Here is a 57671-nt window from a genome sequence, read left to right on the forward strand (position 1 = left end):
ATAAGTCATTCGCCAGTGCCTGCCCAAGTTCGATAGCCTGTGTTTTCTCACCAGCGACCTGGCCAGTAATCACCTGGCTACCATCAGGATTACCCACTAAACCGCGAAGTGTTAAGGTGTCGCCGATAATTTCGGCATAGGCACCAATAGGCACCTGACAACCGCCCTCCAGGCGAGTATTCATGGCGCGCTCTGCTAATACACGATAACGGGTTTCTAAATGCTCAAGTGGTGCTAATAAGTTTTTTACTCGCTCATCATTAGTGCGGCACTCAATTCCCACAGCACCTTGGCCGTTTGCGGGTAATGATTCCTCTGCGGAAATAAAGCTGGCGATACGCTGTTTTAACTCTAGACGAATTAAGCCAGCAGCAGCAAGGATAATGGCATCATAATCACCACTGTCTAGTTTGGCCAAACGGGTACCAACATTACCGCGTAAATCTTTGATGACCAAATCAGGGCGAGCTGCACGAATTTGACATTGACGACGTAGGCTTGATGTTCCTACAACAGCACCTTGCGGTAATTCACTGATAGTTTTATAACTATTAGACACGAATGCATCGCGGGGATCTTCACGCTCACAAATTACTTGTAAGCCTAGTCCCTCAGGAAAGTCTACGGGTACGTCTTTCATTGAATGCACTGCAATATCGGCGCGGTCTTCCATTATGGCAACTTCAAGTTCTTTGACAAAAAGCCCCTTACCACCCACTTTAGCTAATGGTGTGTCTAAAATAACATCGCCTTTAGTGCTCATTGGCAGTAGCTCAACAATCAAGCCTGGATGAATGCGTTCTAATTCAGCTTTTACAAACTCAGCTTGCCACATTGCCAGTGGACTTTTACGCGTTGCAATACGAATAGTGTTTTCAGACATGGCCATATTTATCCATCAACTAACAGTAATTGCGCTAATGCTAACATTGGATTAAGGAGTTTGTCATAACTGTGTTGAAATTGTTTGAAGTTGCGCGATGATTTTATCATTTGACCTTAATCTACTTAAGTTAGGGGGCGATAAAGCAAAATAATAAAGAAACTATTTTAACGGACATGATGCAGAGGTTTAGCCCTACTTAAGTTCATTTAAATGCTATAAGCAGTAAAATTAGCGGTTAGCGCTTATTTGGTAGCCATCGAAGTTATTATCTGAATTCGGCTGTCTTTAGTTTTGTTCTACGACCTTTGGTCAGATTGCTAAAACTGAATTTAGTGTTAACCTTGTCACATCGAATAGATTTTTTTGATATAGATCACTCCCGTGCATCCATATGAGTTGAAAGCTATGGTTTGCACGATTAAAGTCGCTGAGATAAGTGGTTTAAGGATGGAGTCTTTGCACGTTTTACCCGATTTAAATACTGACAACACTAGCGCAATTTATCGTGCTGAAAAATTGAATTCGTTGAGGTTACAACGAGTTAAATTAACCTTGTCCGATCAACAATATCAGTTGTTTTTGCTCATACCTTATCTTTTACAGATTAATGATTTTCAATTACCGGGTTTTATCGATGCAGTAACGCCATCGGGAATTTGCGATTTCAAATTTTCATCTGTACTCGAGCAAGCGTGTCAAGCTGCCGGCGTACCATATATACCAACAGTGTCTGAGCAACCCTATGCATTTGAAGGCATTTACGCCATGGGAAGCTCATCTAGTTTTGGTCAAAACCTCAATAGTGATGTTGACATCTGGTTAGTGCATCACATAACGTTGAGCCAGATAGAAATAGGCCTACTTCATGCAAAAGCTTCTCAGTTAACCGCTTGGTTTGCTCAATTTGATTTTGAAGTAAATTTTTATCTTATTCACCCTAACCAATTCCGCGAATGCAGTTTGTATGAAAACTGCCAACCATTGGGTGAAGAACACAGTGGGTCGGTTCAGCATTGGTTGTTACTGGAAGAGTTTTATCGCACTCATATTCGATTAGCCGGCAAATATGTTGCTTGGTGGCCGGAAGCGACTGGCGATGCGTTGCTGTTTTTAGGTGACTTGAAAAACTTGCCTGCCAGCGAGTATTTTGGTGCATCTTTGTGGCAGTTATATAAAGGTCTCAATAAGCCGCATAAAGCGCTATTAAAAGTATTATTACTTGAAGTTTATGCCAGCGAGTATCCGCAAAATCATATGGCCACAGAAGAAGTTTGGCAATATTGTTTAAATGATAATTTCTCTGACGATAATGATGCCTACCTTATTCTATATCAACGTATAGAGCATTATTTGTTATCTCGCCGGGAAGTTAAAAGGCTTGAAATTGTACGACGCTGTTTTTACCTTAAATGCGGCATCGCATTATCTGAACCACAACACACACAGCATGATTGGCGCTATCAAAAACTCACAGATCTAACGGTGGATTGGTGTTGGCCAACTAGTCTACTAGTCACTTTAGACAATGCGACAAACTGGCATTCTGGTCAGTTACAATGGTTTAATCAGCAGTTAAACGAGTTGCTGCTTGCTAGCTATAAAAACCTGCTTCAATTTGCTTCTAAACATGAACTTAGCGATCGCATGCGAGTTGAAGAGCTTGGCCTATTAGCGCGTAAGTTGCATGGTTTTTTCAGTGATGATCCCCATACTTTACCCCCGCTTAATCCACTGTGGAGTCAAAATGTCAGTGAACCACAGCTTGCAGTATGGTTTTCAAAAAAGAAAGAACAATATCAATTATTTAGAGGCGTCAGTAACGCGGCTAACCTCATCGGGCAGCAGGCATTGTTTGTTGGAAAAACCGACGTAGATGTGGTGGCTTGGGCGGTGATGAATGGTTTGGTTACCGACAGAACATATTGGTATAGCATTGGGCGAAATAAAGCCTATGCCACCAAATTAGCACGCTTAGCCAAAGGGCTAATGCAAAATGTTAACCATACGATTGAAGTGACTAAACGCCATTTATGCCAACCTTGGTTTTATCAGCGCATCATCGTTATCGCCAATATGGATAATGATGTAACTGAGCAATGGCATGGACAAGAGATCATGGTCGATTATATGAATGGTGATATTTTGTCGCTAGGCCGTGATAAGAAAAATATGGTATCGAGTATTGATATTATCAGCTTAAATAGTTGGGGTGAGTGGCACAGCCACCGATTTGAAGGTGAAGTAGCGGTGCTAGAGGCGCTCTCTTTCTTAGTGCTAGGATTGAAACGCGCCAATACACAAAGTCAATTATCGGTATTGTCCTGCTCCACTAAGTTGGTCAAACAAATTCAGGACCAACTTATGCAATTACTGAAATTATGCCATCAAACCATTCAAAATGTGACCGACAGTCAAACACTGCTCATTGAGCTCAATATGGGCAGTCAAAAATACGGTTTACATTTTAATTCTTTGGGTATGGTTTATAACGTGTTAGCTAGCTCTAGAAACATGTTCCACTATAACAGGCCACGCTTAGTCACTCACCTACCACGTCCTGAACTTAATAATGAGCCATTTTCAACAGTACCAGCAATTATTCAACGTTATATAGCTCATGGTGCAAAACAGTTTTTTTTAAGGCAATTAAGCCATAAGTTGGAAGTTATTCTTGTCGATGAAACTAATATACTGACCCATAGCGTGCACGACAATATGACTATAAGCCAATTAGTGAACCAGCAGAGTTTAAGTTTTGTGAAAGACAGTCACTGCGATCAACAAGCATTTTTTAATATGCCGCAATTTTTTCGGTTAGTGAGAAAAGAGGGCTCATTGAAGGTCGAACCTTTTGGCGTAACGGAAGATGAAATGGGCTCAGCGTTCTAGCTAAACCCATTAACAGTGGTAATAGGATTAAATGGTAATCACTATTCCACCTTGCTTAGCAATTGAATCAAGTACAAATGGCACAAAATCAATGTTATTACGGGTATCTAACCATTTACCATTTTGGTAAGCAAAGTGGTATCCACCAGTGATGGTCGCTAACCAGATCTCGTGCAAAGGTTCTTGCTTGTTGATCACAATTTGCGAACCATCTTCAAAGGTCAATTGCACTAGATTTCCGCTGTAATTGATGTCTACATCCGCGTCTTGTTCGTCAATAGCGGTTTCAATAGCGTTATCGATTGCGCTGAATATTTCATCAGCTAATTGGTGAAACTCTGTATCTGTCATAGCCATGCATTTCTATCCTTTGCTTTCTGCGAGATGAATGCGATTATAAGGCCATAATTGATCAGATGCACAGATGTTGAGAAAAATGAGACTGCTTTTATTACTTTTGCTTGCTAGCCTAGTGCTAAGCGCCTGTGGTCAGAAAGGGCCTTTATACAAAACTCCCGCGCAGGAAGATAATAAAATTTCCGCAGCGCCAATTACGGCTGACTTAGAAACACTACCAGCGGGATCAGACTCAACAGCTGATATACAGCAATAATATAGGAAACGTATTGTGGATTTTTTTACTTATCAAGACAGTCATTTATTTGCCGAAGGTTGCGACGTCAGTGCATTAGCCAAAAAATATGGTACGCCACTGTATATTTATTCTCGCGCAACGCTAGAGCGCCACTGGCATGCTTTTGATAAGGCTGTCGCTAATCATCCTCATTTGGTTTGCTATGCCGTAAAAGCTAATTCTAACTTAGGTGTACTCAATGCCCTAGCTCGCCTGGGCAGTGGTTTTGATATCGTATCAGGTGGTGAATTGTCACGCGTTTTACAAGCCGGTGGTGATCCTAAAAAAGTAGTCTTTTCGGGAGTAGGTAAAACCATTACTGAGATGGAGCAGGCATTAAAAATCGGTATTTATTGTTTTAATGTTGAATCAAGTGCCGAGCTTGAGCTATTAAATGAGGTTGCTGGCCGTTTAGGTAAAATCGCGCCGGTATCATTACGGGTTAATCCTGATGTTGATGCAGGCACCCACCCTTATATTTCTACCGGCTTAAAAGAAAATAAGTTTGGTATTGCGATGGAAGAAGCTGAGCAAGTTTTTGCCCGCGCAGCCGAGTTACCTCACTTACATGTTAAAGGGGTCGATTGTCATATTGGCTCGCAGTTAACTGAACTAAAACCGTTTTTAGATGCGATGGATCGTATGCTGTCTTTGATAGACCGCTTAGCTGAGCAAGGTATTGTGATTGAGCATTTTGATGTGGGTGGTGGCTTAGGTGTGCCTTATAATAATGAAACACCTCCTCACCCAGACGCTTACGCCGCTGCGTTACTTGATCGCTTAGGGCAAAGACCTATTAAGCTGATTTTCGAACCTGGCCGAGCCATTGCTGCAAATGCAGGTATTTTTGTCACTGAAGTGTTATTCCTCAAAGAAAACAGCGACAAACGCTTTGCCATTGTTGATGGTGCTATGAATGACTTAATTCGTCCATCGCTTTATAGTGCGTGGCAGAATATTATTCCTGTTAACCAAACTGACGCACCAACCCAAGCTTATGATGTGGTTGGGCCAGTATGCGAAACCGGCGACTTTTTAGGTAAAGACAGACAATTAGCGGTTAAAGCTGGCGACTTATTAGCAGTGCGTTCAAGTGGCGCATATGGATTTGTGATGTCATCTAATTATAATTCTCGCCCACGGGTGGCAGAAGTGATGGTTGATGGCGAACAAGATATACTGGTGCGTGAGCGTGAAACCATGGCGCAACTTTGGCAAGGTGAACACCTGCTACCTTAATGAGTAAATGGAAAAGGAAACACCTTTGATTCAATTCACCAAAATGCATGGGCTAGGCAATGATTTTATGGTCGTTGATGGTATTACCCAAAATGTATTTTTTTCGCCAGAGCAAATTCGTCGATTAGCTAATCGAAATTTTGGGATCGGTTTTGATCAATTATTATTGGTCGAGCCGCCCTATGATCCCGATTTAGATTTTCATTATCGTATTTTTAATGCCGATGGCAGTGAAGTTGAGCAATGTGGTAATGGTGCGCGATGCTTCGCTCGTTTTGTGCGTAATAAAGGCTTAACCAACAAGAATAAAATTCGGGTGAGTACCAGTTCTGGCAAAATAACCCTGCGTATTGAGCGAGATGGTTTAGTCACAGTCAATATGGGCGTACCTGTCACTGACCCGAACCACATTCCGTTTAAAGCTAAAAAGAGTGAGAAAACCTATTTACTGCAAACCCCTATGCAAACTTTTTTATGTGGTGCTGTATCAATGGGCAATCCACATTGCGTGCTTGAAGTAGAAAATGTAGAAAATGCCGCAGTTGCGGAAATAGGTGCCATGTTAACTAACCATGAGCGATTCCCAAAAGGGGTTAATGTCGGCTTTATGCAAGTCATAAGCCCAAGCCATATTAAGCTTAGGGTTTATGAGCGTGGCGCTGCAGAAACACTGGCCTGTGGCACTGGCGCCTGTGCCGCTGTTGCTGTGGGGATACTGCAAGACAAGTTAGACAATGAAGTGCGCGTAGACTTACCCGGTGGTTCATTAACCATTAATTGGGAAGGTGAAGGTAAGTCGTTGTGGATGACAGGCCCTGCTGAACATGTATATGATGGTCAAATACAGTTGTAATATTTAGGTAGATTAATTTTTTATGAATGAGATAACGTCAGCTGCTGATGCAGCATCAATCCAAGATACATTATTGGACGCACGATCGGGTATCGATGCAATCGGTCAAGATTTAGGCGCTGAAATGTTGGCGAACTTTCGTAACCAAGTGCTAGATGAAAATCTAGTGCGTGATTATTTACTCGACAACCCTGAGTTTTTCAATCGTCACCCTGAGTTACTGATTGCGCTTCGGTTGAATCATCATGAGCGTGGCGCGGTATCACTGGTTGAGCGTAGACAAGAAATACTGCGCCAAAAAGTGACTCAGCTCGAAGAAGAAATTACTGCGCTAATGAATGTGGCAAAGCAGAATGAACGTATATTTATGTTTAATAATGAATTGTCATTTCAATTATTGGCTTGTAAGGAGCTAAGTGAACTTAGGCAAACCTTGTTTGAAGGGTTAAAGGCTGAGTTTGGCTTTACCCATGTACGTTTAATTACCGTTCATGATATTGACAGTGAATTAGCTAACATTTGGCGTCATCGCATTCAAAATAATTACTATTTTGGTCGACTAACTCAGTCAGAATCAAAACGCTTATTTGGCAGTGAAGTTGGCTCTGTTGCGTTAACTAGACTATCGGATGAAAATGGTCAGGTCATATTTGCCATAGCCAGCGCTGATGCGACTCATTTCCACCCAAATATGGACTCATTATTATTAAGCCAATTACGTCGTTTACTCAGCCATTTATTAGCAACATTTTAACCTAGTGGTTTGTGACTGATTGGTACATGGTCAAATCTTGGTGTTGTGTTCTCCAAATATAATATTCAAGGCTATGATTTTCAAAGCTGTAGCGTTCAAGATACTGCTGCGTATCAGCATAAAGCAGGAGTCGCCGTGATGACACAAACTGATTGGCAAGCTAAGTATCGGCAATACTTGACCTTTGAGCGTCAGTTATCTGATTACACTATTCGCAATTATTTTTTTGAACTCAACCGTGCTCAATCCTTATTGGGCGAAGATATTTATTTACATAATGCTAACCGCGATCAGTTACAAAGTGTGTTAGCCAAATTACATCGACAGGGTTTAAGTCCGCGTTCAATTGCATTAAGCTTGTCGGCACAAAAACAATTTTATGCTTTTTTACTGCGTGAAAATGTTATAGCAATAAATCCTGCTAAAACCCTCAGTGCCCCCAAACAAAATAAGCCATTACCTAAAAATATGGATGTCGATGCCGTCAGCCATTTACTCGATATTGACGCTGATGATCCGCTGGCTATTCGAGATAAAGCTATTATGGAGTTATTTTATTCCAGCGGGCTTCGTTTAGCCGAATTAGCCGCGTTAAATTATGATGACATTCAGTTTGATAACGCAGAAGTTAAGGTCATGGGTAAGGGCAGTAAACAACGGATTGTGCCAATTGGTAAAGTGGCTATCAATGCGTTAAAAGTATGGTTTACCTGCCGTGAACAAGTGTTTTCTTTACATGCCAATGATGCATTGTTTATCAGTAATCAAGGCAAGCGATTATCGCACCGTAGCATTCAAGCCAGAATGAATAAATGGGGTCAAGAGCAGGCGTTATCGGTTAAAGTGCATCCGCATAAGTTACGCCATTCTTTTGCGACTCATATGCTTGAATCTAGTGCCGACTTACGTGCAGTACAAGAGTTACTGGGCCACGCAAACCTGTCTACAACTCAAATTTATACTAGCTTAGACTTCCAGCATCTCGCTAAAGTTTACGATGGTGCTCATCCTAGAGCGAAAAAAAATAAGGGCAACTCATAATGGTGCACATGTTAGCGCAGCAAAGCCAAACGGGTATGATTCAATATCAACGGCTCAAACCTTTTAAAGCCATTAGTTTTGATTTAGATGACACCCTATATGATAATAAACCCATTATCGTTAAGGCTGTTGCGGAGTCATTTAGTCTATTACACCGTAAGTACCCTAAATCGTCCCATTGGACCGCAGTTGATTGGCAGCGTTGTAAACTTGCATTGCAAATGCGTCAGCCTGAGTTAGTGCATGACACCTCAGCGGCGCGCTATGCTATGCTGCGTGAAGGGTTAATTCAGTTGGGTTACAGCGAAATTGAATCCAGCCATGGGGCGCAAGCTGGGTTAGATTGTTTTCACCACTATCGCAGTGATTTCACCATTGTCCCAGATGTGCTTGCTACGCTTAATACATTAAAACAGCACTTTACTTTAGTGGGTATTACTAACGGTAATGTTGATGCTAGCCGTATTGGTTTAGATACTGTCATGCAGTTTGTTTTGCATCCAGGATGTGGCGTTAAAATGAAACCGGCAGGTGATATGTTTGATTTAGCCTGTAAACAGCTGGCGATAAAACCGTCAGAATTATTGCATGTTGGCGATCACCCTAACTCAGACATTGTCGGGGCTAAAATGGCCGGATGTCAGACTGTTTGGCTAAACCCTTGCCAGCAAAAAAGGCATAAAAACCCTGCGAGTTTATTACCCCATATCGCGATTGAACAGTTGTCGTTATTGGTTAACTTGATTTAGGTTTTAGCACCACACCTGCGCGTTGTTTCATTTGATCAACTTGTTCATGACTGGCATGCATATCAGCATCACCTACTCGGAAATAACTACCACCGTAGGGTTCTGTGCCGATATAGATAGGTCGAAGCTTCGGATCCACCGCAGGAACATGAATTCGAATCAACTTCTTACCCATAATTTCAATAATTTGTACATCAGTAGGTGAGAGAATATTGTGGCTGATTTTTTGCGGGTTATTAAGGATTTGCCAAATTTCACTGAGCATAGGCATAGGGTTAACAATACCCTCGATACTAAACTCTCCATGGTCTTCCTTTACCCCTAGAATAATTTCACCCCCTAAGGTATTGGCAAACGCGCTATAGGTTTCCCACATAACTTCTGGCAATTTTCCATTACCGTCGCGGCCACCAGCAAGCTTAAATTCTACTTGGGCAGACTCATGAAGATTGGCAATATCATCTAGTGCAAAAGTGGGGTAATTATGAGTACTCATAGGATTAGTCAATAATTAATATTCTCAACTTAGCTTATGAATAAATAACTGAAAAAGAAAGCTAAAAGTGAAAACAGTTATCAATACAGCAGAACTGACAGGATAAAATGCTCAGATAAGAGTTTATTATCCCGTTCTGAAGTGAGCAGTCTATAGTGCCAGTGCTTTGCGAAATAGTAGATTATTTTCAAGATGAATATGCATTTGTAAGTCAGCATCAAATTCTGCCAAGGTTTTATAGCAGGTGCGCCATGTGTTACAGGCACCTTCCGGCACTTGATAGTTACCCGTTATTTGTCTCAGTTTGATCAGAATATCAGCGGTATTACCATGTTCATGTTCCATCACATTAATTGGATTACCTATGTGACCAAAACAGCCATTTATCTCTTCCCCTACACTTAATGAGCGAATAGCAGGGAATAAAATCCGTTCTTCTTTCATTAAATGCGGCATTAACTCAGCCACTAATGAATTTACCCATTGAGCTAAAGGTAGTATTTCATCATGGTCATCGCCGTGGGCATTGACCATTATCTCGGTATACTCTTGCAACAATGGCGCGGTATTACGCACGTATTTATGGTGGGTAGCCTCAATGTGATTAACCAACTCAATCAATGACAATTGATCTAATTCAGCCAGCTGAGCTTGGTGTTCACACGAGCATGATTCAAGGGTAAACATTGCAATTCCAAAGATGCAAATAATAAAGCTGAATTTTAAATGCATCTTTTTGTTATGCAAGTTAATCCTGGCTAATTTGCTAAGTTAATCACAACTTATTTAGCTATTACTCTATGTGCGTAGCTGATGAAGTTTTTTGAGAAAAGCATTAAACAGCAAACTTAGAAGGGATCTAGCCTGTTGGCGAAAATCATTCTTTAACAGCCCTGAATTTTTTAGCCATAAGCATACCTAGTAGCATAGCGATGACAAATCCAATAAATTTCCTGTCTAAACTGACTAGATTAACAATGGCAGGCCCAGGACAAATCCCGACTAAGCCCCAACCTAGGCCAAATAAGCATGCGCCGAGTAATAATTTTTTATCAATATGTGCTTTGGCCGGTAAAAAAAGTGATCATCTAATAGCGGTTTGCTTTTCGGTTTGACAAAAAACAGGTAACCGACACTGAATACACTCAGTCCTGCCCCCATAACAATTGCCAGACTCGGGTCCCATTGGCCAAAAACGTCTAAAAAATTAAGCACTTTATTAGCATCAATCATTTGCGCAATAATTAAACCAAAACCAAATAAGCTACCAGCAACAAAGGCAACTAATAAATGTAGAAGGGAGGTGGAGTGATTGTATTGACTCATTTATCCTCCAATTATATGGCGGCTAACAAACACAACTATTGCGGCTACTAACATAAATACTAGAGTCGCGATTATTGAGCGCACAGACATTCTGCCTATACCGCAAATACCATGACCACTTGTGCATCCACCACCTAAATAAGCCCCAAATCCCACCAGAAATCCCCCGCAAATGGTTAATCCCCAACTGGCATCTAATGTTGCAGGTAGAGTAATATTAGCAAAAGGTACTAACAACCCACTGGCAATTAATCCCCCTAAAAAAGCCCACCGCCACCTTGTATTAGAGCTATTGAATTGTAAGGCGCCACTTAAAATGCCAGATATGCCGGCAATACGCCCATTAACTGCTAGCAGTAGTAATGCACCAAAACCAAGTAATACACCGCCGATTAAAGCGCTGATGGGGGTGAATTCAGTCATATTTATTTAAGCCCATTATATAAAGGTGGTGAAGTTTATCATATGGCAAAAATTTACCTAAATATGCTTAATGAGTGATTCATATTAAGCAGGTATAATGCCGCCATTATAAAAAGTTAAGAGCCATATTGATGAAATTAAGACATGTAGATAAACCGCAATATCGTAAAATGACTAATCAAGTCCAATTTGGCATTATAGCCATTTTAGCTATTTCGTCATTAGTATTTGGCCAAATGTTAATCGCGATATTGAGTTCGGCAACCGTCGTAGCCGGTCAGCCAACGGGCAATTTCTATTTTAATTTTGGCGGGGTAATTATGGGTCTTATGCTATGCACTTTAGTGGTAAAGCATGGCCGTAAAAAACCTCAGTATGCTGATGTCTATTACGTTTGGCAGTTGAAACAATTACAGAATAAAATTTATCGTAAGCTTAATGCGATTCAACAAGCCGCAGCTGACAATAATGTTAACGCATTAACTATATTATGTTTTTATTACCAGAGTTTAGCGATTGTTTATGAGTTAGATAACAATACCTTGACCATGACAGAAGTGAATAGACAAATCAGCGTGTTAGAACAGCAAATCCAAGATAAAAATTTGAGCTGTAATGCAGATGATTTCAGCGTAGAACAGTTAGGTGATTTTTAATTAGCAGCTTAAGCCGCAAATTTTTTATATCATTGTAGAGTTGGTACATTAATGCAAAAAGCCAAGGTTGACGCCTTGACTTTTTGTTACTGTTTTTGTTGCGAAATAGTCGATAAAAATTAAATTGCGACGCTATTAACCGTTAGCTTCACATCAATATTACCGCGAACCGCATTTGAATATGGACACACTTGATGCGCCGCCTGAACCAGCTTCACAGCGTCATCTTGCGCCAAATCTAACTCAACAGCGAGTGCAACCGTTAGCGCAAATCCTTTAGTATCATTCGGGCCAATGCCTACAGTAGCGGTTGTTGGTGCAGCTTTAATAGCGACTTTCATTTCACGCGCCACGTGTAAAATAGCGTTTGAGAAACAGGCTGCATAGCCAGCGGCAAATAGTTGCTCAGGATTAGTGTGCTCGCCAGTGCCGCCCATTTCTTTTGGATAACTCAAACCGACATCGAGTTTTTTGTCATCTGTAGTGACTTGACCATTACGACCAGCTAATGCTGTTGCTGAAGTTGTATATAAAGTTGTCATAGGAATACCTCAAAAAGTAAGTTAATTTAAGTTGCGCGCAATTTAATTGCGCTAACTATAAATGATGTTTTTGGAATGCGCAACTAAATTGTACACAATTTAATTTGTGTCAATTAAATAACCCAAATCCTCTACTAATATAACTCCATACTTAAGGGGGAATTCTTAGTCAATCAAGCTCCATATCTCAACTCAATCAATCCTCTTATCTCAACCTTAGTGATGACATTTATGACTCAAAACTTAACTAAAGTTGGATGATAAAGCCTTTATGTAACGATTTTGTCATGCGATTGTCATCCTGTATTCGCACAATAGCCATGCTTGTCTGACCTGTTGCAATGATTAACATGCAGACACCATCATTGACTTAAAAGGAATATCGAATGAAAACAGGGTTAAGTCGTCGCGACTTTTTAGCTATGTCAGCCAAAGGCGTTGGCGCGGTTGTTGTGTCATATGGATTAATGGGCTGTAGCAGCGATGACGAAGAGATCTACTCTGGTCAATTTTTACAAGGCATTGCCAGTGGCGATCCAGCCAAAGATGCAGTGATCTTATGGACCAGGGTCACTCCAGATGTTGAAGCTGATATCACAGTGTCATGGGAAGTGGCCTTAGATGCTAATTTTAGCCAAATAGTCACTAATGGAGTAATGAAAACCAACGCTAAGCGTGATTACACGGTGAAAATTGATGCGGTTGGCCTTGAGGCTGGCAAAGGATACTTTTATCGCTTTAAATCGGGTAAATATGCTTCAGACGTTGGTATGACTAAAACCTTACCAGAAGGCACTGTTGATTCGGTCAAATTAGCTGTGATGTCATGTGCAAACTACCCAGCGGGCTACTTCAATGTGTATGCATTAGCGGCCGAGCGTGATGATTTAGATGCGGTTATTCATCTAGGAGATTACTTGTATGAGTACGGTCGTGGTGGGTATGCCAGTCAAGATGCGGCGGCTTTAGGGCGTGAAGTATTACCCGCTGGCGAATTATTGTTACTCAATGATTATCGCACGCGTTATGCACAATATCGTGGTGATATGAGCTTGCAAAAACTGCATTCTAAAGTCGCTTTTATCACTGTGTGGGACGATCATGAAGTCGCTAATGACACCTGGAGAGAGGGCGCTGAAAACCACAATGACAATGAAGGGGACTTTGATTTACGCAAGCAAGCGGCACTGCAGGCATATTTTGAATGGCTACCCATTCGTCCTTGGAGTGAAGGGAATCATCAAGAAATATACCGTAGCTTTAACTATGGTGATTTAGTTGATTTGCATATGTTAGATACTCGATTGCTGGGGCGAGACAAGCAGCTAGATTATGCGGATTACATGGACCCGGTGACAAAGGCATTTAATAGCGGCGCTTTTTTAGGTGATGTGACTAACGTTAACCGCACCATGTTAGGTCAATCTCAATTATTATGGTTGCAACAAAGCTTACTTGAATCGACGGCGAAGTGGCAGGTGCTAGGTCAGCAAGTGTTGATGGGTAAAATGCTTCTGCCTGCGGCTATTGCGACTCAACAAATGAGTATTCCTCAATTTGCTCAGCTGGCGACGTTAGCCCAATTAGCCGCGCGTGCGCAGGCGGGCGACCCTACATTATCCGCGCAAGAGTTATCTTACTTACAAGCTAATCAAAGTCAGTTAACCCCTGAGGTGCTAGCCTTACTTCAATTGCCTTCTATTCCTTATAATTTGGACGCTTGGGACGGATACGCCTATGAGCGAGAAGTGATTCTGGCCACAGCTAAATCGATGCAGCATAACTTAGTGGTTATCGCTGGTGACACCCACAATGCTTGGGCAAATGAGCTAACCGACAATCAAGGTGAAGTGGTTGGGGTTGAGTTTGCGACCAGTTCAGTATCTTCACCTGGGTTAGAATACTACTTAGGCCTATCTGATGCTGAAATGCCTGCCACTGAAGCGGCTATTGTGAATCTTATCGCTGATTTAAAATATGCTAATTTGAAAGATCGCGGTTACTTATTGCTGACCTTTAGTGCCGAAGAAGCTAATAGTGAGTGGCTATATGTGAATACGATTAAAGATAAATCATTCACCACATTAGTTGAGCGCTCTGCTTCCGCTAAAGTTAACATCCAACAACCAAAAATCATTTTTGGGTAACAATGAATCACATCAGCCGATGCCGCAGTGGCATTGGCTGATGTAGTCATGGCTATAATCTGATAGCTATAATGTGGTTGCTTAGTCTATGGTGAGGGCCACAATTTTTAGTGGATGATTGTCATCAAAGGAAGGGAAGTCTTGGTCGCAATTCAGCCATTCAATATTAATGATTTTTCGACCTTGTTTTTCAACGCAGCGGACTAGGCTGTCCAACCAAGATTGGCGTTCCACTTTGGCGACATTGTTACAGCAAACAATGGTTCCGCCGGCCTTGGTGGTCAGCATTGCGGGCTTAAATAAGCCTTGATAGTCGTTAATTAAGTCGACCACCCCAAAGACGCTTTTTGCAAAGCGTGGTGGGTCTAAAAACACTAAGTCAAAAGTGGTTTTAGCCAGTTTAGGGTACTTGGGCAGTTTTTGATTACGACGTCCGCCCACAGGTAAACCGGCTAGTTGGCGTAATGCAGGAAACGCATCGCTTTGCACAAACTCACATACAGATTCAACTTTATTCAGTGCGGCATTTTTTTGACCTGCTGCTAATGCAAAAGATGAAAAATCGACATTCATCACCCGCTTTGCTCCGCCCACAGCGGCTGCAGTACCAATACCACAAGTGTATGAGAATAGATTCAACACGGTTTTATTCTGGCTATGTTTGTACATGTATTCGCGACCAATACGCATGTCTAAAAACAGTAATGGGTCTTGGCCTTCATGGCGTAACTTAGTGGTAAAAGCTATGCCGTTTTCATGCATCACCTGTTCCGACATCGCATAGTCTTGCGCTTCATTGACTAAGTTATTGGCGACGCGAGAATTTTTTTGCGAGCGGTCGTTATACACTACAAAATAATCACCGTGTTGTGCTAAAACCTGGGTGATTTGCTTAAGTTGATCTTCATTGAGTGTGTCATGAAATGATTGCACCAACCAAGCATCACCATAGCGGTCTATGTTTAAGCCATTGGCTCCCTCTACAGTGCCATGAAATACCCGATAACAATCAGTATTATTCAGCTTAGCTTGCGCAAAAAAGGCTTGGCGCTTGAGCATTGCTTCAGCAAGCACTTTGCTAAAATCTATTTCATCTGATTGTGTCAATAAAGGGGAAGAAGGCGTTTGAGTGGTCATAACAGAAGTCGCTTGAATGTGGTTGCAAGCCGACTATTATATCAGAGAATTTTATCTGGTTTCGAATAACGACAAGGTTTATTTACGCGATTAATTATCTAACACAGGGTGAACCTTAAATGTTTTGTCGGCAACAATTTTATCGTTCAGCTCTAGCGTCATCCGCCAATCCCCTGTCTTATTGTCAACGGATGCCCATATGCAGTCGCCTAAATAAAACTTCCAATCGTTTTCTTTAATAAAGACTTCACCATCAAAAGGAGGACGAGTATTGCCCTCATCATCAGGTATATTAGGATGATAAATACAATAACGTAGCCGTTGGTTTTTAGCTTTACGGATGCGGACAATAAATCCAAACTCGATATCTAGCGTGGCAGGAACATGTACTGTTGCCTGTAAGAATTGTGGCAACTTTTCACTTTGGCTGTCCCATCGGCTAAAGATGCCGCTGTAAACAATGCTCACATCGGGTTTAAGTTTGCTCACTGATGATGCCTTATTGCCTTAGCTGTTATATGAACTCTATTAACAATTAGTGTGGTGCGTTGTTATCTTGCAAGTGCTTAAGCGCTGCTTGCAATGCAAATTGATAGCCCTGTGCACCTAAACCACAAATAACCCCAATCGCTTTGTCAGAGAAGTATGAGTGATGTCTAAAGGGCTCACGTGCATGTACATTAGATAAATGCACTTCAATAAATGGAATAGCTACGCCTAAAATTGCATCGCGGATCGCCACACTTGTGTGGGTAAATGCCGCTGGATTAATAATGATAAACTGTGCATCAGTTGCATGAATAGCATCAATGATTTCATGCTCAGCGTTAGACTGAATATGTTCTAACGCTACCCCTGAGGAGGTCGCCGCACCTTGTAATTCAGATACAATGGTGGCTAAGTTTTGTGTGCCATAATGACCTGGTTCACGACGTCCCAGTAAATTTAAATTAGGGCCGTTAACTAATAAAATTTTTGCGGTTTGGCTCATAATAATCCTTTGGCAATCTTAACTTGGTGAGGTTATTCACTATTTCAGTTAGCTTGTTTTTAACGCAAGTTAGCGGTTCAGTAAACTTAAATTTATTCAAGGAAAGGTTAATCAATCAAATCGCGGTTTACCCTGGCGCAGTGCTTTAGTGGCTCCGCGTTGTTTTTTGGTTTCTATGCGGCGTTTTTGGCTGCCTTTAGTCGCTTTGGTTGCAATGCGCTTTTTGGCGACAATGGCGGCATTTTTTACCAGCAAAATAAACTGCTCCAGTGCCTGCTGTCGGTTGAAATCTTGACTGCGGGATTGCTGACACTTAATAATGATTTTACCGCTTTGGGTTATGCGGTGATCAGCTTTAGCCAATAACTTTTGTTTATAAAAGTCGGGCAAAGACGATTCATTGATGTCGAAGATCAGTTGCGCAGCGGTAGACACTTTATTGATATGTTGGCCACCCGCTCCACTTGAGCGCACAAATTGCCACTCAATTTCTTTGTCTTCGATAGTCACGCTATTAGTAATATTTATCATACTGTAAAGGGTATCACTTTTTAGATTAAAAATAGTTATATATTGGCGACGGTAATATTTGTTATGATTCGCGTCATTGAAGTGAATGTCTGGTAAGCCTATTTTATTCGGCACTTATCCATGACACCGGAGCTATTTATGTTATGCCAAATTTCTGATATCGCCAAAGGCGTTATTAGCCTGTTTGTAAGCGGTCGTTTGTCTGCTAAAGATTATCGCTCATGTTTACAACCCGCTATTCGAAACTATCGTAAAGATTGGGGCCAAGTGTGCTTATACATTGAAGCCGATGTGCTGTTAGAGGGGTGGGAGTTTGGCTCATTAACCGGCAGCGGTGAAGTACAGTTGCCTGAGTTTGATGCATTAGTGTTTGTTGGTGGTCCTGATTGGGTGGGTAACTCGGTCAGATTAATGGGCCCGTTTATGCAAGGTGAAGTGGCATGGTTTCCATTAGCACAAAAGCAAGATGCGATTAATTGGATCACCAAGCGTTCACAACATAAAGCTCAAGTGTGAGAAACAAGCGCAATAAACAAGTGCAATAGATATTTGTATTATAAGAGTTGGGCCTTTAGTCTAATTCAGCCTTAACACATCAAGGAAGTACTATGTTATTCAGAAAATTATTAGCATTATCGGCAGTGGGTATTTTCACCTTGGGCCTAACAGCATGTACACCAGAAGTCGGCAGCGACGCCTGGTGTAAGCAAATGAAAGAAAAAGAAACAGGTGATTGGTCTGCTAATGAAGCGGCTGATTATGCGAAACACTGCGTATTCAAATAAACGCTGTTTTAGATGACCAGCATGAGTCACCTCAATTCGTTTTCAATGATGCGTTCAATTAAGCTATTGATTACTATTATTGTGCTGCAATTTGCCGGTGCGAATTTAGGTGGCCATCAATTACATATTGGCAATAGTGCAGAAGAAAAAAGCAATCATGCCCATGTGCAGTTCACGCCTACCTTAGATATTACCGCCCTCAGTCAGCTAGTGGAGTGCATTCAATGCAGTTGCGCCGCAGACGGTGCCCGTGAACATGCGCCATCCGATGACCATACTCACCCTGCACCAACAGACAAAATGGTTGATTTATGCCTAGATTGTCAGTGTCACGGTGGTTTAGTGGCCATAGTGCTGCCCGATAATATCGATACGACCGAGCAAGCCAATCAACAACCGTTACAAACAGTTCAATCCTATTTTCCTCCCGCTTTAGGTGCCACTTACCGCCCCCCGATAGTGTAAATCCTGTTTAAATTCATTCATTAAAGGTTTGCTGTTGTTACTGGCAAGCTTGATTATTTTGTATGGCTAAATTGAATGCTTATCGCAGTATTTCAACTTGGTCATGTTTGAGTTCTAGGATTTATTTATGACAATTCCAACTATTTATTCGCCGATAAATACGCGTTTTTTAGCATCGTTTTATTTGATAACACGCCAGTTATTATGGCTAGTTATTATCAGCTTTGGGCTAACGCTTTTTAGCAGCAAAGTGATTGCAAGTGATGATCATGCTCCGCAGCAATCAAAGCCACAATCGCCTTCGTCTTATTCGCAAGAGGATGATCATGATGAGGCATTAACCTTAACGCCGCAGCAACGAGAGTTGGCCAACATTCAGGTTGAAACGCTGACATTTAGTCCATTTGATCTCACCTCTGTTGCGACTGCGCAGCTGGTGGTTGATAAAGACAAAACAGTCACTATAGCACCACAGCTTGCGATGCAAGTATTAAAGCGCCATGTGGTGCCGGGCCAACAAGTGAAAAAAGGCCAGGCTTTATTAACTTTGGGAGGCACCGAAATAGCCCAGGCACAGGCCGATTATATTAACGCCGCCACAGAATGGCAGCGGGTTAGCCGGATGAGTAAAGGGACAATTAGTGCCAGTGAAAAAATGCGCACCGAGGTGAATGCGGAACTAAAGCGTGCAGTATTAAATGCCATTATGATGACTAATGAGCAAATATCAGCGTTAACCACATCGCCTCAATCGATTGGCCAATTTCAGTTATTAGCGCCAATTAGCGGCCGAGTGCAACAAGATGAAGCCATGCTAGGTCAAGTATTGGATGCAGGCACACCGTTAATGCAATTAACCGATGAGTCGTTTTTATGGGTAGAAGCACAGCTAACACCTGTGCAGTCAGAACGGGTTGAAATTGGTCAGTCAGCACTGGTGCGTGTTGGGCAACGTAATGTCACGGGCGTAGTGATTGGCCGCTCTCATGAGCTCAATCCGATGACCCGCACTGAACAAGTGTGGATCAGTATGGCGAATCCGCAGCACGTGTTACATGCCGGTGAATTTGCTGAGTTGTATTTTCAGCAAAGCAGTTCAAAAGGCGACAAATCAGCACAAGCCCAAAAATCATCTCCCTTAAACGGCATTATTGTGCCCGACAGTGCATTAACGCGCAGCAGTGATGGCGACTGGCAAGTCTTTGTTGAAAATAAAGATGGTTTTGAAGCGGTTGAAATTGAAGTGCTACAAAGTCAGCGCGGGCTGAATTTAATTACAGGTCTAGAAAGTGGCTCGAAAGTAGTGGTGTCAGGTGCGTTTTTCCTGGCATCTGAATTGGCTAAATCTGGCTTTGATATTCACAACCACTAGGAGGCTGTTATGTTAGCAAAATTAATCCGTTCAGCCATTGAACAGCGACTGCTAGTGGTATTAGCCTTATTGGCCGCGATGCTAGGCAGTATTGCGATATTACCAAAGTTAAATTTGGATGCATTTCCCGACGTGACCAATGTGCAGGTTACCATTAATACCGCCGCTGAAGGCCTAGCCGCTGAAGAAGTTGAAAAGCTGATAAGTTATCCCGTTGAATCAGCCATGTACGCTCTACCGGCCGTCACCGAGGTTCGATCGTTATCGCGTACCGGTCTATCTATTGTCACCGTGGTGTTTGCCGAAGGCACTGATATTTACTTTGCGCGCCAGCAAGTGTTTGAGCAGCTGCAAGCTGCTAAAGAATCCATTCCTGCGGGGGTCGGCACACCTGAGATTGGCCCTAATACCTCGGGGCTAGGGCAAATTTATCAATATATGCTGCGGGCTACGCCAGAATCCGGTGTGGCAGCAGCTGAGCTTCGCAGTATCAATGACTACCTGGTTAAGCTGATATTAATGCCCGTCAGTGGCGTGACTGAAGTGTTGTCGTTTGGTGGCGAAGTACTGCAATACCAGGTGCAAATTGACTTAAATAAACTGCGCAGTTACTCACTCACCATGGAGCAAGTTATTGAGGCGCTTGAAAGTAATAACCGTAATGCCGGTGGCTGGTTTATGGACCAGGGGCAGTCGCAATTAGTGGTACGCGGTTACGGTTTATTACCCCCTGGAGATGAAGGAATAGACGCCATTAAACATATTCCGCTCACCGAGTTTAATGGTACGCCAATCAGAGTCATGGACATTGCCAATGTTGATTACGGCAGTGAAATCCGTGTGGGCGCAGTGACTATGACCCGTCGAAATGACAGTGGTGAAGCGGAACAATTAGGTGAAGTGGTTGCCGGTGTGGTATTAAAACGCATGGGCGCTAACACCAAGCAAACCATTGACGACATTGAAGCGCGTATTAGTTTAATTGAACAAGCCTTACCCAAAGGGGTGACGTTTGAGGTGTTTTACGACCAGGCAGATTTAGTCAAACAAGCGGTCGATACCGTGCGTGATGCGCTACTAATGGCCTTTGTGTTTATTGTGGTGATTTTAGCGTTATTTTTAGTCAATATCCCTGCAACGTTACTGGTATTGTTATCGATCCCAATTTCAATTGGGCTGGCGTTAATGGTGATGGCTTATTTTGGTATGTCAGCTAACTTAATGTCATTGGGCGGCTTGGCCGTTGCCATTGGTATGCTGGTGGATGGCTCGGTGGTGATGGTTGAAAATATTTTTAAGCATTTAAGCCAACATGACGCACAAACCGATGTCGGTAGCGTCGATGGTAATGTTAGGGAAGGCGCTAGTGCTAATGTCAGCATTAGTTCTAAGGTTTGGCAAGCGGCTAAAGAAGTGTGCAGTCCTATCTTTTTTGCTACAGCCATCATCATAGTGGTGTTTGCGCCTTTGTTTGCCTTAGAAGGTGTGGAAGGTAAGTTATTTCAGCCAATGGCGACTAGCATTATTTTGGCCATGGTTGCCGCGTTAATTGTTGCCTTGTTTGCTGTGCCAGCACTGGCAGTTTATGCGTTTAAGCACGGTGTAGTGATCAGGCAAAGTTGGCTACTGATGCCAGTTGAACGGCTTTATCGACAACTGCTTAGCATGACCTTAGCGCGTCCTAAAACCGTGATGTTAATTGCATCATTGATGTTTATTAGCAGCATGGCGTTATTGCCGCGTTTAGGCACAGAGTTTGTACCCGAACTTGAAGAGGGCACGATTAATTTACGCATCACCTTAGCGCCCACAGCGAGTTTAGGCACCTCGATAGAAGTGGCTCCTAAGTTAGAGGCTATCTTGTTAAGTTTTCCTGAAGTGGAATATGCCCTGAGTCGCATAGGTGCGCCAGAATTAGGCGGCGACCCAGAGCCCGTCAGTAATATTGAAATCTACATTGGCTTAACACCCGTTAACCAGTGGCAAAGTGCCTCAAATCGCATTGAGTTACAGCGATTAATGGAACAAAAGCTCAGTGTGTTTCCGGGTTTATTGCTGACGTTTTCACAGCCAATAGCCACTCGTGTTGATGAGTTATTATCAGGGGTTAAAGCACAGTTAGCGATTAAAATATTCGGCCCTGATTTACAGGTATTATCAGCCAAAGGTCAGGTCTTATCTGAACTGGTGCAGCAAATTGAGGGTGCGGTAGATGTGTCGCTAGAACAGGTTAGTGGCGAAGCACAATTAGTGGTTCGCCCTAAGCGTGAATTGTTGGCGCGCTACGGCATCAGTGTCGACCAGGTGATGAGTTTAGTCAGCCAAGGTGTCGGTGGTGTTAGCGCAGGACAAGTGATTGATGGCAATGCCAGATACGATATAAATGTTCGGTTAACGTCATCACAACGCAACTCACCTGATGTATTGCGTGACTTACTGCTCACTGGGGTGAGCGGCGCAACCGTGCGTTTAGGTGAAGTGGCCGACGTTGAAGTCGAGATGGCGCCGCCCAATATTCGCCGCGACGACGTGCAGCGCCGCGTGGTGGTGCAAGCTAACGTATCGGGTCGAGATATGGGCTCGGTTGTGAATGATATTTACGCCATCATCCCACAGGCTGAATTACCTGCAGGCTACACAGTCGTGGTCGGCGGGCAGTATGAAAACCAACAGAGGGCGCAGAAAAAACTGATGCTAGTGGTGCCTATTTCAATCACGCTAATTGCGCTATTACTGTATTTCTCATTCGGCTCAATTAAACAAGTGTGCTTAATAATGGCAAACGTCCCGTTGGCATTAATTGGCGGCGTGATTGCCTTATTTGCCACTGGCACTTATTTGTCGGTGCCCAGTTCAATCGGCTTTATCACCTTATTTGGTGTGGCCGTACTCAATGGCGTGGTGCTGGTGGACTCGATTAATCAACGCCGTAAAAAAAGCGAAGAGTTCAGTGAAAATGAAAGCCTGTATACCAGCGTTTATGAAGGTACAGTAGGGCGATTACGTCCAGTATTAATGACCGCATTAACCTCTGCTTTGGGCTTAATTCCTATCTTGTTGTCAACCGGTGTCGGCAGTGAAATACAACAACCATTAGCGGTAGTCATTATTGGCGGTTTATTTAGTTCAACTGCATTGACCTTGCTGGTATTGCCCACGGTTTATCAATGGCTGTACAAGGGCAAATAACACTCACTTAAGTGGATAACAATCAAGCCTTATATATTGGGGGGTTGGTTGTTATACGGCTACCACGATAATGCTACTTGCTATGAGAAAGTTCAATATGGTTAGCTATCGCCAACCTGCAAAGGATAATTTGTACAAATTTGAATAAGTGCACTAATCTTTAAGTGATTCGTGCCGACAAATGACTAAAGAGCCATTGTTTCCATTTGATGTAAAGGACTAAAACCCCCTATGTTTGTTCTAAAAACAAAGCATGACCAACTGATTCAAGATAATAAAAGATTACAGAATGAGTTAAACAAAATTACAGATGAAAACACTCAACTGACTTTAGATAATCAGCAGTTAACAACACAGCTGCACAATACTCAAAATGACGTAAATACTAAGTTTAAGCACATGCTATTAGATAGTACCATTGAGTGTATTCGCCAAATCGAAGGGGTGCGCGGCAGTGTGCTTGAAGCACATTTAGCTATTGAAGAAGAAAGACAAAGTAGCGATCAAATTAATCAATTGCTAGATTTGTCCAATAACTCATTGAATAGTATTGTTGCTGGTATGCAGTTATTAACTGACAAAATGGGCGGAATGACCACTAATATTACAGGCTTATCATCAATGGCCGGCAGTATTAATACCTTTGTATCAACAATTTCGAGTATTTCAGATCAAACCAATTTATTGGCATTGAATGCTGCTATTGAAGCTGCACGTGCTGGCGATGCTGGCCGTGGTTTTAGTGTCGTAGCTGATGAAGTACGTGCTCTTGCTAGCAATACCAGTACCTCCGCCAATGAGGTATCAGACTTAGTCAAAAAAATCATTAGCAGTACAGCAGAAACTGTGAAGTCAGTTGATGATATCCAAGGCAGCAATGAGCAACTAGCTGGTGATGTTAAAACTCTGAGCAGTGACTACGAATCGATTATTTCATGCAGCACGTCCATGAAAGAAGCGATTGGCCATGCGTCATTGCGCACGTTTATTCAAACGGTCAAGCTGGACCATATTGTATGGAAAGGAGATATTTATGCCGTTGCATCGGGTGCGAGCAATAAGTCTATCGATACATTCTCTGATCACACCATGTGCCGATTAGGTAAGTGGTATCAAACCACTGGGCGTGAATCTTATTCGCAACTGTCTGCATTTAAGCGACTAGAAGAGCCCCATAAGCAAGTGCATCGCAGCGGCATTGAAGCATTATCGTTAATACAAGCGGGTGAGCATCACGAAGCACTTAAATATCTGAATGCAATGGAGCATGCTAGTGAACAAGTGATGCATAATTTGGATGAGCTTTCACGTCAAGTGTAGTGTGCGTATTAATAGTGTTGAATATAGTATGTTAAGCCCAATCTTTTGATTGGGCTTTTTTATGGCCTAGAGTATAGCAATAAATAGATCAAATAACTGCTTGCTTATTTAAGATTACAGTTGTAATTTAATCGTATGGATTACACGTGTAATCTTAATAAGTGAACCATAACCTAGTAAGTGACTAAGCATGAAAGAAATCAGTAACAGTGAATTGTTAGTATTACAGCAACTTTGGCTGCGGTCGCCATTAACCTCTAATGAGCTGGTTGAAGCATTAGAGCAAAGCCATGATATGCATGAAAAAACAGTAAAAACCTTACTGAATCGTTTAGTTAAAAAAAATGCGCTGAGTTTTGAAAAGCAAGGGCGCACATATCATTACTCGCCGTTAATTGCTGAGCAGGAATACACATTAAAAGAGTCAGTTTCTTTTGTTGATAGGCTATTTGCCGGTAAATTAACTCCGTTAGTGGCCGGTTTTGCTGAAAAAAATAAGCTATCGGCTGAGGATGTTGCTGAGTTACAAAGCTTGCTTGATGATTGGCACAAGGAGCAAAAGTGATGATCAGTTGGTTTATGGAACAAACCCTATTACTTAGCTTAGTGTGTTCACTATTATTAATCTCACATCGTTTTTTATTGTCAAAAATAGGCGCGCATTATACCTATATTCTTTGGCTTGTTGTGCCATTATTGCCGCTGGCGGATGTAGTGCAAACTCTGTTACCACAGTATTTTAATTGGTTAAGCCCAAATCAAACACTGGGCGTTATTCAACAATATTATGTACAGGCTGCTGATACCGCATCGATGTCGAGCAGCTTGTTTAAGTTATTATATTTGCCTTACCTTTATGCCGCAGTGGTGTTGGTACTGGTGGTTAACTTAGTCTCAGATTCTATTCATCTGCAACAGCTCACGCGACGCGCCAAGCCTTTTGTGATTGAGTCAGGCAAGCTTAATGTAGTTATTCATCCCAATATTGAATCGCCCATGTTAGTTGGGTTAATCGCGCCGCAAATATTAGTGCCAAACAGTTTTACCTTGCTTGATAGTCATCAGCAAGACGCCATTATTCAGCATGAGCTTTATCATTATCAGCGCGGTGATTTATGGGCCAATATACTGGCTTATAGCTTAACGATTATGTTTTGGTTTAACCCGCTGATGTGGTGCGCTTACCGCCGTTTTAGGCAAGATCAAGAGCTGTCATGTGACGCACAAGTGACAGCCAATATGGAAACAGATTCTAAAATTGCCTATAGCAAAGCGCTATTGGCTTATTCGCAGCATGCACCGTTAAGCATGTTACATACTCACTATGGGGACAAAACCATACTTAAAGAAAGGATCTTACAAATGAAAAAACAACATGGAAAAAATACCTTGGTATTAATTGGAGTGACGCTATTACTTAGTGTTAGTGCGCTAACCTTAAATCAGCAAGCGCAAGCAGGCGACAATCAAAGCCATACGCAAGCTAAAGCTGATGGAATATACCCTACAATCCGTATTGAACCTGTTTATCCTATTGAGGCTGCTAAAGAAGGGATGAATGGTTATGTGCAATTGTCGTTTGATATTAATCCAGCAGGTAAGGTATCAAATGTGATGGTGATTAAGTCATCTCCTGCCGGGGTATTTGATGACTCAGCGGTGACAGCACTTGAGCAGTGGCAATATCAAACCTCCGCTAATGGCATGAAAGGTGCGCAGGTTCAATTAGACTTTGTTATTCATCAGCCAGATGCTTCAGTGGAAAGAATACAGGTCCGCTAAAATGACTAAAGCTAAGTTATTAAGGCTAAGTTAGTCTGGCTAAATTAACAGGTTAAGTACAACGCTGAGGTGTCAGCTTGAGCCTGTAAATAATAATGTGCCCGTATTAACATTGCAGTAGCGTTTGTTTAGGTTTGGCTTGATCAACTAAACCTTACACTTAATCAATATTGAGATGAATTTTCTGTATTTCCTTCCGAGTCAGTTTTATTGATGCTTGTTTAAAGTATTACCTCCTTAGTGATTACTTTTATTTCTATTAAGCTTAAATTTATCATCAATAAGCGTAATTTCGTCAAAATACGATACATTTACGACATTTTTGTGAAAAAAATAATTCCCTTAAAACATACTCAAAGCCGCATCCCCACAGGGTTTACATAATTCTGTCATGTCGCGGAAATGTTATTGTCATTTTTAAGCAGTCTTTTTGTCATTTTTACTCGTTAGTTTTATGCACCAGCAAATGCGTATGCCTATGGCGCGCACTAAACCCTAACTAACTTGAAATGCAATCCGTCTTCGGAGATGACAATGGAACTGAAAAACCTTTTTAAACTTACGGCGCTTTCTACTGCTTTAGCAGCAACTTTAGGGCTTGCGGGTTGTGGTGGTGATATCAATATCAACACAGGTAGCGATACCGTGACACCGACTCCAACAATACCAACAACGCCAACAGAAACGGCTCAACAAAAATCTTATAGTGGCTTTGCCACTAAAAGCACCACCTTTGCATCAGTTGATGGCAAAGAGGTTTGGGAATTAAAAGGCACATTAGCTCCGTCTACAGCGGCATCAACCATTTCTACTGGCGGCCAAAACGGCGATAAAATCGTGCTTGGTAACGACGTTGTATGGCTGCTAAATGGCGCAGTCGTTGCCGGTGGCGATAATGAAAAATCAGTTGAGTTAGCTATTCTGCCCGGTACTAAAATTTTAGGCGGCAGTGATTCATATTTAGTCATTAGTCGTGGTTCAAAAATAATGGCCGAAGGTTCGGCTACCGCGCCTATCGTATTCACCTCAGCAGAAACTGCATTAGGCCAACCAGGCGAAGCGGGTCAATGGGGCGGCTTAGTGTTACTGGGTAATGCACCGGTTAATACTTGTCCTGACTTAGCAAATTGTGATGCGTCATTTGAAGTGGGTAACCACAGTTACGGCGGTGATAACACCCAAGACAACTCTGGTGTGATTAAGTACGTCCGCGTTGAGTTTGGCGGCTTTAAAATTAACGATACCCAAGAAATGAACGGTATCAGCTTTGCTGGTGTAGGTAGCGGCACTCAAGTTGACCATATTCAAGTGCATTTAAATAACGATGACGGCGTAGAATTTTGGGGCGGTAACGTGTCAATTTCAAACGTGGTACTAACAGAAAACTTTGATGACTCGTTAGATTGGACAAACGGTTGGCAAGGTAGCGCACAGCACGTGTATATTCGTCAAGCTGACAACGGCTCAAACCGTGGTATCGAAGCTGACAGCAATAAAAGCGCTAGCGCAACGCCAATGTCTAAACCAGCACTCGCTAACATTACCATGCAGGTGGCTAACGGTACTCACGCCGGTGGTGACGATGCTGAAGGTATCTTATTCCGCGTTGGTACAGGCGTAACAGCTTATAACTTATTAGTGAAAGGCGATGTTGATTCTGGCGAATGTTTAGAAGTCAACGATGACAACACAGTCAACAATGCGAATACAGGCGAGTTAACCGTTGAAAACAGCTTAATCGATTGTGTTGAGCCATTTAAAAATGCTAAGGCAGATGCTGCTGAAGGCCGCACTTTAGCATTAGATGTTAAAGCCTGGTATCAAGGCCAAAGCGGTAATTTAGTGGGCGCGTCTGACTTAACGGGTTATATACCAAACTCATCCTCTGTTGCGTTAACTGGCGGCAAAGTCGATTTAAGCAACCTTGATGATCGTTTAGTCGATGCTCCTTATATTGGTGCGTTCGACGGTAAAAAAGATTGGACATTAGGTTGGACAACGGCGATTCACGGTGACACAGCGCCAGCACCAACCGAGCTACCTACATTAACATCTTGTCCACTTGGTACTACAGCTGACACAGTGGTTGCTGGTTTATACAAAGATGACACAGTCACGTTAGTGTGTACTTTACAGGGTAACGTGCTGAGCAATACTACATTGCTTGCCGGTCAAAACGTGATGTACAAAATTGACGGCGGCGCAGTCGTGGTTGGTGGTGATAAAACTAATTCAGCCACCTTAGCTATTCAAGCGGGCACTAAGTTGTTTGCAACGGATAACAGCTACATAGCGGTTAGCCGTGGTTCAAAAATTATGGCTCAGGGCAGTGCTGAACACCCAATTGAAATGACGTCACAGCAGGACGTTATTGCAGGTGCAACGGGCCAGCGCGGTCAATGGGGCGGCTTAGTGATTTTAGGTAAGGGTTTAACCAATACTTGCCCTGATAAAAATGCCTGTGATGCATCATTTGAAGTCGGTGATTTCCCATACGGTGGTAACGACAACACTGATAACAGCGGTCAAATCAGCTATGTAGTAATTAAATATGCTGGCTTTAAAGTAAACGACACCCAGGAAATGAACGGTATTTCGTTTGCCGCAGTAGGAAGTGGCACTCAAGTAGACCACATTCAAGTCCATGCTAATGGCGATGACGGTGTTGAGTTTTGGGGCGGTGCGGTTAACTTGAAATATGTTTATCTCACACACAACTTTGATGACAGCTTAGATTGGACCAACGGTTGGACCGGTAAAGCCCAGTTTGTTTACATTACCCATGAAGACGGCAATGCAAACCGTGGTATTGAAGGCGACAGCCACAAAGGCGCAACAGATACACCAGTATCTAAGCCAAAACTGGCTAACTTCACTATTTTACCTGGTACAGACATTGAAAATGCTAGCGGTGATAAAGGCGAGGGGATCTTACTTCGCGTAGCCACAGCTGGTGAGCTTTATAACGTGTTAGTGCAAGGTCGTAAAGGAAGTACTAGCACAACAGAGTCTGGTGAATGTTTAGAACTAGATGGCAGCTATGCTGGCTTAGTCGACAACGTTAACAACAATACCTTGACTATGTCTCACTCAATTATCGACTGTAACGAGCCATTTAAATACAGCTCTGATAATGCGGCTACAGCCAATGCTGTCAATGTTGAAACCTGGTTTATGGGTCAAGAAGGTAACGCTACAACAGCGGTTACTCTAACTGACGGTATGCCAGCGGCAACAGATGCAGCACTTATTGGCACAGGTAAAGACTTAAGTACCGATGACAACTTCTTCGAATCAACCAACTTTATTGGTGCATTCGATGGTCAGAATGACTGGCGTCAAGGTTGGGCTTACTTTCCACAGTAACCCTAATCTAATCGTAAATTAAGTTTATAGCCGCTCGCTAATGCGCAATGTTAGCAGCGGCTATCTCTGAACCGCATACAGGACTGTTAACGTATGAAAACCAAGCCGAGTTTTACCGCCAACAAATTAACCCTCGCAATTATATCGGTACTTTCTGTTACCTCATTTGCTGCGCCGGTTTTAGCTCAAGATGACACAGCTAATCCACAGCAAGCACAAAGCAATGAAGCGTCGACAAATAAGACTGGAGAATCTTTTCCCATAGAACCGATTGAGGTAATTTCTGTTACTGGGCGACTACGTACCTCAGCTTCGGCCGCGACAGAAGAGCGTCGCGAACAAATTGCTGTAGCCGATATTATGGGCTCAGAACAAATTTCTAGAACCGGTGATGGTGATGCCGCAGCAGCGCTGCGCCGTGTGACCGGTTTAACCTTAAAAGATGGAAAATTCATTTATGTTCGCGGTTTAGGTGAGCGCTATTCAAGCACCTCACTCAACGGTGCAACAGTACCATCACCAGACCCAACTCGAAATGTGGTGCCATTAGACATGTTTCCGGCATCAATTATTGAATCTTTATCAGTACAAAAGTCAGCCTCGGCAGAAAAGCCCGCCGCATTTGGTGGTGGCCATGTCGACATTCGCACTAAAGCGATTCCGGCTAACTTCTTTTTCAAAGCCTCTGCTGGTGGACGTTTCAATACTAATGACAGCAATGACACCTATACTTACAACGGTGGCGGTGATGATTGGACCGGCAAAGATGACGGCACTCGTGCTATGCCATCAAGTATTAATAACACCATTAATCAATATGGCGGCATTAGCCCAATAGACATAGTTAGTGGCTCAAACGGGGCAATAAATTACCCCGCTGCGCAAAAAATGAATCGTGAATTAGCCTTAGACATGTACCGCGACATGGCGGTAAAAACGGAAAGTACCGACCCAGGCTTTAGAGGCGACGTTGCCCTAGGTGATCGCTGGGACTTTTCCGACGATATCGTGTTTGGCGCGCTGGCGGCTTATTCATATAAACAGCAAGCTGAAAACTACACCAAGTATGAAGTGGAGTTAGATGGCGACAGCGAACAAGCTCAAATTGAAAACCAAAAAGATGTTATGGGGACAGATTCAATTGTGCAAATGTCTACCATGCTTAACCTTGGGTTAGAAATTGGCTACAACCATAAAATTGAAACCTTCACCACTTACCTGCGCGACACCTCTGATGACGTGTCGGTCGGTATTGAAGAAACCATAGACACCCTAGGTGAACCTAATGCGCTGCAAGTGTATGATATTGATTATGAAGAAAGATCATTAATCAGCAATCAAATTAAAGGTCATCACTTTATTGAAGCATTAAATGATGCCGAGTTTAATTGGATGTTCTCTGACGCTAAATCAGAGCGTAATGCCCCTAACGAATTATCATACACTTATAACGTTATTTTAGATGAAGCTAACCAGCCGGTTTCGCGTAACCTAAATACCCAAGATGCCCCTAAATACGTGTATTCAAATCTACAGGACGAAAGCCAAAACTACGGTTGGGACTTTGCGTATCCGTTACAGTTTGATGATGCGTTAATGAAAGTGAAAGTAGGCTATCAATATTACGAACGCACCCGTGAAAGCTTCGCGACACGTTTAGGGTTAGATGTAGACTTAAGCCCAACTGACCCAAACGGCAATATTTTAGCGCAAGATTTTGATGATATTTTCTCCAATGACAATATTAACAATGACACCTTAGGGCTTGAGTTAAAAGATGCCTCAACCGACACCGAAGACTATGTTGCAGCAGAGATAAATGATGCCGCCTTTATCAGTTTTGATGTCGACTTTGATGATGTATGGCGCGTTTATGCAGGTTTGCGATATGAAGATTTCCGTCGCGTGACCTTGCCGATAACCCCAGAAGGAGAAATATCTGACGAGGGCGGCCGCTACGACTTAAGCGATTACGCCATTGCCGAAGATGGCTGGTTCCCATCAATGTCACTCACCTGGAAGCAAACCGACACCACCCAATGGCGTTTAGGGGCAAGTAAAACCATAGTGCGCCCAGACTTACGTGAAGTGTCGCCGGTTCGATTCCAAGATCCAGTCACAGGTTTTGATTTCTTCGGTAATCCAGAACTTAAAAGCTCAGACATGTATAACCTTGATTTACGCTGGGAATACTATTCAGAAGCCGGTGACAACTACAGCTTAGGCGGGTTTTATAAAGACGTAGACGCGCCAATTGAGCCAATACAACGTATTTCAGAAGCCGGTCGCCAGCTTAAGTTTTATAACGCTGAGTCGGGTTATGTTTATGGTATTGAAGCCGAGTTTTTACAAACGCTAGACTTCATCAGTGAAGGCAGCATGTTGGAAGACTTCTTTGTTGCCGGTAACGTGACCTTAGGTGATTCAGAAATTACCATTGCCCCTAATGGTGAAATTGACCCGACTAACAATACGCGCCGCATGACAGGGCATTCAGCCTGGGTTGCCAACGTGCAGTTAAGTTACGATTCATCTAACAGTTACCACAGTGCCACATTAGTTTATAACGTGTTTGGTGAGCGTATTGCTTACGGCGGACGCGGTGGTCTAGATGACGTGTATGAAAAACCATTCCACAGCTTAGATTTTACTTACAGCTTTTTCCCCACCACCAGTTTGGCGATTAAGTTAAAAGCGAAAAATCTGTTGGGTGAAGTGACCGAATACGATCAACAAGATATTCAAGTGTATGCCAAAGACCCTGGCACAGAATACACAGTGCAGTTCAGTTACGAGTATTAATACTCATTGTGACCCCTTAGTTGGCGAGCAATATAAGTTGAACGCAGTAAAACCAAGTACTGATTTTTAGCCGCTTTTACTCATCATTTCAGCTGCTAAAAATGTGTATGGCCACTTTCTTTGGAACGAGAAAGTGGCCTTTTTCTTTTTGTTTACCGCAGTTGCATCAAAATCACTTTTACTAGATCATGCGTTGCTGCTAATTGTTACTGTCAATATTGATCAATACCGATTAACCCCTAAGCCTTGAGTGAATGACGACTATGTTTAACCGCCTTAAATACCTGTTGTATGTTCTATTGGCACTATCGACCAATGCGTGTGCTATGCAGACGGGAGTGACTCAAACGGGCAGTATTAACGCACCATTAATTGATGAAGCCAGCGGCCTAGCAGTATCACGTTTGAATGAACAAATACTTTGGACACATAACGACAGTGGCGACACCGCAAGGTTATTTGCAATAGACACCCGCGGTAATCAGTTGGTCACACTGAATGTTAATGGCGTAAAAAATACCGATTGGGAAGATATCGCCTCGTTTGTTTACCAGGGACAAGCGTATTTGTTAATAGCCGATATTGGTGACAACTCACAGCAGCGAACACAATATCAATTACATTTGATCAAAGAACCTGATTTAAGCCAGCTTAATGGCCAAAAAACACTGTCGGTTAAACCTCTTTGGAGTATGACCTTTACCTATGAGGACGGCGCTCGCGACAGTGAATCAGTCGCGGTTGATGTGGCTAAGCAAAAAATACTATTACTGACAAAACGCGATAAACAGCCCATTTTATACGAATTACCTTTAATCAGTCCGATCTCAGGCCTAGGCCAGTCAAGTAATCAATCGATTCAAACATTTAACAAGCAGGCCAAAAGGTTGGGTGACATCGCTGCGTTACCCACGGCCGTACTTGATTATGCCAGTATCTATACCTGGATAGGTTTTGCCGGAAAACCCACTGCAATGGACATATCCGCTGATGGATTATCCGCCGTAGTATTAACTTATACTCACGCATTTTATTTTAGCCAATCACAGCCCGGTGATTGGCTAACGCTGTTGTCGTCAGCGCCTAAACAAATTAGCTTACCATCAATAACTCAAGCCGAAGCCGTGGGGTTCAGTCAAGATGGTCACAGCATTTACATCACCTCAGAGCGGCTGCCAGCGCCATTATATAAAGTGGATTTGAGGCCCTATCAGCTCCAGCATTAACTAGCACTTTTATTTGGGGCCTATGGCCATTAACGCCTTGATGCTTTGGTCGGAAAGTGAAAGTGGTTGTGTCTCTTGGTTATAGTGATAATCACTCAAGTTATTAATAATATTAATTAAAAAAGTTGTCTTGCTTCATTATAAAAATGGCTTAGTCATACTCATGTCGACCCATCAAGATATTCAACTTATCGTAACAAAAAATGAACCGGACACAACTCTGCTATAAAACCTAAATGTTGCTAAGTGTCACTATGCAGTCTACTTTTAATCCAAGGCAATTCAAAAAACTCATCAAAGGACTCGCTATGCAGGCATTTACAAAGTCATTAATATTAGTTTCTATTTTTAGTAGTAGCGCAATATTAGCCGATACCATTAGCATTCGAGCTGACAATTGGTTTCCCATGAATGGCCAACCCAAGGCTCAGCAACCAGGTTATATGATTGAATTAGCAACTCATATTTTTACTGCAGCCGGTCACACGGTTGATTACAAATTAATGCCTTGGGAACGTGCTGTCGACTCAGTGCGCAAAGGTGAATTTGACTGTGTGGTTGGCGCCTACAAAGATGATGCGCCAGATTTTGTCTATCCTCAGGCACCTTGGGGAATGGACAGTACGGTATTTTTTGTTAAAGCAGGCGACAGCTGGAATTACAGCGGATTGGCATCATTTCAAGGAAATAAGATTGCGATAATTAAAGGTTATGCTTATGGTGATGAATTTGATCAATATGTTATTGATAACCCAAGTATGTTTGATGCCATAGGCGCAAATAATGGCCTTGAAAACAATATTAAAAAGCTCGTGGCGGGAAGGGTAAATGTTGTTGCCGAATCCCCCAGTGTTATGGAGGCAAAACTTAAAAAAATGGGCGTCAGTGGCATAGTTGCAGCGGGCTCTTTGGGCGAGGCGACTGAAATGTACATTGCCTGCAGTCCGGCAAAAGCGACTTCTGCAGGCTACATTAAGTTGATTGATGAAGGGACTGCAAAACTGAGGGCATCGGGCGAATTCGAAAAAATCTTATCCTCTTATGGGATCAGTGATTGGCAGTAATTGTTTGTCACTATAGTCAACCATTCTAAATCCATTCGGCCTTGTGCGAGCAAGATACTCAAGGCAATATATAGTCACTCACATAGACGCTTTCGGTGAACTAAGACAATAGTCTCCCACCGAAGGCTTTTGACCTAAGCTATCTATTTAACTGCTCGCCCTTGTTGTTCTGTTTATACGACTCATCCTACTAGAAGCGGTTGTACTCCGCATTCGTATAACAACAGACTAACCTGAGATCGGTTTAAGCCATAACAGAAATCGCATTGAAATCAACATCTGTGATATTGAGTTGTGGCTTATTCTCTTTGAGTTGTTAGGCGATTAAACCACCAATCATATTCAGTATAAAACCATGAACACTTTGGCGTCTCGAATGTTCGATTTGTGAGGTGTTTTTAAGGAAGTTTACTATGCTGCCCATTTTTAGATTTTTTTGTCATTCTCTAGAAATGCAGGTATTTCTATAATACTTTGTTCGCCGAGCCATTTTTTTATTGAATCATCGGATTTTTTAGACGTACACATAGGATATAAGATTTGTCCAATTTTCGTCCCAAGCATACTTGTTTTATCGACAGGATATTCAGTGCCAACTAAACGACTCGATGCGCTTAAGCACATTGCAATGCCCGTTATATAATGACTTGGAGAAGCGATATCGTTTGAAGCTCCGCCAATTTGCATCTTAAAGCTTCCTGTTTTGCTGTAAATCGATAACTCATTGTATTCGTAGCCTTGTGGGCAAAGTTCACTGGCGCGACGATGCCAATATTTAGCAAGAATGTCAGTGTCGTACCATCCACCTCCAGCCTGGAATTTAATGTCATGACAATGTGCTATGGGTTCAAAACTTCGATAACCAGTCCCGCCATCTACGGCTGACTGATAAGGCATTTGACAGCCTCCTAGTATGAACATGAACCCCAAAAAGTGTAAAATTTTCATATTATTTTTTATCATGTACTCTTGTTGTTTCTACCGTCTAGATTTATTCATATCAAAACGGCTATTGGACAATTTATTTAACTTCCATACACGTATATTTAGTGCCCTTTAACTTGGCTCTAATTACGCTTCACTGCTTAAAATAAAATTGTTCACCGCTTTTGAAATCAAATCTTTTTTCATCGTCGTGCGGGCAACGTTCTGGTTAAACCAAAAGCTCATTGGCTGATCAAAGCCAATACCGTGCATGTAGTTGTATAGTGCTTTACGTAATCCTTCCCCTAGCATGTCATGATCCGTCCCAGTTGGGTCGGTGAAGTCGACATCGTTTTCAGCGAATAAAATCTCTGGCCGTTCAGCTAAGGTAATGCCGAATTGCTCAGGATTCATGCCAATAGGACTGTGGATGGTGGCGACAAAGCGGTGCCAGTATGCTGACTGAAAACAGCCTTGTTGCATCAATTGGCGCACCATTTCCAGTGAATCAACGGTTTCTTGCTCGGTTTGAGTGGGGAAGCCATACATCAAATAAGCATGCACCAAAATACCCGCGTCACTAAAGGCTTTGGTGACATGGGCGACTCGTTCAACACTGACGCCTTTTTTCATCAGTTTCAGTAGTCTGTCTGAAGCCACTTCAAGGCCACCGCTGACCGCGATACAGCCTGAGTCTGCCAGCAATTGGCAGCGGTCTGGACTAAAGGTGCGCTCAAAGCGGATATTGCCCCACCAACTGATGACCACATTGCGTTCAATCAACCGTTTTGCAAAGGCAAATAAGGTTTTTGGCGGTAAGGCTTCGTCGACAAAATGAAAACCTGTTTGTCCGGTTTCTTCGATAAGTGCTTCGATGCGGTCAACTAGAATATCAGCGCCAGCAGTGTCGTAGCGGTCGATATAATCTAAGCTGACATCGCAAAAACTGCATTTTCGCCAGTAACAGCCATGGGCTATGGTCAGTTTATTCCAGCGGCCATCACTCCAAATACGGTGCATTGGGTTAAGCATTTCACATAACGATAGGTATTCGCCTAGTGGTAGGCCATCGTAAATGGGGGCACCAACTTCGACCTGTGGAATATCGTGCAGTTCGGTGTTTTGATTAAGATGCACATAGGGCTCACCATTTTCATCTTCGGCTAGAAAGTAAGTGCGCACTAACTCGTCTATCGCGCGCTCGCCTTCAAAGTATTCAAGCAGGGTGATAAGCGGGCGTTCGCCGTCGTCAAGACAGATATAGTCGACAAATTCGAATACCCTAGGGTCTTTGAGTGCCCGCAGCTCGGTATTAACAAACCCGCCGCCCATGACGATAGGGATGTCTGGGTTAATGGCTTTACAGGTTTGCGCAATACGTAACGCGCCGAGCATATTACCGGGAAACGGCACGGTTAGTGCGACTACGCTTGGCTGCGTGTCTTCCAGATACATCTCGACCAACTGCTCCAAAATTTCAGAGCTGAAACTCGGTTCACCCATTAAGGTGTCGTATAAATTGTCGAAGCTTGGGTTGGCTGAGGCTAACTTTTCGCCATAACGGCTGACTTCAAAATATGGGTCGACGCCTTGGGTGATCACGTTCGACAGATCATTAATAAACAAGGTGGCGAGATATTTGGCTTTATCTTGTACGCCCAAATTACCAAAGGCAGCTTGCAATACATCGCCTGATATTTCTTCCATCTGGGCTATGGTGTCAAAGGCTGGGCCTTCGGGTAAAAAACGGCGCGAGTTAATTCGCATCGCCAAGCTTGGGTCTTTACCCTGTAAAAAGCGGATCGCGGGCTCAACGGCCAGCAGGTAACGATCGTATTCAGCTAGAAAATTGAAGATCACATCGGGCAGTTCATCGTCTTCAAAGTGTTCGAAGTTTTCTTCGACATGTTGGCGAATAATCTCTAGCGCAGGTGCGGTCATCATTTCAAGAAACAACTCAATAGCAGGGTCCCGCTGCACCGCCTCATAGCCCCGTGAGCGTAAAAAACCCGTTAAATACGCCGTTGCTGGGTACGGCGTATTAAGTTGAGTCATGGGTGGAGTCATTAGAAGAACGGTCATAGCCTGCCTTTAAATAGTAAAACCTGAATGCTTATTGCGAAACAGAATATTGGCAGCAAATATTGCTGCGATAAAATAATAATGAATTCTAACAAATGGCCTGTTAAAAAGCCCCGTAAATTAGAGGATGGGGGCGAGATAACCGCTACCAAGTTGTTTCATTTGCCGTTCAACCCACACGACTCTTTGGCTGAGGTAAGGCGTTAAATTATTAGGATGACGTTTGCGGGGGCTTGGCAGTAACACGGCTAATCGTGCGGCTTCATGCTTACTGATATAACGCGCAGATTTATTAAAATAATGCTGACTTGCGGCTTCAACGCCGTAAATGCCTTGGCCAAATTCAGCCACGTTTATATACACTTCTAAAATGCGTTTTTTACCCCAAATGCCTTCAAGGCTTACGGCCAATACGGCTTCTAGCCCTTTGCGAACAAAGCTTCTTTCTGGCCATAGTAAAAGGTTTTTGGCAGTTTGTTGGGTGAGGGTGCTAGCGCCCCTAAGCCCTTTGCCATCGTCGTGTTGGTCAAGGGCGTTACTGATAGCGGTAAAATCGACCCCAAAATGTTTGGTAAATAATTGGTCTTCTGAGGCGACCATTGCCAGTGGAATATGCGAGGGTAACTTATCAATGCTTATCCACTGATAGCTCACAGGGTAAGGGCTTTGCAACATAAAAGACGTAGTGGGCGGTGCGATAAACCTTAATGTCAGTAACAATAGCGCCAGTATCAGCATCAATCGCCACATGACATACCATGTCCAGCCGAAAAGTCCCCGTGTACGATTTTGCATTAACGCCTCTTTGTTGTATTTAGCCAGATTTTTGTGCTGGTCGCTATCGACGCGCAAGAGTATAGGATATGCGCATTAAGACCAAATGCTAATCTGCCTTGTTTAAGTTTTTTCTAAGATTAGCTGGCTTTATTATAGCTGTAGTGATTGATTCTGCTTTAATTAGTATCTGTTATCGGCTGCTATTTCTGTACATATCAATACGGGATAGCTCACAATTAACGTTCATCGAGGCGCCATTAATCTTGTCATATTAATTCGATATTTTCGTCATATTCACTGCGTAAGCTAGTGCTGACAAAAAGTTAACTCAGCGTGCGGTAATGTAAAAATGCATAACAGCAAGCATGACAGCACGACAATATGGAGCAATAAGATGACAAGGCAAAAAAGCGTAATACTGGGAGTTATTTCTGTTTTGGCCAGTATGCTATGGGTTTCAGGCTGCAACAGTAACGATAATAATGATGATGCTAGCTCAGTAGGCATTGATAAAAGTGTTAGCGCTCAAGTTGGTCCTAGACCGCTATTTTTAGTCGATCAAATGCAAGCCAGCGAGCTAAAAACGCAACTTACCCAGTGTGAGTCGGGGCCATTTTATCGCACGGACTTTTCGATTGGGCATCGTGGTGCATCAATGCAGTTTCCTGAGCACACTAAAGAAGCCTATCAAGCAGCGATTGATTCTGGTGCGGGTATTGTTGAATGTGACGTTACTTTTACCGCAGACAAAGAACTCGTATGTCGCCACTCACAGTGTGACTTAGCCACCACCACAAATATTTTGGCCATTCCAGCGCTTGCCAATAAATGTTCAGTGCCTTTCTCGCCTGCCGATGTTGCTAACGGTGTTAGCGCAACAGCCACGTGCTGTACCAGTGATATCAGCCTAGCTGAATTTAAAACCTTAAAAGGCAAGATGGATGGTTTTAATTCAAAAGCGACCACAGTTGCAGAGTTTATTGATGGTACACCAAATTGGCGCACAGACCTGTACGCAGGTAATGGCACCTTAATGACCCACGCTGAAAGTATTGCTTTGTTTAAAGCTGCTGGAGTGAAGATGACGCCAGAGCTTAAATCGGCCAGTGTGAGCATGCCCTATGATGGCTTTACTCAACAAGATTACGCCCAAAAAATGCTAGACGAGTATGCGGCGGCTGGGGTTGATGCTTCGCAGGTGTTCCCACAGTCATTTAATTTAGATGACGTGAAATACTGGATAGCCAATGCGCCAGAGTTTGCTGATCAAGCTGTGTATTTAGATGATCGTTATGATTTTAGCAGTGGCTTTGATCCCCAAAATAGCGCCACCTGGTCACCGAGCATGGAGACTTTGGCGGCAGATGGAGTGAAGATTATTGCCCCGCCATTATGGGTGTTAGTCACTTTAGATGAGAATAAGGCAATAGTGCCTTCTGAATATGCCAAAGCGGCTACTGCAGCAGGCCTTAAAATAATTGCCTGGTCACTTGAGCGTTCAGGTCAACTTAGCCAAGGCGGTGGCGGTTGGTATTATCAAAGCATTGCCGATGCGATTGATAATGAAGGTGACACCTTTGAGCTGTTAGATGTGTTAGCAAAAGATGTTGGGGTAATAGGCGTATTTTCAGACTGGCCCGCTACGGTAACTTACTATGCTAACTGTATGGATAAGTAAACTATAGCGAGCTTTGTAGACTGAGCTGCTTTGCCTATTTGTTGATTTTACTATTAGTGCCTGAGTATTTAATTGATTGGTATGTAGTAGATAGTGCGCGAGTAGGTTGGCTGATTTTACATAGTAAAAAGCGGGATAATCATCCCGCTTTTTTTATGGCTATTTATTCGCTTTATAGCAAAGTTGCAGCGTTAATCAATTTCCCCTCTTAATTGGCATCTGGCATCTGGCATCAAAGTACCTCGCGGGCTTATTTATATTTCTGTTTAACGGTTTCAATCAAAGCTTGCCACTGTGGATACTCTTTGAAACTTTTTTGTAAGTCTCCCCATGGCGACAAAGTGTCATTAATATCGACCTGTTGATCTTGCTGAGTGGCTAAGTAAAGATAATAAAACGCCGAGGCACGATAATTGGCAGCACAGTGCACCACCACAGGTTGATTGTTATTGGCCTTCATTAACGCAAAAAATTGTTCCACATCTTCAAGCTTGGGTTGTTGCCAATCAACACTGATATTGTGGTAATCCATACCCAAATCAGTCACTATTTGTTGTTCATTTTTAAGCGCACTGGGATTGTCATTGGGAATTAAGTTAATAACGCTTTTAACGCCAGCTTGTTGCAATAATGCAAATTGCTCCGGCGTAGGTAAACCTGCGGTAATAACTTGATTTTGGTTAAATTTAACTGCTTTAATGTCATCCAATTTGTGGGTGTTTATTTCAACTGCCGCCATGCTATTCCCGCCCGTCAGAAGTAGTAAAATGACTAAGTGGGTCATCATAATGATTTTTAAGTATTTCATTGTTTATCCTTGCTGCTTATCACTTTTATTTATGCAAATTAGTTTGTTCAAATTAGCATAGCTCAAGTTTACGTCTAGTTAACTGAACTTAGCAAAGCAGCGCTGTTATTGATACTGTTTCTAATCATTGATTTACTTATCTATTTCGTTAATCTGAGAACAAGTCTGCCAGTTGTTGGGAATGTCATTAGCTGTTAGCATCATTCCCCTATAATAAACAGATAGTTAAATTTTTAATCGGCATGATAGACATAACTCAAGGAGTGAGTGTTTCGTGATAATTGCAACCCATGAAGAAAAAGCTAAGTGGCCAATACTTATAATAGTCAGCCTCAATTTAATTTTTACGCTAGTTGATAATCCCAGCAACGTTTTTGGTATTGTGCCAAATATACTTATTATTGCTGTCGCTTTTGGTTATCAACATAGATTGATATTCAATAAGGCCAGCGGGAAAGTTGAATACTTTCACGGCATCAAATTATTCAATAGAGGCATTTTTAAGCTTAAAAATGAGTCGATGGATTTTCATTTTGTTGACAAGGTAAAGCTACAAACTATTTTTGGTCGTCACTGTATTGAGGTATTGTCTAAAACGCCGCAAAGCGGAGCCAGTCGATTTCAAGTCAAACTGGGTACTAAAAAGAGTAAAGTAGCTGAAAAAGAACGTCATATCAAAACTGAACTGGTTAAATTAGGTCTTAATAGTGCAGGTGGTTTTAATGGTGTTGATGAACAAGTGGTACCTGAAAATGGAAAAATGTCACTGGACGAAAATTCAGTAGAAACATTCAAGCAACCCTTGTCGGCAGCGTTTAGTAAAATAAGCTCCCAAAAGTCGAGTTTTAAAATTGCTAAATGGCTATTACCGTTACCAGTCAGCTTTTATCATAAACAGCGAGCGCCGCTATATTTTGCAGTATTAATTGGCGTAGCCATTGGTGTTTCTACCCAGCAATGGTCAGCTGTTGGTGTCAGCATTATAGTGGGGATAGTGGCTTCGTTTATTTCACATATGATTTTAGCTAATCAGTATTATCATGTTCCCGCTCAAACTGGTTACGACATTGAAATCACCGCTAAGCAGATTTTTATTCCGGCGTTATTTTTTGATAATCGCCAATCTCGCACCTTACCGTTAGATCAACTAGACCAAATTGATGTGCAATGGAATTGGCTGCATATTGGCCACTCTGATGGGCGATCGCGCGCACCTAAACCTTACATTTTTGATATCAACTTTCGCTTACATAATGGTGAGAAGCTGAGCATTCCAGGACGGGTATTCGACAGTAACGCCTTTGTGTATCAGTTAGCGCATTTTAGTTTTAAGACCAATATTAATCAGGTAGATACCATACCGCTAAACTGGCGTAAGTATATTTGGATCCCATTGATTATTTTGGGGGGCGTCGCACTGAGCTTTTCACTTTACGCCCTATGGAACGTCTATTAGGGCAATTGTCACTACACATTTAAATCAGTATTTTAAGGATAAGTGGCTAGCTCTGAATAAGGCGCTTAATCTGGTCTAGGCTGGTTTCACAATGTTGATAATCTAGCTTGATTGGGTAAAACTGTTGATTATGCAGTAACACTAATGACGGAAATCCTTGAATAGGCAGTTGTCTTGCTTGAGTGATTTCGGCCATTAACTGTTGCTCCACTTCCTCACTATGTATCTGTTGTTCAAAATGGTTTTTATCCATGCCTACGTAGACCGCCAGCTCAGATAACACAGCAATATCAGACGGATTTTTTGCCCGTAAATAATAGGCTTGTTGAATGGCATTAATCATTTGCGCTTCTAAGCCTGATGCTCTTGCCACCAAAGCCGCGCGGCAACTTGGGTAGGTTGAGCGTCTTGGCTGGCACACAGTCCAAAAATCGTGATTAAACTCAGTGCCGAGTTGCTGGTGGATGTTATGCCATGTTTGCTGCAAAAATTGCTGCATCTCTACTGGCATAGGCGCACTGCTGTCGGGCGCTAAACCACCGACTGTTAATTCAATGGCTAGCTTATCGGTAAACATTGCTAACTGATTTTGTAGTTTTATCCACGTTGGTTGGTAGCCCCAACACCAGCTACACATAGGGTCGTAAACATAATATAGAATCGCTTTATTCATGGTTATTTTGCTAATCATCTGACACTTATCAACATAATGACATATTTTAGGTCTCATTTAAGAATTGTTTAAAATAGTACAGGAGGGTGGTAAAAAATTAACTATTTTTCAGAGCACTAAATAAATAACGCAAAGCTTGAGAAGCCTTTAACAGTCGTTATAATAATGATCTTGATCACAAAAGGAGAGACGTATGTTCGTAATGGGCTTGTCCAACGATGTCACTGATTCAATTGACGCAACCATTCAAAAAGGCGCATTTCGTGCTGAGGGTACGCTATGGATTGAGGAAGAGTACTTACATTTTGAACCTTTTAATCAAGACCTAGCTTACGGCCCTTATGCAATAGAGTTAGATAATATTAAGTCGGTAACCACTTGCTGGAGCCGCGGTACAGGAGTGATTCCTGTTGATGCTGATTCTATTCAAGTGATTACTTTAGATAGTCAAAAGTTTCGTTTTATTCTGGATTCACCTAAAGAGTGGACTGAAAAGATTTTATCTTTACTAACGCCTAAATTATCACTTAAATCATCGACTAAACCTTCGTCTAAATCATTAGCTAAAAATGCGTTAAATGAATAATGTTCCACTGAGTTTAGTGCCAATAACGGAGGCTGATTTAGCCACCTTATTTGCGTTTGAAAGTGACCCGATCGCAAGCCAAATGGCAGACTTTCCTGCACGAGATAAAGCCGACTTTTATTTACATTGGCAACAAAAAGTCATAGGCGTACCGGACGCGATAGCACAAGGAATATGGCTGCAAGGTAAACTGATAGGTAGCATGCTAAGTTGGTACGATTCTAATGATAGCTTGATTGAAAACGGACGTTTAATAGGTTACTGGATTGACCGTGAATATTGGGGGCGGGGCATAGCCACTCAAGCTTTAGAGTTGTTTTTACCTTTGCTACCTAAAGAGCCGTTATTTGCCTACGTAGCCGCGCATAATATCGGCTCACTAAGGGTGATTAAGCAACATGGTTTTATGCCTGTGGCGTTAACGGCAGATCAAACCATAGACTTACCAGAAGGATTAGGCTTGTATAAAAAAGCCGATTAATGAAAGTGGTGTTTAAAAGTGCTTAGTGATATTAGGGGGAGGCGCATTTTTATCGTGCGAATAACGAAAGAGCATTTATGATTTAACCCGCGAATGCTAAAATCTTGCCTTCATTTTGGGAGAACCACATGTCTTTTGGCGCGCTAGCATTACATCCGCAATTATTATCACGTTTAAGTGCGCTTAACTTTACCCAACCGACGGCGATTCAAACAGAGGCTATACCGGTTATTTTATCGGGTAAAGATGTCATGGCCGGTGCTCAAACTGGTACAGGAAAAACCGCAGCATTCTGCCTGCCGATCCTACATCAATTGCTTAGTCTGCAAGATAACCAACTTGAGCAAGCTAATACAAATCAAGCTAGCACTGCTGAAGCGAATGAAAAGCAGGCCGATGAACTTTTAGAGATAAGCTCTGCTAATTCAGGCGCCATTCACTCTGGCTCAGCTAATTTAAGCCAAGCCCGAAAGGTGAAAGCATTAATATTAACCCCAACCCGCGAATTAGCCCAACAAGTACACCATAATTTAACTCAGTTGATGGCTGATACTGATCTCAAGGCGGCATTACTTTACGGTGGTGTTAGCACCCAAGCTCAAATTAGTGAGTTAGCTGCTGGGGTTGATGTCATTGTTGCCACCCCAGGCCGCTTACTGGACTTATTACGTCGACGGGCAACCAGCTTATCTGCGGTTGATTACTTTGTCATTGATGAAGCCGACCGTATGTTAGACATGGGCTTTAGAGATGAAATCATCGAAGTATTAAAACGCTTACCTAAACAGCGGCAAACCTTGTTATTTTCCGCTACCTTAGATGACCGTATTTTTTCATTTAGTAAGCGGTTACTTACCCAGGCTAAAGTGATTGAAACCCACGCCCGCAATCAAACCGCAGTCACGGTTACCGAGCGAGTTTATAATGTCGATGCACACAAAAAATGTGATTTACTGTGTAAGCTTATATCCGTTGAAAAATGGCAACAAGTATTGATTTTTAGCCGTACCAAGCAAGATGCCGATGTGTTGGTGAAACAAATGAGCCAACGCGGGGTAAAAGTGGCGGCTTTGCATGCTGACTTATCGCAATTAAACCGTGAGCAAGTACTCACTGACTTTAAAGCTGGCGAATTAACCGCGCTAGTTGCCACCGATGTTGCCGCACGTGGAATTGATATTGCTCAGTTGGATTATGTGGTCAATATGGAGTTGCCTTTTAAACTTGAAGACTATGTACATCGCATTGGACGCACTGGCAGAGCAGGGCAAGCGGGTTATGCTATTACCTTATTAAGTGTCGACGATGAACCGTTTTTAATAAAGCTAGAAGCTTATTTAGATAAGCGTTTGCCTCAACAATGGTACCCAGGTTTTGAGCCCGATTTAACCCAGGTTGCCCCGGTGACGCGTAAAACCAAGAAAGGCTCGTTAAAGCAACAAGCCAGGCAAAAAGCATTGGCGCAATCAAAACGTTAGAATGGTGTTTCACAAGGCTGTGGTTGTTAATCAGGTAACCTAGGTATAAGCGCTTCTGTGATGCGCAGCAAGCATATCTGTGCAAGCTTAATGGCAACTATTGCTTTCATGGTTAAAGAAATTAGCTATTTGGAGAGGAACAAAATTGACTCTGTTGTCGATGGTTACTGCCACGATTGCTGGTGGAGTTATTCTTGTGGCAAAGCTTGAGCGGATCGTCATTTCGCTTATATTACATTAATAAATGAGCTATCTTGTAATATACAGGATGCAGAACATGCCGAGTTGTTAATTTATTTAATGTTAGTAAATAGCCCCAAGGAACCATTTATGCTGATTGAACATGACATTGCAGACGTATGTGTTGGGATGTATGTGGTCGAAATCACTGAACCTAAAGATACGTTTTCGTTAGCTAAGCCTGGGGTGCTTAAAAGTGAGCGTGTTATCGAAGCATTAAAGCGCAAATCTGTCACTAAGCTGTTAATTGATACCAGTAAAACAGAGACAATTGAAATTGTTAAAAACGTACCAATACCTCCAAAAATAACAGCGACTAAGCCTGTTACAACTAACTTTTTTAATCACGAATTAGCCAAAGCTCGCCAAGTTTTTGATGAATCTAAAAATATCCAAAAAAAGTTATTCCATAATGCACAACATGGTTTGCCGTTAGACATGGACCCGGTGCAAAAAATTACCTCCGAATCGACAGATTTAATTTTCAATAACCCCAATGCGCTTTCGTGTGTACTTAATATTCGCAATAAAGATGAATATTTGCTTGAGCACTCAGTGTCAGTATCGGTATTGATGACGATGTTTGCCGTGTATAAAAAAATCGATAAAGAGATTGTTAACCAACTCGCTATCGGTGCTTTTTTACATGATGTCGGTAAAATTATGATCCCCGATCGTATTCTGAATAAACCCGATAAATTAACCGATGAAGAGTTTCATATTATGAAAACTCACGCCAATCACTCGATTGAAATCATGAAAAATACCCCAGGAATCAGTCAGCTTAGTCTCGAGGTTGCAAGCTTACACCATGAAAAAATCAATGGTTTAGGTTATCCATTTGGCGTCGCCGCAGAAAAAATTACCCTTTACGGAAGAATGATCAGCATTTGCGATATTTTCGATGCGCTTACTTCACACCGCTGCTATAAGCAAGGCTATGCCCAAGTAAAAGCCTTTAGTATTTTACGAGTATTAGCTGAAAAAAATGAATTAGATAAAGACTTAGTTGATGAATTTATTCGTTGTATGGGTGTTTACCCTGTTGGCTCAGTGGTACTACTTGAGTCAAACAGGCTGGCTATTGTCGAAGGCCATAACCCAAAAGATCCTATTCGCCCTCTTGTGAAACCGTTTTATCATTTAAAACCCAATCACTTTGAAACAGGACAAAAAATTGATTTGGCTACAGTCACTGACGACTTAATTGTTAAATGTGTCCGTGCAGATGATTTTAATCTCAATATGGAACAAATTATTGAGTATTTAGCTCATGAGGGCTAGCGTGTAAAATAGTGCCAATTTAACTTTAATCTAAGTGAGTTCAACGTTTGATTTGTCACATAGCTAACCGCTTTCATTTACCTCCCAGTTTTTAGATAATATCCCATGCCGTTTCTATACTTGAATTATAACAAAGGTTACCGTCACTGAAGTGAAAAGGCGTTACGTTAAAAAGGGCTTGATTACAGCTTTAAAGTGTTGTAATTCTGACGTTTACTAATCGTAGTCTTAAGTTTGAAATGATGAATACGTCTCAATATTTGCAATCATAATACTGGCTTAATCGGCCAATTAGCCTTTGTATCTTGATTGCTGCATTAGGGCTGTTTCTGTTATCATCACTGATCGGATATTCTACGCCCGCTAATGTTGCAGATTAACCTCAACGGTTAATGGATTGTGCTTAGAATACGCGCTTTAAATATGTGATATCTATCGACAGCTTTTCGCCTACAGGTAACCTTTATGATTAACCACTTCACTGTACTGGGTGTTAAAGCCAGTGCCAAAGAAGATGAAATAAAAAAAGCCTATAAACGTTTATCCAACAAGTATCACCCAGATAAACTACTCTTAGCCTCAGATGAAGAACGGCAGCAAGCAGAAGTGCAACTGCAAAGAGTCAAGAAAGCTTATGACGTGCTAAGTGATAAAAAACTCAGAAACGCATTCATCAAAGACTTTAATAACGTGATAGTGACAGATCCTACCGCCGCAATGCGCGAGCTGTGGGACCAATTTTACCCTTGAGTATCCCATGGCCAAATCATTAAATATTGCTCGTATCCATGAGCTTAAAAACAATGCCTATGACAATATCGAGTCATATAACGACCCCGATACGCCAAAGGCATTAGAAAATTTTTCTCGTCAGATAAAAGAAATTTTACTGGCTGATATCAGCATGCTGTCTTCAGTACCAGAATACTTACCCGTTGCCTTATTTGGCCAGGTTAAGTTTGCCCCTGACGCCCTACTTAAATGGGCGCACTGGATAGATAATGCTATTCAACCAGAGTGGGATGAATTTAAAGTCAGTATCGCTTTTAATAATGGCGATATCCCTTTAGTGCAAGCGGTACGCGCCCAAGGCGAGTCGTTACTAATTGAAAGCTGTGCGGTATTGTATTTGCTTAATCAAGAAGCCAATGGCTCGAAGAAAAAAGCCAAGCCAGCACATGAAGATGACGATGAAGAATACGGTCAATCTAATAGCGACTATGATGATGACGATAATGATAGCGACGAAGAAGGCTATTACGATCAATATGATGATGAGGACAGATAATGACCACCAGTTTGATTGAAATTACCGCTCAAGAAATAAAGCAACTTGCGGACGTTGAACCACAGCAAGCCAGCAAGCGTTTTGAGATCATCGCTAATACCATGACAGACGCCCAACTTGTGGACGTTATTGAGCTGATGGATATCGTTACCTTGACGCAAATCAACAGCCATCATGACATTTCTTGCCCGTCAATCATGTCTGAGTTGATGAGCCCAGAGCAAATTCGTGACATCGTTTGTCAGCAGCCCTTATATTGGGAAGAGCAAATAAAGACCAATGCCGATGAGCTGCTTGCTCACACCTTTGAGTTTTTAACGTATTTAATCCGCATTCAAGGCAGTGAAGAAAAACAAGCCGCGATTTTGGAATGTATTGCCGATGATCCTGCTGGTCTGTTTTATTTATCGATTCCTTTTATTGAGCTTATTCTTGCGCCCAGTGAAGCAGAGGAAGGCTCACCTGAACGTGATCATTATGACGATGAAGACGACGGTACAACGGTTGGTTATGACAATTGGCATGCCAATGAAGAATCGCACAGCCTTAGCATGGATGATCCACGCAGCTTAATGGCGCTTATTCAAGAGCTTGCACCAGAGGTTGCCAAGTCGATTAAAAACTTACTGCGCAACGAAAGTTCTGGCTGGGAGCAAATCATCGCTAAGTTCGTTAATGAATTGGTTTTACAGGCGAAAGATAAAAACCAAGTGGCCGATGAATATGCGGAAGTCGACGATATGTTTAGCTTTTTAGATTAAGGATTCCAACTATGCAACTGGCATTACGGGACCCAAATCAAGGGCCATACCTGACAAAAGTGATAGCTTACGGTCAAAGCGAAAACAAACTAAGCCAAGATGAGCTCGAACAAATAAAGGCTAAGGCGATTTTAATGAGCCTTAAGCTGGCTGATAAGTTCTACAACAAGCATAAAGTGCACTTGTTAGAACATGCAGCACACGATGTTATTGGTGTGGTCAGCATAGGGCTTATTGCCTTAACAGGACAAGAGCCTGCAGCATCTTTACCTTTGCTGCAAGGTCCTGATGGGGTACTTAAGTGCTTTCAAAAGGGCTGGAGCTTGCTCACCCACGCAAGCAGTTTGAACACCAACAAATCACTTTATGGTGATGTGAGCGAAAGCTTACTTGAAAATGTGTCTAGCCCGCCGGATATGGAAGAATGGCTAGGCTGGCAAAGCTATCAAAGTGCGTTAACTGAGCATCAACGTCAGCAAGGTATTAAAGCGCTATTGCAGGCGTTTTATGTTACCTCAGATCACGACCCTTTAGATTGTCTTAATCTTGAAGCTGTATTGGCTGAAGCGGTGATTTATCGCACCTTATTTGCTGATCGTGGCGTGAGACAAGATCTTAAAAAACGCTTAGGTAAAATTGAACTTGATGATGCTTGGTTTAATGGCGATTATTTGATGGCGCAAACTGAAAATGCCATTGCTAAATTGCCTCAAGATTTGGCTGAGATAATCCGTCAAGATTTAAGCAAGCATTACATTCAAGGTTTACTGCGTACCTTAAGTTTTGCTAAAGGCTATCGCGAGTTGCAAATGCAAGGCGCAAGCCTGGAGAAGCTTGAGCGATTTGAGCAAAAAGAAGGCCTACACGGCTTACTGGGTTGGCCGCTATACTTAGATTTGTAGTGAGTTAGACTTATAGTGAGTTAGATTTATAGAAACAGCTAGATTTTAGACGCTGCTAGCGTAATGGGGCTTAAGGTCTTATTTAGTTCCAACATAGTCCCAACAATAAACATAGCGACCTTGAGTCGCTATTTTTTTAGCTATTTTTTTAGCTATTTTTTAGCATTAGCCTGCTGTCTTTAAACTGCCACTTTTCTGTCATCTAATTTATGCTCAATTGTCATAAACCCCGCTTATCTTATGTCCGGAAACTAATCTTATAAAAAGAAAGTTTACTTGTTGCAGATGACAACGATCTCGAAAACACCTAGACATTCAAAGGACATATTATGAGCAAAGCGACATTTGATCCACGACGTTTTAATAACAGCGATAACACACCTTTTGCACAGGTGATGGAAAAACATTTATCTCGTCGTAACTTTGTTAAAAGAGGCCTAGGGATCAGTGCTATGACCGCATTCGCCGGCGTGGGATTAACCGCATGTGGCTCAGACGACAATACAGTAACACCCAATCCAACGCCGACCCCTACGCCTACACCAACTCCAATTCCGCCAACAAAAAGCTCTGCGGTATTAGGTTTTGATTCTATTGCTGGTTCAAAAACCGACGCAGTGGCGATTCCTGCCGGTTATTCAGCGTACGTGCTTGCGCCATGGGGAACGCCATTGAACGCTAAAGCCGCGGCCTGGAAAGCAGATGGAACAAATACCGGCGAAGACCAGGCTAATTCAGTGGGTATGCATCATGATGGTATGCATTTTTTCCCACTTAATGACTCAAATGACGATGGTTTATTATGTATTAACCATGAATATATTGATGAAGATGCGCTGCACCCAACAGGACCAACCTTTGATGCCAATGGCAAGCGCACCATCATTGATGAAATTCGCAAAGAAATTAATGCCCACGGTGTATCAGTCGTCCGCATTAAGCTCAATAACGGCATGTGGGAAGTGGTTAGCAATGATACCCATAACCGTCGTTTTACCGGCGCAAGTGTGATGGACATTGCTGGTCCTATGGCCTACACAAGCTATTTAGAAACACGTTACTCACCCGATGGCAGCCAGGCTCGTGGTACATTAAATAACTGTGGTAATGGCAGCACACCTTGGGGCACTTATTTAACCTGTGAAGAAAATTGGCCAGATTACTTTGTCAATAAAGGCACATTACCAGCAGACCAAACACGTATTGGTATTTCCAAATCAGGTACCCGTTATGGCTGGGATCACCTAGCCGGTGATGATGACGAACGACTTGATGAATTTGCGCGTTTTGACGTTACGCCGTCAGGTAATAGCGCGGGTCAAGATTACCGTAATGAAGCTAATGGCCACGGTTATATTGTTGAAATTGATCCGTATAATCCTAATTCACGCGCGGTTAAACGTACCGCCTTAGGTCGTTTCCGCCATGAAGGCTGTACTTTTGGTAAGTTAGAAGAAGGCAAACCAATTACGTTCTATTCAGGTCATGACTCTCGTTTTGAATACTTATATAAATTTGTCTCTGATGCCGTGTGGGTAGCAGCAGATGCGAATACCAGCAATCGTATTGCTATGGGCGATAAGTACATGAATGCGGGTACGCTTTATGTGGCTAAGTTTAGTGAAGACGGTGTGGGTGAGTGGTTGCCATTAACTTTAGATGCAGTAACAAAAGATGGCAGCACTTTAGCCAGCAGTTTCGATTCACAGGCTGCGATTATTTTAAACACCGCCGGTGCTGCTGATTTAGTCGGTGCAACTCCGATGGACCGTCCTGAATGGGCAACGGTTGATCCATTTACTGGCAGTGTTTATTTAACATTAACCAATAACACTAAGCGTACTGAAGCAAATACAGCTAACCCTCGCTTAAACAACAGTTTTGGTCATGTTATTCGTTGGGACGAAGGCGATAAAGCTACCGAGTTTAGCTGGGATATTTTTGTATTTGGTTCACCAACCGACGGTGATGCAGAGACTAACTTGTCAGGTTTAGACGACTTAAATCAATTTGCTAGCCCAGATGGTTTAGCGTTTGATGCCCGTGGTATTTTATGGGTGCAAACCGATAACGGTGCCGATGAAGTGACCTCTTATACCAATGATCAAATGCTAGCGGTTGTGCCCTCTACTTTGGTTGATGCGGATGGTAAGCAGCAAGTGATTAGCGCTGAAACACAAGCGCAGTTAAAGCGTTTCTTTGTTGGCCCTAATGATTGTGAAGTGACCGGTTTTGCAATTACGCCAGATTATAAAACCGCGTTTGTTAACATTCAGCATCCAGGCAACTGGCCATACTCGAATAACGCGACTGAAGTTACTCCAGCGGGTACTCAGCTACGTCCCCGCGCTGCCACTGTGATGATCCGTAAAAACGATGGCGGCGAAATCGGCATTTAATCGGACTGATTTAATAGCTCCTACTTAGTAGCACCTATTTAACAGTGCAGCGTGTTAATAAAATGGCCCTAGACGCAAAGTCTAAGGGCCTTTTTTATTATTAGCTGAGTATGATGTTTTTTTAACAGCATCAGCAAGCGCAAACGCATTGGTCCCCAAATCAATAGACGCGACAAAGGACAGGCTTAATTAGTTAGCCAGTGCATAACCACCTTTCAGGTGGGCAATATGTGAAAATCCTAGGCGCTGCATAGCTTGAGCGGCCACAAGAGATCGACTTCCGCTACGGCAAACTAACACCCATTCACTGTCTTTATCATGCTGATGTTGTTGCATAAATTGCACTAAACGCGTTAATGGCACATTTTCACAAGCCTTTGACGTATGGTGTAATGCATATTCGTGGGGCTCGCGGATATCAATTAATTTAACCTTAGAGGAATGTAAGGCGATATCTAAACTGGCTGCTGAATACTCTATGATGGGTTTAAGTTTGCTGCAACTCGCTGTGGGTAAAGCACCGCAGAGTATTTCACTGCCGGTTTGATCATTAAGTTTGCTGTCGAGTGCTAACTTACGCGCCACAAATTCATCCACAGTGATGGTGTTTTGACTCACCTGTTGTAATAACGGATTGCGCAGGCACTCAGCGCTTAAGTGAGTGGCAAATTCATTTTGATAATCATGGCTTGCACAAATAAGGCTTTGTGGGGCTAAAACACTGTTGAGTAATTGAATGCTGCTATACATGGAAATTGCACAACTACTGTCAAAATTAGTCCGTCCTAAGGTGCCCATCAAAATAGTGTCCCCACAAAAAGCAAATAAAGTGTTACTGGCTAATGTGTCTGAGCCGCTTAAAGGCTGGCACAGTAGCAAGCTTATACTGTCATCGGTATGCCCAGGCGTAGGCACTTTGACTAGCCATTTGTCAGCCAACTGAATGTATTCCAATTGGCGGCCATTTTCTGTCACTGATAAGGCAGTTTGGGGCCAACCTAGTTCGTCACACTGAATGTTTTGCGGATGTTTTTCCGCCAGTAATAACCGTCCTGAAACGTGGTCAGCGTGGCCGTGGGTATCAATAATGGCGATTAAATCTAACTGCTGACATTGCAGTAAGGTATCTAAACGCTCTGTTAACTCTGGCAGAGGGTCAATAATAAACGCTTTCTTTGAGGCCGCTTCGACATAAACCCAAGTGCAGCTAGCGCCTGAGCGTAATTGTACTAAACCATTTAAAGGGGTTTTATCATCCATGTTAGCACTATCTAGCACCATGCAACTTTGGGTTAAGGCTTGGGCGGTACTGATAATACGCTGGCAAGCTTGACTCACTTCAGCTTGGGTCATGGCAGGGCCAAAAGACAGTCTAATAGCCGACTCACTTTGCCAGGCTGGTAAGCCCATAGCATCTAACACAAAGCTACGGGTGACTTTAGATGAGCATGCAGAACCTGAACTAACGCGAATATTAGCGGCGTCAAATAAGTCCATTATTTCTTTGCTGCTAAAGCCTTTAATTGCAAAGTTCAGTGTCGTTGGCACGCTATTGTCAAAGCTGTGATTAAACACAATTTGCGGAAAAGCTTGCCTTAGGGTGTCGGCAAGTTGTTGGCGGTATGCATGTAAGGTTTGATGACTGGCAAAGCATGAGTCTGTTGCAACCAGTTGGTCAAAAACAACATTAATCGCCGCCATGCCTGGCAGGTTTTCAGTGCCTGAGCGCTGGCCGCTTTCTTGTCCACCACCGGCAATGACCGGCGTAAGTGGCGCATTTTCTCTGATATAAATAAACCCTATGCCTTTTGGCGCATACAATTTATGGCCACTAAAGGGAGCATAGTCGATAGTGGTTTGAGCCAGATTAAGCGATATTTTCCCAAGGGCTTGTACACAATCCACTAACCAAAAAATAGTGCTGCTGGCTTGGCGAATGGTAGTTTCTAAGGCGCTTAGGTCTTGATATACCCCGGTTTCGTTATTCACCGCCATGGTACAAATCATTAATGATTTAGGCGCATACTGGCTAATAAAGTCATGATCTAAGTTGCCATAACCATCAACCGGAATGGCGATGACCTTTGCATTGATACCAAGCAAGGCATTCCAATGTTTAAGCGACTCTGGCACGGCTTTATGTTCTGTTGCGCCATAGAGTAAATAGCAATCTTCGCCCCGTTGTTGAGTGGCTTTTAAGGTTTCTCTGGCACTGATTAATGCTGACAGAATAGCGGTTTGAATGCCTTCGGTTGCGCCGCTGGTGAAAATGATTTTGCCATTTTCAGAACCTAATATTTGCTTCGCTTTGTTGCGGGTCTGTTCCATTAAATCTTTGGCGCGAAGGCCGGTGATGTGGCTTGAACTTGGGTTACCAAACAGCAGCTCCATGGCCGACAGTGCAGCTTGGGCAGCTTTAGGTAGCACAGGGGTTGTTGCATTGGCATCTAGGTATATTTGGCTCAGGTCGTGGTTATTATTCATTTAGATCAACTCTGCTTGGTATTATTAGGTGAAACCGCATATTTCTTTTTGTTATATCTAATTTCGTTTTGTTATATTAGCAGTTTGGTGATCAGTTACAAGCCTAAACTTATGGTGATTTATCTTTGAAGATTCTATTAATCAGCTTTGTTGAATGCTTACCTTTTATTACCTTGTTTAAAGTATTTTTCGAGCGCTTTCTTGAACCAAAACACCTTGCAACGTATGATGCGTTTTTTGTCAGCAGGCCCTAAGATGCGTCATTTAACCACTCGTTATCATCCTGAAACGCCGGCAGCATTTATTGATAATAATTCGTCCACTATGCTGACACGTTTGGCTGCCCGTGCCATTGTGCTTCGTGGCAACCATATTTTGATGTTGTACACCCAGCGTTATCATGACTATTCACTGCCGGGCGGCGGGGTCGATGCGGGTGAGGACATAGTGCAAGGGTTAGTGCGTGAGCTGCGGGAAGAAACCGGTGCTAATGTCACTGGTGACATCATTCCATTTGGTTTGTATCAAGAATACCGTCCATGGCGACGTGACGGTTTTGAATCGGTCAAGATGCTGTCTTACTGCTATGTATGTCAAATTGAAGATGAATTGGGTGACACCCAGTTTGAAGCACACGAGATCAGTAATGGTATGACCCCGGTGTGGATTGATATTGATACCGCGATTTCCCATAATCTGGAAACTATTGCTAGCAGTGACAAGAAAGGCTTATCGATAGAAAGAGAAACCTTTTTACTGCAGTTGATTAAAGCAGAGTTATTGAACTAAGCCGTAGGCGGCTTTTAAACTTTCGGCGACTTTATGGTCAAAGTCGCGGTCAATAACATTCACTCAATGTCTGCTATTCCATTTTCCAGTGACACGATTGAAGTTCAAGATAGGCAGTTAAATACGTACCTTGATAACCACTTTACGGACTTTTTGCGGCGTAGCAAACGTGCCTGGCATGTGCATATCACCAGGAAAGAAAATAGCAAACATACCGGTTTTTAAGGCAATAAATGCCGCATCTTGTTTATTTGATTCGAAGTCAAACTCGGCATAATCATGTTTGTCATAATACGGCTTAGACGGTGTTTGATCCGCTAACGGTAAATAACCAAACTCTTCTGCACCACTGACCACATATTGGACATCAATATATTGCTGATGTACTTCAAATGGCTCAATTTCTCTTGGTTTGGTTTCATAATCATTGACGATAACAAACAGGTTTTTACCGTCTAGTTCATAGTTACCAACAGCTTTGGCGGTAAAATCTGTTTCAGCTAAGTGTGCTAATGCCAAGGCTAAACGTGGATGCAGTTTTGTATATAGATGGCGATTTGCTAAAGTGTCAACAATCATAAGAGTTCCAATGAATAATTCAGCAGTGAAAGTGTCATAGTATGGCAATAATATCACTGTTTTAACTCTTCAAGTATTAGAGGATCAACATTTGTCAGCATTACGGCTTATTGCAGGTGAAACCGCTTTTAAACAGATAGAAGCGCAAGGTTTACAGCAAGGTATGTTTACCCAGCTATTAGCCGCTTCAGGCGGTCCTAAGTGGATTGGTATTGCAGGGTTAGACAAGTATATTTTTGGTGAGTTTTTTAAGAACCGTCAAGATCCGTTATATATGCTGGGAGCGTCTTCCGGTGCATGGCGTTTAGCATGTTTAGGACAAGACAACCCTTTAGCAGCCTATGAGCGATTAGAACATTTTTATATCACTCAGCGTTATGACGATGTGCCCACCAGAGAGCAAGTCACTCAACAAGTGCAGGGTGTGGTTGATGGTATTTTAGGTGATAAAGCGGGGACGGATATTATTGCTAACCCGATATTTCGGGATCATATTATTGCCTGTCGAGCCCGTCATGTGAATAGCAGCCAGTCTAAGGTTGGCATTGCCATTGGTTTGGCCTTAGCTGCGGCCAGTAATAGCGTTAACCGTAAAAGTATTGCATGGCATTTTGAACGTATTTTACTGAGCCATAAAGATGCCGCATCTCCGTTTGGGCGCTTAAAAGACCTACCAACCAAGCAAATGGCACTGACTGAAAATAATATTCGCCAGGCACTGCTCGCCACCGGTTCAATTCCATTATTACTTGATCCAGTGCGCGACATTGATGGTCTGCCAAAAGGTAAGTATTACGATGGTGGCATTACCGATTATCATTTTGATTTACCCCTACCCAAAGAAAGTGGCTTAACCTTATATCCACATTTTTACCCGCATATGAGCCCAGGTTGGTTTGATAAGTCACTAATATGGCGTAAGGCCCGCAGTAATTATCACAATGCGCTTATTCTGGCGCCATCGGCTGAATTTATTGCCTCGCTACCCTATGGCAAAATTCCAGATCGTGAAGATTTTAAGCATCTTGATACCCAATCTCGGATTGATTATTGGCAAACAAGTATTAAACAGAGCCAAAAGTTAGCTGATGAGTTAGCAACTATTGTGGCCAATGGTACCGTAATGGATCATCTTGAGGCTTGGTAAATTACTGGTATTGTGGAACAAAGTAAGTTGCATTTTCAGTCGTACATTAGCATTAATTTATCTTAATTTACTGTTGGTTTTTTCATCGTTGACTACACTGATATGGAGCAGCATCTTATTGATGCTCGCTTTTTTGGTGCTTCACCTTGATGGTGTTGGAGGCGAAAATGCAAACACGTGAAATGGCTTT

General features: G+C 42.5%; 53 protein-coding genes and 2 pseudogenes (2 of these 55 cut by a window edge). 35 read left to right on the forward strand and 20 right to left on the reverse strand.

Annotation, left to right across the window (positions count from 1 at the left end):
• Window positions 1–883, reverse strand: partial view of a hydroxymethylbilane synthase gene (hemC, locus tag ACRWQL_RS12650; protein WP_434950296.1) — the 5' portion only. It extends 47 nt beyond the left edge of the window; only the first 883 of its 930 coding nucleotides appear in the window; it begins with the start codon at window positions 881–883; the stop codon falls past the left edge of the window.
• A gap of 459 nt (window positions 884–1342) precedes the next feature.
• Between hemC and ACRWQL_RS12655 the strand changes: the two genes are divergently transcribed.
• Complete coding sequence (locus ACRWQL_RS12655) at window positions 1343–3775, forward strand: class I adenylate cyclase (protein WP_434950299.1); 2433 nt, start codon at window positions 1343–1345, stop codon at window positions 3773–3775.
• A gap of 27 nt (window positions 3776–3802) precedes the next feature.
• Here ACRWQL_RS12655 and cyaY read toward each other — a convergent pair whose 3' ends face one another.
• On the reverse strand, window positions 3803–4132 hold the full coding sequence (gene cyaY, locus ACRWQL_RS12660; RefSeq protein WP_226412997.1) for an iron donor protein CyaY: 330 nt from the start codon (window positions 4130–4132) through the stop codon (window positions 3803–3805).
• A 79-nt stretch (window positions 4133–4211) separates the two neighbouring features.
• On the opposite strand from cyaY, the gene lptM reads away from it, so the two are divergent.
• From lptM to ACRWQL_RS12690, 6 genes are all read left to right on the forward strand, one after another.
• Window positions 4212–4388: an LPS translocon maturation chaperone LptM gene (gene lptM, locus ACRWQL_RS12665; protein ID WP_404829999.1), complete on the forward strand. Its 177-nt coding sequence runs from the start codon at window positions 4212–4214 to the stop codon at window positions 4386–4388.
• A gap of 15 nt (window positions 4389–4403) precedes the next feature.
• Window positions 4404–5648, forward strand: coding sequence for a diaminopimelate decarboxylase (lysA, locus tag ACRWQL_RS12670; protein WP_434950301.1), 1245 nt, complete (start codon window positions 4404–4406; stop codon window positions 5646–5648).
• 25 nt (window positions 5649–5673) lie between these two features.
• Window positions 5674–6501, forward strand: coding sequence for a diaminopimelate epimerase (gene dapF, locus ACRWQL_RS12675; RefSeq protein ID WP_434931095.1), 828 nt, complete (start codon window positions 5674–5676; stop codon window positions 6499–6501).
• A 124-nt stretch (window positions 6502–6625) separates the two neighbouring features.
• Window positions 6626–7255, forward strand: coding sequence for a DUF484 family protein (locus ACRWQL_RS12680; protein ID WP_434931954.1), 630 nt, complete (start codon window positions 6626–6628; stop codon window positions 7253–7255).
• Window positions 7256–7393: 138 nt separating this feature from the next.
• Window positions 7394–8296 carry a tyrosine recombinase XerC gene (xerC, locus tag ACRWQL_RS12685; protein ID WP_434927291.1) on the forward strand — a complete coding sequence of 301 codons (903 nt, stop codon included), beginning with the start codon at window positions 7394–7396 and terminating at the stop codon, window positions 8294–8296.
• An 8-nt stretch (window positions 8297–8304) separates the two neighbouring features.
• Window positions 8305–9045 carry an HAD-IA family hydrolase gene (locus tag ACRWQL_RS12690; protein ID WP_434953375.1) on the forward strand — a complete coding sequence of 247 codons (741 nt, stop codon included), beginning with the start codon at window positions 8305–8307 and terminating at the stop codon, window positions 9043–9045.
• On the opposite strand, the gene ACRWQL_RS12695 is transcribed toward ACRWQL_RS12690, so the two are convergent.
• The 5 genes and pseudogenes from ACRWQL_RS12695 to ACRWQL_RS12715 form a co-directional block, all read right to left on the reverse strand.
• Window positions 9032–9541: an AlbA family DNA-binding domain-containing protein gene (locus tag ACRWQL_RS12695; protein WP_434927290.1), complete on the reverse strand. Its 510-nt coding sequence runs from the start codon at window positions 9539–9541 to the stop codon at window positions 9032–9034. The two genes, ACRWQL_RS12690 and ACRWQL_RS12695, sit on opposite strands and share 14 nt — an antisense overlap.
• Before the next feature lie 150 nt (window positions 9542–9691).
• A pseudogene (locus tag ACRWQL_RS12700) lies at window positions 9692–10180 on the reverse strand (hemerythrin domain-containing protein); the annotation flags it as partial.
• Window positions 10181–10418: 238 nt separating this feature from the next.
• Window positions 10419–10598: a DUF6691 family protein gene (locus tag ACRWQL_RS12705; RefSeq protein ID WP_434953376.1), complete on the reverse strand. Its 180-nt coding sequence runs from the start codon at window positions 10596–10598 to the stop codon at window positions 10419–10421.
• The gene (locus ACRWQL_RS12710) at window positions 10556–10867 is read right to left on the reverse strand and encodes a DUF6691 family protein (protein WP_434950304.1); all 312 of its coding nucleotides are present in this window, start codon (window positions 10865–10867) and stop codon (window positions 10556–10558) included. Before ACRWQL_RS12710 ends, ACRWQL_RS12705 begins: the two co-directional genes overlap by 43 nt.
• Window positions 10868–11290, reverse strand: coding sequence for a YeeE/YedE family protein (locus ACRWQL_RS12715; RefSeq protein WP_434939259.1), 423 nt, complete (start codon window positions 11288–11290; stop codon window positions 10868–10870).
• A 131-nt stretch (window positions 11291–11421) separates the two neighbouring features.
• Here ACRWQL_RS12715 and ACRWQL_RS12720 point away from each other — a divergent pair, with 131 nt between their 5' ends.
• Window positions 11422–11946, forward strand: a complete 525-nt coding sequence (locus tag ACRWQL_RS12720) for a DUF3087 family protein (protein WP_434950306.1) — start codon at window positions 11422–11424, stop codon at window positions 11944–11946.
• Window positions 11947–12065: 119 nt separating this feature from the next.
• Here ACRWQL_RS12720 and ACRWQL_RS12725 read toward each other — a convergent pair whose 3' ends face one another.
• A complete protein-coding gene (locus ACRWQL_RS12725) occupies window positions 12066–12488 on the reverse strand; it encodes an organic hydroperoxide resistance protein (protein WP_434939257.1) in 423 nt (140 codons plus the stop codon).
• Between the two features lie 386 nt (window positions 12489–12874).
• On the opposite strand from ACRWQL_RS12725, the gene ACRWQL_RS12730 reads away from it, so the two are divergent.
• Complete coding sequence (locus ACRWQL_RS12730) at window positions 12875–14635, forward strand: alkaline phosphatase D family protein (protein WP_434950307.1); 1761 nt, start codon at window positions 12875–12877, stop codon at window positions 14633–14635.
• A gap of 81 nt (window positions 14636–14716) precedes the next feature.
• Here ACRWQL_RS12730 and ACRWQL_RS12735 read toward each other — a convergent pair whose 3' ends face one another.
• The 4 genes from ACRWQL_RS12735 to arfB all read right to left on the reverse strand — a co-directional run bounded on the left by ACRWQL_RS12735 (window position 14717) and on the right by arfB (window position 17294).
• The gene (locus tag ACRWQL_RS12735; RefSeq protein ID WP_434953377.1) at window positions 14717–15724 is read right to left on the reverse strand and encodes a class I SAM-dependent rRNA methyltransferase; all 1008 of its coding nucleotides are present in this window, start codon (window positions 15722–15724) and stop codon (window positions 14717–14719) included.
• Between the two features lie 138 nt (window positions 15725–15862).
• A complete protein-coding gene (locus tag ACRWQL_RS12740; protein WP_434950310.1) occupies window positions 15863–16261 on the reverse strand; it encodes a DUF3859 domain-containing protein in 399 nt (132 codons plus the stop codon).
• A 46-nt stretch (window positions 16262–16307) separates the two neighbouring features.
• The gene (aroQ, locus tag ACRWQL_RS12745) at window positions 16308–16763 is read right to left on the reverse strand and encodes a type II 3-dehydroquinate dehydratase (protein ID WP_226413017.1); all 456 of its coding nucleotides are present in this window, start codon (window positions 16761–16763) and stop codon (window positions 16308–16310) included.
• A 111-nt stretch (window positions 16764–16874) separates the two neighbouring features.
• Window positions 16875–17294, reverse strand: a complete 420-nt coding sequence (arfB, locus tag ACRWQL_RS12750) for an alternative ribosome rescue aminoacyl-tRNA hydrolase ArfB (RefSeq protein WP_434931101.1) — start codon at window positions 17292–17294, stop codon at window positions 16875–16877.
• A 138-nt stretch (window positions 17295–17432) separates the two neighbouring features.
• On the opposite strand from arfB, the gene ACRWQL_RS12755 reads away from it, so the two are divergent.
• The 12 genes from ACRWQL_RS12755 (at window position 17433) to ACRWQL_RS12810 (ending at window position 34665) form a co-directional block, all read left to right on the forward strand.
• Complete coding sequence (locus ACRWQL_RS12755) at window positions 17433–17810, forward strand: STAS/SEC14 domain-containing protein (RefSeq protein WP_434939254.1); 378 nt, start codon at window positions 17433–17435, stop codon at window positions 17808–17810.
• A gap of 92 nt (window positions 17811–17902) precedes the next feature.
• Entirely contained in the window at window positions 17903–18079 is a 177-nt protein-coding gene (locus tag ACRWQL_RS12760; RefSeq protein ID WP_226413023.1) for a DUF3012 domain-containing protein, read from the forward strand.
• Between the two features lie 21 nt (window positions 18080–18100).
• Window positions 18101–18544, forward strand: coding sequence for a hypothetical protein (locus ACRWQL_RS12765; RefSeq protein ID WP_434950312.1), 444 nt, complete (start codon window positions 18101–18103; stop codon window positions 18542–18544).
• Between the two features lie 127 nt (window positions 18545–18671).
• Window positions 18672–19916 carry an efflux RND transporter periplasmic adaptor subunit gene (locus ACRWQL_RS12770; RefSeq protein ID WP_434950314.1) on the forward strand — a complete coding sequence of 415 codons (1245 nt, stop codon included), beginning with the start codon at window positions 18672–18674 and terminating at the stop codon, window positions 19914–19916.
• Window positions 19917–19925: 9 nt separating this feature from the next.
• Entirely contained in the window at window positions 19926–23105 is a 3180-nt protein-coding gene (locus ACRWQL_RS12775; RefSeq protein WP_434950317.1) for an efflux RND transporter permease subunit, read from the forward strand.
• 231 nt (window positions 23106–23336) lie between these two features.
• Window positions 23337–24425, forward strand: a complete 1089-nt coding sequence (locus ACRWQL_RS12780; protein WP_434950320.1) for a methyl-accepting chemotaxis protein — start codon at window positions 23337–23339, stop codon at window positions 24423–24425.
• Between the two features lie 190 nt (window positions 24426–24615).
• Entirely contained in the window at window positions 24616–24990 is a 375-nt protein-coding gene (locus tag ACRWQL_RS12785; protein WP_226413031.1) for a BlaI/MecI/CopY family transcriptional regulator, read from the forward strand.
• Entirely contained in the window at window positions 24990–26207 is a 1218-nt protein-coding gene (locus ACRWQL_RS12790) for a TonB family protein (RefSeq protein WP_434950323.1), read from the forward strand. Before ACRWQL_RS12785 ends, ACRWQL_RS12790 begins: the two co-directional genes overlap by 1 nt.
• A gap of 534 nt (window positions 26208–26741) precedes the next feature.
• The gene (locus ACRWQL_RS12795; RefSeq protein WP_434950325.1) at window positions 26742–29573 is read left to right on the forward strand and encodes a hypothetical protein; all 2832 of its coding nucleotides are present in this window, start codon (window positions 26742–26744) and stop codon (window positions 29571–29573) included.
• A 93-nt stretch (window positions 29574–29666) separates the two neighbouring features.
• Window positions 29667–32375, forward strand: a complete 2709-nt coding sequence (locus ACRWQL_RS12800; protein WP_434950328.1) for a TonB-dependent receptor domain-containing protein — start codon at window positions 29667–29669, stop codon at window positions 32373–32375.
• A gap of 254 nt (window positions 32376–32629) precedes the next feature.
• On the forward strand, window positions 32630–33601 hold the full coding sequence (locus ACRWQL_RS12805) for a hypothetical protein (protein ID WP_434950331.1): 972 nt from the start codon (window positions 32630–32632) through the stop codon (window positions 33599–33601).
• Between the two features lie 308 nt (window positions 33602–33909).
• On the forward strand, window positions 33910–34665 hold the full coding sequence (locus ACRWQL_RS12810) for a substrate-binding periplasmic protein (protein WP_434950334.1): 756 nt from the start codon (window positions 33910–33912) through the stop codon (window positions 34663–34665).
• Between the two features lie 244 nt (window positions 34666–34909).
• On the opposite strand, the pseudogene ACRWQL_RS12815 reads toward ACRWQL_RS12810, so the two are convergent.
• From ACRWQL_RS12815 to mtgA, 4 genes and pseudogenes are all read right to left on the reverse strand, one after another.
• Window positions 34910–35068: pseudogene (locus tag ACRWQL_RS12815) on the reverse strand (IS982 family transposase); the annotation flags it as partial.
• 23 nt (window positions 35069–35091) lie between these two features.
• A complete protein-coding gene (locus ACRWQL_RS12820; RefSeq protein WP_434950337.1) occupies window positions 35092–35562 on the reverse strand; it encodes a hypothetical protein in 471 nt (156 codons plus the stop codon).
• 174 nt (window positions 35563–35736) lie between these two features.
• Window positions 35737–37671 carry a B12-binding domain-containing radical SAM protein gene (locus ACRWQL_RS12825; protein WP_434950340.1) on the reverse strand — a complete coding sequence of 645 codons (1935 nt, stop codon included), beginning with the start codon at window positions 37669–37671 and terminating at the stop codon, window positions 35737–35739.
• 120 nt (window positions 37672–37791) lie between these two features.
• On the reverse strand, window positions 37792–38466 hold the full coding sequence (gene mtgA / locus ACRWQL_RS12830; RefSeq protein WP_434950343.1) for a monofunctional biosynthetic peptidoglycan transglycosylase: 675 nt from the start codon (window positions 38464–38466) through the stop codon (window positions 37792–37794).
• Between the two features lie 427 nt (window positions 38467–38893).
• Between mtgA and ACRWQL_RS12835 the strand changes: the two genes are divergently transcribed.
• A complete protein-coding gene (locus ACRWQL_RS12835; RefSeq protein ID WP_434953378.1) occupies window positions 38894–40126 on the forward strand; it encodes a glycerophosphodiester phosphodiesterase family protein in 1233 nt (410 codons plus the stop codon).
• A gap of 250 nt (window positions 40127–40376) precedes the next feature.
• On the opposite strand, the gene ACRWQL_RS12840 is transcribed toward ACRWQL_RS12835, so the two are convergent.
• A complete protein-coding gene (locus ACRWQL_RS12840) occupies window positions 40377–40934 on the reverse strand; it encodes a protein tyrosine phosphatase family protein (RefSeq protein ID WP_434950345.1) in 558 nt (185 codons plus the stop codon).
• Window positions 40935–41208: 274 nt separating this feature from the next.
• Here ACRWQL_RS12840 and ACRWQL_RS12845 point away from each other — a divergent pair, with 274 nt between their 5' ends.
• Window positions 41209–42390: a hypothetical protein gene (locus ACRWQL_RS12845; RefSeq protein WP_434950348.1), complete on the forward strand. Its 1182-nt coding sequence runs from the start codon at window positions 41209–41211 to the stop codon at window positions 42388–42390.
• 46 nt (window positions 42391–42436) lie between these two features.
• Here ACRWQL_RS12845 and ACRWQL_RS12850 read toward each other — a convergent pair whose 3' ends face one another.
• Window positions 42437–43063 carry a DsbA family protein gene (locus ACRWQL_RS12850; protein ID WP_434950351.1) on the reverse strand — a complete coding sequence of 209 codons (627 nt, stop codon included), beginning with the start codon at window positions 43061–43063 and terminating at the stop codon, window positions 42437–42439.
• A 193-nt stretch (window positions 43064–43256) separates the two neighbouring features.
• On the opposite strand from ACRWQL_RS12850, the gene ACRWQL_RS12855 reads away from it, so the two are divergent.
• The 9 genes from ACRWQL_RS12855 (at window position 43257) to ACRWQL_RS12895 (ending at window position 52482) form a co-directional block, all read left to right on the forward strand.
• A complete protein-coding gene (locus ACRWQL_RS12855; protein WP_434950353.1) occupies window positions 43257–43649 on the forward strand; it encodes a hypothetical protein in 393 nt (130 codons plus the stop codon).
• On the forward strand, window positions 43642–44130 hold the full coding sequence (locus ACRWQL_RS12860; RefSeq protein WP_434950355.1) for a GNAT family N-acetyltransferase: 489 nt from the start codon (window positions 43642–43644) through the stop codon (window positions 44128–44130). Before ACRWQL_RS12855 ends, ACRWQL_RS12860 begins: the two co-directional genes overlap by 8 nt.
• 128 nt (window positions 44131–44258) lie before the next feature.
• Entirely contained in the window at window positions 44259–45608 is a 1350-nt protein-coding gene (locus ACRWQL_RS12865; protein ID WP_434950357.1) for a DEAD/DEAH box helicase, read from the forward strand.
• A 330-nt stretch (window positions 45609–45938) separates the two neighbouring features.
• Complete coding sequence (locus ACRWQL_RS12870; RefSeq protein WP_434950359.1) at window positions 45939–47132, forward strand: HD-GYP domain-containing protein; 1194 nt, start codon at window positions 45939–45941, stop codon at window positions 47130–47132.
• Between the two features lie 465 nt (window positions 47133–47597).
• On the forward strand, window positions 47598–47882 hold the full coding sequence (gene atcJ / locus ACRWQL_RS12875; protein ID WP_434927265.1) for a cold adaptation protein ActJcold adaptation protein ActJ: 285 nt from the start codon (window positions 47598–47600) through the stop codon (window positions 47880–47882).
• 7 nt (window positions 47883–47889) lie between these two features.
• On the forward strand, window positions 47890–48420 hold the full coding sequence (gene atcA, locus ACRWQL_RS12880) for a cold adaptation protein AtcA (protein ID WP_226413077.1): 531 nt from the start codon (window positions 47890–47892) through the stop codon (window positions 48418–48420).
• On the forward strand, window positions 48420–49181 hold the full coding sequence (atcB, locus tag ACRWQL_RS12885; protein WP_434950361.1) for a cold adaptation protein AtcB: 762 nt from the start codon (window positions 48420–48422) through the stop codon (window positions 49179–49181). Before atcA ends, atcB begins: the two co-directional genes overlap by 1 nt.
• An 11-nt stretch (window positions 49182–49192) precedes the next feature.
• Window positions 49193–50083, forward strand: a complete 891-nt coding sequence (gene atcC / locus ACRWQL_RS12890; protein WP_434927262.1) for a cold adaptation protein AtcC — start codon at window positions 49193–49195, stop codon at window positions 50081–50083.
• Between the two features lie 329 nt (window positions 50084–50412).
• On the forward strand, window positions 50413–52482 hold the full coding sequence (locus ACRWQL_RS12895) for a PhoX family protein (protein WP_434950363.1): 2070 nt from the start codon (window positions 50413–50415) through the stop codon (window positions 52480–52482).
• A 189-nt stretch (window positions 52483–52671) separates the two neighbouring features.
• On the opposite strand, the gene ACRWQL_RS12900 is transcribed toward ACRWQL_RS12895, so the two are convergent.
• Window positions 52672–54966 carry an aminotransferase class V-fold PLP-dependent enzyme gene (locus ACRWQL_RS12900; RefSeq protein WP_434950365.1) on the reverse strand — a complete coding sequence of 765 codons (2295 nt, stop codon included), beginning with the start codon at window positions 54964–54966 and terminating at the stop codon, window positions 52672–52674.
• Window positions 54967–55221: 255 nt separating this feature from the next.
• Between ACRWQL_RS12900 and ACRWQL_RS12905 the strand changes: the two genes are divergently transcribed.
• On the forward strand, window positions 55222–55755 hold the full coding sequence (locus ACRWQL_RS12905) for an NUDIX hydrolase (protein ID WP_434929144.1): 534 nt from the start codon (window positions 55222–55224) through the stop codon (window positions 55753–55755).
• 117 nt (window positions 55756–55872) lie between these two features.
• Here the strand turns inward: ACRWQL_RS12905 and ACRWQL_RS12910 are convergent, their stop codons facing one another.
• Entirely contained in the window at window positions 55873–56334 is a 462-nt protein-coding gene (locus ACRWQL_RS12910) for a YhcH/YjgK/YiaL family protein (protein WP_434927259.1), read from the reverse strand.
• A 91-nt stretch (window positions 56335–56425) separates the two neighbouring features.
• Here ACRWQL_RS12910 and ACRWQL_RS12915 point away from each other — a divergent pair, with 91 nt between their 5' ends.
• Window positions 56426–57481 carry an alpha/beta hydrolase gene (locus ACRWQL_RS12915; protein WP_434927258.1) on the forward strand — a complete coding sequence of 352 codons (1056 nt, stop codon included), beginning with the start codon at window positions 56426–56428 and terminating at the stop codon, window positions 57479–57481.
• A 167-nt stretch (window positions 57482–57648) separates the two neighbouring features.
• Window positions 57649–57671: the beginning of an LON peptidase substrate-binding domain-containing protein gene (locus ACRWQL_RS12920; protein ID WP_434927257.1), read on the forward strand. Its footprint extends 556 nt past the window's final position; only the first 23 of its 579 coding nucleotides appear in the window; its start codon is at window positions 57649–57651; its stop codon lies beyond the right edge, outside the window.

Origin of the sequence: Shewanella sp. HL-SH4 (genome assembly GCF_051164845.1) — a bacterium.
Lineage (GTDB): Bacteria > Pseudomonadota > Gammaproteobacteria > Enterobacterales > Shewanellaceae > Shewanella > Shewanella glacialimarina.

What these genes read in the sequence shown, in the direction of transcription:
- cyaY (WP_226412997.1), bottom strand. Translation starts at nt 4,132, where the DNA reads ATGGCTATGACAGATACAGAGTTTCACCAATTAGCTGATGAAATATTC.
- lptM (WP_404829999.1), top strand. Translation starts at nt 4,212, where the DNA reads ATGAGACTGCTTTTATTACTTTTGCTTGCTAGCCTAGTGCTAAGCGCC.
- ACRWQL_RS12680 (WP_434931954.1), top strand. Translation starts at nt 6,626, where the DNA reads ATGTTGGCGAACTTTCGTAACCAAGTGCTAGATGAAAATCTAGTGCGT.
- xerC (WP_434927291.1), top strand. Translation starts at nt 7,394, where the DNA reads ATGACACAAACTGATTGGCAAGCTAAGTATCGGCAATACTTGACCTTT.
- ACRWQL_RS12690 (WP_434953375.1), top strand. Translation starts at nt 8,305, where the DNA reads ATGTTAGCGCAGCAAAGCCAAACGGGTATGATTCAATATCAACGGCTC.
- ACRWQL_RS12695 (WP_434927290.1), bottom strand. Translation starts at nt 9,541, where the DNA reads ATGAGTACTCATAATTACCCCACTTTTGCACTAGATGATATTGCCAAT.
- ACRWQL_RS12710 (WP_434950304.1), bottom strand. Translation starts at nt 10,867, where the DNA reads ATGAGTCAATACAATCACTCCACCTCCCTTCTACATTTATTAGTTGCC.
- ACRWQL_RS12715 (WP_434939259.1), bottom strand. Translation starts at nt 11,290, where the DNA reads ATGACTGAATTCACCCCCATCAGCGCTTTAATCGGCGGTGTATTACTT.
- ACRWQL_RS12720 (WP_434950306.1), top strand. Translation starts at nt 11,422, where the DNA reads ATGAAATTAAGACATGTAGATAAACCGCAATATCGTAAAATGACTAAT.
- ACRWQL_RS12725 (WP_434939257.1), bottom strand. Translation starts at nt 12,488, where the DNA reads ATGACAACTTTATATACAACTTCAGCAACAGCATTAGCTGGTCGTAAT.
- ACRWQL_RS12730 (WP_434950307.1), top strand. Translation starts at nt 12,875, where the DNA reads ATGAAAACAGGGTTAAGTCGTCGCGACTTTTTAGCTATGTCAGCCAAA.
- aroQ (WP_226413017.1), bottom strand. Translation starts at nt 16,763, where the DNA reads ATGAGCCAAACCGCAAAAATTTTATTAGTTAACGGCCCTAATTTAAAT.
- arfB (WP_434931101.1), bottom strand. Translation starts at nt 17,294, where the DNA reads ATGATAAATATTACTAATAGCGTGACTATCGAAGACAAAGAAATTGAG.
- ACRWQL_RS12755 (WP_434939254.1), top strand. Translation starts at nt 17,433, where the DNA reads ATGTTATGCCAAATTTCTGATATCGCCAAAGGCGTTATTAGCCTGTTT.
- ACRWQL_RS12760 (WP_226413023.1), top strand. Translation starts at nt 17,903, where the DNA reads ATGTTATTCAGAAAATTATTAGCATTATCGGCAGTGGGTATTTTCACC.
- ACRWQL_RS12765 (WP_434950312.1), top strand. Translation starts at nt 18,101, where the DNA reads ATGAGTCACCTCAATTCGTTTTCAATGATGCGTTCAATTAAGCTATTG.
- ACRWQL_RS12770 (WP_434950314.1), top strand. Translation starts at nt 18,672, where the DNA reads ATGACAATTCCAACTATTTATTCGCCGATAAATACGCGTTTTTTAGCA.
- ACRWQL_RS12775 (WP_434950317.1), top strand. Translation starts at nt 19,926, where the DNA reads ATGTTAGCAAAATTAATCCGTTCAGCCATTGAACAGCGACTGCTAGTG.
- ACRWQL_RS12780 (WP_434950320.1), top strand. Translation starts at nt 23,337, where the DNA reads ATGTTTGTTCTAAAAACAAAGCATGACCAACTGATTCAAGATAATAAA.
- ACRWQL_RS12785 (WP_226413031.1), top strand. Translation starts at nt 24,616, where the DNA reads ATGAAAGAAATCAGTAACAGTGAATTGTTAGTATTACAGCAACTTTGG.
- ACRWQL_RS12790 (WP_434950323.1), top strand. Translation starts at nt 24,990, where the DNA reads ATGATCAGTTGGTTTATGGAACAAACCCTATTACTTAGCTTAGTGTGT.
- ACRWQL_RS12795 (WP_434950325.1), top strand. Translation starts at nt 26,742, where the DNA reads ATGGAACTGAAAAACCTTTTTAAACTTACGGCGCTTTCTACTGCTTTA.
- ACRWQL_RS12800 (WP_434950328.1), top strand. Translation starts at nt 29,667, where the DNA reads ATGAAAACCAAGCCGAGTTTTACCGCCAACAAATTAACCCTCGCAATT.
- ACRWQL_RS12805 (WP_434950331.1), top strand. Translation starts at nt 32,630, where the DNA reads ATGACGACTATGTTTAACCGCCTTAAATACCTGTTGTATGTTCTATTG.
- ACRWQL_RS12810 (WP_434950334.1), top strand. Translation starts at nt 33,910, where the DNA reads ATGCAGGCATTTACAAAGTCATTAATATTAGTTTCTATTTTTAGTAGT.
- ACRWQL_RS12820 (WP_434950337.1), bottom strand. Translation starts at nt 35,562, where the DNA reads ATGCCTTATCAGTCAGCCGTAGATGGCGGGACTGGTTATCGAAGTTTT.
- ACRWQL_RS12825 (WP_434950340.1), bottom strand. Translation starts at nt 37,671, where the DNA reads ATGACCGTTCTTCTAATGACTCCACCCATGACTCAACTTAATACGCCG.
- mtgA (WP_434950343.1), bottom strand. Translation starts at nt 38,466, where the DNA reads ATGCAAAATCGTACACGGGGACTTTTCGGCTGGACATGGTATGTCATG.
- ACRWQL_RS12835 (WP_434953378.1), top strand. Translation starts at nt 38,894, where the DNA reads ATGCTATGGGTTTCAGGCTGCAACAGTAACGATAATAATGATGATGCT.
- ACRWQL_RS12840 (WP_434950345.1), bottom strand. Translation starts at nt 40,934, where the DNA reads ATGAAATACTTAAAAATCATTATGATGACCCACTTAGTCATTTTACTA.
- ACRWQL_RS12850 (WP_434950351.1), bottom strand. Translation starts at nt 43,063, where the DNA reads ATGAATAAAGCGATTCTATATTATGTTTACGACCCTATGTGTAGCTGG.
- ACRWQL_RS12855 (WP_434950353.1), top strand. Translation starts at nt 43,257, where the DNA reads ATGTTCGTAATGGGCTTGTCCAACGATGTCACTGATTCAATTGACGCA.
- ACRWQL_RS12860 (WP_434950355.1), top strand. Translation starts at nt 43,642, where the DNA reads ATGAATAATGTTCCACTGAGTTTAGTGCCAATAACGGAGGCTGATTTA.
- ACRWQL_RS12865 (WP_434950357.1), top strand. Translation starts at nt 44,259, where the DNA reads ATGTCTTTTGGCGCGCTAGCATTACATCCGCAATTATTATCACGTTTA.
- ACRWQL_RS12870 (WP_434950359.1), top strand. Translation starts at nt 45,939, where the DNA reads ATGCTGATTGAACATGACATTGCAGACGTATGTGTTGGGATGTATGTG.
- atcJ (WP_434927265.1), top strand. Translation starts at nt 47,598, where the DNA reads ATGATTAACCACTTCACTGTACTGGGTGTTAAAGCCAGTGCCAAAGAA.
- atcA (WP_226413077.1), top strand. Translation starts at nt 47,890, where the DNA reads ATGGCCAAATCATTAAATATTGCTCGTATCCATGAGCTTAAAAACAAT.
- atcB (WP_434950361.1), top strand. Translation starts at nt 48,420, where the DNA reads ATGACCACCAGTTTGATTGAAATTACCGCTCAAGAAATAAAGCAACTT.
- atcC (WP_434927262.1), top strand. Translation starts at nt 49,193, where the DNA reads ATGCAACTGGCATTACGGGACCCAAATCAAGGGCCATACCTGACAAAA.
- ACRWQL_RS12895 (WP_434950363.1), top strand. Translation starts at nt 50,413, where the DNA reads ATGAGCAAAGCGACATTTGATCCACGACGTTTTAATAACAGCGATAAC.
- ACRWQL_RS12900 (WP_434950365.1), bottom strand. Translation starts at nt 54,966, where the DNA reads ATGAATAATAACCACGACCTGAGCCAAATATACCTAGATGCCAATGCA.
- ACRWQL_RS12905 (WP_434929144.1), top strand. Translation starts at nt 55,222, where the DNA reads ATGCGTCATTTAACCACTCGTTATCATCCTGAAACGCCGGCAGCATTT.
- ACRWQL_RS12910 (WP_434927259.1), bottom strand. Translation starts at nt 56,334, where the DNA reads ATGATTGTTGACACTTTAGCAAATCGCCATCTATATACAAAACTGCAT.